At 27.1% G+C, this 55,419-nt stretch carries 71 protein-coding genes, 6 tRNA genes and 1 pseudogene (1 of these 78 only partly in view); 29 read left to right on the plus strand and 49 right to left on the minus strand.

Annotated elements, in window-relative coordinates:
* Positions 1 to 101: 101 nt before the first annotated feature.
* The gene (locus PF569_07225; GenBank protein ID MDA3856027.1) at positions 102 to 620 is read left to right on the plus strand and encodes a VTT domain-containing protein; all 519 of its coding nucleotides are present in this window, start codon (positions 102 to 104) and stop codon (positions 618 to 620) included.
* 93 nt (positions 621 to 713) lie between these two features.
* Positions 714 to 974, plus strand: a complete 261-nt coding sequence (locus tag PF569_07230) for a hypothetical protein (protein ID MDA3856028.1) — start codon at positions 714 to 716, stop codon at positions 972 to 974.
* Between the two features lie 12 nt (positions 975 to 986).
* On the opposite strand, the gene PF569_07235 is transcribed toward PF569_07230, so the two are convergent.
* From PF569_07235 to PF569_07265, 7 genes are all read right to left on the minus strand, one after another.
* The gene (locus tag PF569_07235) at positions 987 to 1,958 is read right to left on the minus strand and encodes an SLAC1 anion channel family protein (GenBank protein ID MDA3856029.1); all 972 of its coding nucleotides are present in this window, start codon (positions 1,956 to 1,958) and stop codon (positions 987 to 989) included.
* Positions 1,959 to 2,162: 204 nt separating this feature from the next.
* Complete coding sequence (locus tag PF569_07240; protein ID MDA3856030.1) at positions 2,163 to 3,488, minus strand: Ni/Fe hydrogenase subunit alpha; 1,326 nt, start codon at positions 3,486 to 3,488, stop codon at positions 2,163 to 2,165.
* Positions 3,488 to 4,357, minus strand: coding sequence for a hypothetical protein (locus PF569_07245; protein ID MDA3856031.1), 870 nt, complete (start codon positions 4,355 to 4,357; stop codon positions 3,488 to 3,490). Before PF569_07245 ends, PF569_07240 begins: the two co-directional genes overlap by 1 nt.
* A complete protein-coding gene (locus tag PF569_07250) occupies positions 4,357 to 5,196 on the minus strand; it encodes an FAD/NAD(P)-binding protein (GenBank protein MDA3856032.1) in 840 nt (279 codons plus the stop codon). Before PF569_07250 ends, PF569_07245 begins: the two co-directional genes overlap by 1 nt.
* Entirely contained in the window at positions 5,193 to 6,182 is a 990-nt protein-coding gene (locus tag PF569_07255) for a 4Fe-4S dicluster domain-containing protein (GenBank protein ID MDA3856033.1), read from the minus strand. Before PF569_07255 ends, PF569_07250 begins: the two co-directional genes overlap by 4 nt.
* A 56-nt stretch (positions 6,183 to 6,238) precedes the next feature.
* Positions 6,239 to 6,613 carry a hypothetical protein gene (locus PF569_07260; protein MDA3856034.1) on the minus strand — a complete coding sequence of 125 codons (375 nt, stop codon included), beginning with the start codon at positions 6,611 to 6,613 and terminating at the stop codon, positions 6,239 to 6,241.
* A 1-nt stretch (position 6,614) separates the two neighbouring features.
* The gene (locus PF569_07265) at positions 6,615 to 7,223 is read right to left on the minus strand and encodes an urease accessory protein UreH (protein MDA3856035.1); all 609 of its coding nucleotides are present in this window, start codon (positions 7,221 to 7,223) and stop codon (positions 6,615 to 6,617) included.
* Positions 7,224 to 7,413: 190 nt separating this feature from the next.
* Here PF569_07265 and hypF point away from each other — a divergent pair, with 190 nt between their 5' ends.
* Positions 7,414 to 9,600, plus strand: coding sequence for a carbamoyltransferase HypF (gene hypF / locus PF569_07270; protein MDA3856036.1), 2,187 nt, complete (start codon positions 7,414 to 7,416; stop codon positions 9,598 to 9,600).
* On the opposite strand, the gene hypE is transcribed toward hypF, so the two are convergent.
* The 6 genes from hypE to PF569_07300 all read right to left on the minus strand — a co-directional run bounded on the left by hypE (position 9,597) and on the right by PF569_07300 (position 13,465).
* A complete protein-coding gene (gene hypE / locus PF569_07275; protein ID MDA3856037.1) occupies positions 9,597 to 10,586 on the minus strand; it encodes a hydrogenase expression/formation protein HypE in 990 nt (329 codons plus the stop codon). The two genes, hypF and hypE, sit on opposite strands and share 4 nt — an antisense overlap.
* Before the next feature lie 2 nt (positions 10,587 to 10,588).
* Complete coding sequence (gene hypD / locus PF569_07280; GenBank protein ID MDA3856038.1) at positions 10,589 to 11,596, minus strand: hydrogenase formation protein HypD; 1,008 nt, start codon at positions 11,594 to 11,596, stop codon at positions 10,589 to 10,591.
* Positions 11,593 to 11,799 carry a HypC/HybG/HupF family hydrogenase formation chaperone gene (locus PF569_07285; protein ID MDA3856039.1) on the minus strand — a complete coding sequence of 69 codons (207 nt, stop codon included), beginning with the start codon at positions 11,797 to 11,799 and terminating at the stop codon, positions 11,593 to 11,595. The genes hypD and PF569_07285 overlap by 4 nt, the downstream gene beginning before the upstream one ends.
* A 55-nt stretch (positions 11,800 to 11,854) precedes the next feature.
* Positions 11,855 to 12,379 (minus strand): hypothetical protein, encoded by a 525-nt coding sequence (locus tag PF569_07290; GenBank protein ID MDA3856040.1) that lies wholly within the window; start codon positions 12,377 to 12,379, stop codon positions 11,855 to 11,857.
* Positions 12,380 to 12,744: 365 nt separating this feature from the next.
* A complete protein-coding gene (locus PF569_07295; GenBank protein ID MDA3856041.1) occupies positions 12,745 to 13,041 on the minus strand; it encodes a metallophosphoesterase family protein in 297 nt (98 codons plus the stop codon).
* A 55-nt stretch (positions 13,042 to 13,096) separates the two neighbouring features.
* Entirely contained in the window at positions 13,097 to 13,465 is a 369-nt protein-coding gene (locus PF569_07300; protein ID MDA3856042.1) for a hydrogenase/urease maturation nickel metallochaperone HypA, read from the minus strand.
* Between the two features lie 118 nt (positions 13,466 to 13,583).
* Between PF569_07300 and PF569_07305 the strand changes: the two genes are divergently transcribed.
* From PF569_07305 to PF569_07315, 3 genes are read left to right on the plus strand one after another with little or no spacing between them, the layout of a single operon-like run.
* On the plus strand, positions 13,584 to 15,317 hold the full coding sequence (locus PF569_07305) for a 2-oxoacid:acceptor oxidoreductase subunit alpha (protein ID MDA3856043.1): 1,734 nt from the start codon (positions 13,584 to 13,586) through the stop codon (positions 15,315 to 15,317).
* Positions 15,314 to 16,237: a thiamine pyrophosphate-dependent enzyme gene (locus tag PF569_07310; protein MDA3856044.1), complete on the plus strand. Its 924-nt coding sequence runs from the start codon at positions 15,314 to 15,316 to the stop codon at positions 16,235 to 16,237. The genes PF569_07305 and PF569_07310 overlap by 4 nt, the downstream gene beginning before the upstream one ends.
* Positions 16,238 to 16,290: 53 nt before the next feature.
* The gene (locus PF569_07315; GenBank protein ID MDA3856045.1) at positions 16,291 to 16,950 is read left to right on the plus strand and encodes a CAP domain-containing protein; all 660 of its coding nucleotides are present in this window, start codon (positions 16,291 to 16,293) and stop codon (positions 16,948 to 16,950) included.
* A gap of 6 nt (positions 16,951 to 16,956) precedes the next feature.
* Here PF569_07315 and PF569_07320 read toward each other — a convergent pair whose 3' ends face one another.
* Genes PF569_07320 through PF569_07335 form a run of 4 tightly spaced genes read right to left on the minus strand, consistent with a single transcriptional unit; the run spans position 16,957 to position 20,991 of the window.
* Positions 16,957 to 18,207: a hypothetical protein gene (locus PF569_07320; GenBank protein MDA3856046.1), complete on the minus strand. Its 1,251-nt coding sequence runs from the start codon at positions 18,205 to 18,207 to the stop codon at positions 16,957 to 16,959.
* A gap of 1 nt (position 18,208) precedes the next feature.
* Positions 18,209 to 19,390 carry an MMPL family transporter gene (locus PF569_07325; GenBank protein MDA3856047.1) on the minus strand — a complete coding sequence of 394 codons (1,182 nt, stop codon included), beginning with the start codon at positions 19,388 to 19,390 and terminating at the stop codon, positions 18,209 to 18,211.
* Between the two features lies 1 nt (position 19,391).
* The gene (locus tag PF569_07330) at positions 19,392 to 20,567 is read right to left on the minus strand and encodes an MMPL family transporter (GenBank protein ID MDA3856048.1); all 1,176 of its coding nucleotides are present in this window, start codon (positions 20,565 to 20,567) and stop codon (positions 19,392 to 19,394) included.
* The gene (locus PF569_07335; protein MDA3856049.1) at positions 20,560 to 20,991 is read right to left on the minus strand and encodes a MarR family transcriptional regulator; all 432 of its coding nucleotides are present in this window, start codon (positions 20,989 to 20,991) and stop codon (positions 20,560 to 20,562) included. Before PF569_07335 ends, PF569_07330 begins: the two co-directional genes overlap by 8 nt.
* Positions 20,992 to 21,064: 73 nt before the next feature.
* On the opposite strand from PF569_07335, the gene PF569_07340 reads away from it, so the two are divergent.
* The 6 genes from PF569_07340 to PF569_07365 all read left to right on the plus strand — a co-directional run bounded on the left by PF569_07340 (position 21,065) and on the right by PF569_07365 (position 24,317).
* Positions 21,065 to 21,214 carry a hypothetical protein gene (locus tag PF569_07340; GenBank protein ID MDA3856050.1) on the plus strand — a complete coding sequence of 50 codons (150 nt, stop codon included), beginning with the start codon at positions 21,065 to 21,067 and terminating at the stop codon, positions 21,212 to 21,214.
* 204 nt (positions 21,215 to 21,418) lie between these two features.
* Complete coding sequence (locus PF569_07345) at positions 21,419 to 21,907, plus strand: hypothetical protein (protein ID MDA3856051.1); 489 nt, start codon at positions 21,419 to 21,421, stop codon at positions 21,905 to 21,907.
* 62 nt (positions 21,908 to 21,969) lie between these two features.
* Positions 21,970 to 22,806 (plus strand): ATP-binding protein, encoded by an 837-nt coding sequence (locus PF569_07350; protein MDA3856052.1) that lies wholly within the window; start codon positions 21,970 to 21,972, stop codon positions 22,804 to 22,806.
* Between the two features lie 52 nt (positions 22,807 to 22,858).
* Positions 22,859 to 23,164, plus strand: coding sequence for a hypothetical protein (locus PF569_07355; protein MDA3856053.1), 306 nt, complete (start codon positions 22,859 to 22,861; stop codon positions 23,162 to 23,164).
* A gap of 98 nt (positions 23,165 to 23,262) precedes the next feature.
* The gene (locus PF569_07360) at positions 23,263 to 23,721 is read left to right on the plus strand and encodes an NUDIX domain-containing protein (GenBank protein ID MDA3856054.1); all 459 of its coding nucleotides are present in this window, start codon (positions 23,263 to 23,265) and stop codon (positions 23,719 to 23,721) included.
* A 53-nt stretch (positions 23,722 to 23,774) separates the two neighbouring features.
* Positions 23,775 to 24,317 carry a hypothetical protein gene (locus tag PF569_07365; protein ID MDA3856055.1) on the plus strand — a complete coding sequence of 181 codons (543 nt, stop codon included), beginning with the start codon at positions 23,775 to 23,777 and terminating at the stop codon, positions 24,315 to 24,317.
* Between the two features lie 3 nt (positions 24,318 to 24,320).
* Here PF569_07365 and PF569_07370 read toward each other — a convergent pair whose 3' ends face one another.
* The 10 genes from PF569_07370 to PF569_07415 form a co-directional block, all read right to left on the minus strand.
* On the minus strand, positions 24,321 to 26,282 hold the full coding sequence (locus PF569_07370) for a hypothetical protein (GenBank protein ID MDA3856056.1): 1,962 nt from the start codon (positions 26,280 to 26,282) through the stop codon (positions 24,321 to 24,323).
* A 147-nt stretch (positions 26,283 to 26,429) separates the two neighbouring features.
* Positions 26,430 to 26,741, minus strand: a complete 312-nt coding sequence (locus PF569_07375; GenBank protein MDA3856057.1) for a hypothetical protein — start codon at positions 26,739 to 26,741, stop codon at positions 26,430 to 26,432.
* Positions 26,742 to 26,788: 47 nt separating this feature from the next.
* The gene (locus tag PF569_07380; GenBank protein MDA3856058.1) at positions 26,789 to 27,325 is read right to left on the minus strand and encodes a dihydrofolate reductase family protein; all 537 of its coding nucleotides are present in this window, start codon (positions 27,323 to 27,325) and stop codon (positions 26,789 to 26,791) included.
* A 207-nt stretch (positions 27,326 to 27,532) separates the two neighbouring features.
* On the minus strand, positions 27,533 to 28,435 hold the full coding sequence (locus PF569_07385; protein ID MDA3856059.1) for a Fic family protein: 903 nt from the start codon (positions 28,433 to 28,435) through the stop codon (positions 27,533 to 27,535).
* Between the two features lie 138 nt (positions 28,436 to 28,573).
* A tRNA-Glu gene (locus PF569_07390) sits at positions 28,574 to 28,648 on the minus strand.
* Between the two features lie 87 nt (positions 28,649 to 28,735).
* Positions 28,736 to 28,810 (minus strand) — tRNA-Arg (locus PF569_07395).
* 111 nt (positions 28,811 to 28,921) lie between these two features.
* Complete coding sequence (locus PF569_07400; GenBank protein MDA3856060.1) at positions 28,922 to 29,584, minus strand: 50S ribosomal protein L16; 663 nt, start codon at positions 29,582 to 29,584, stop codon at positions 28,922 to 28,924.
* A gap of 2 nt (positions 29,585 to 29,586) precedes the next feature.
* Complete coding sequence (locus tag PF569_07405; GenBank protein MDA3856061.1) at positions 29,587 to 29,850, minus strand: 50S ribosomal protein L35ae; 264 nt, start codon at positions 29,848 to 29,850, stop codon at positions 29,587 to 29,589.
* Position 29,851: 1 nt separating this feature from the next.
* The gene (locus tag PF569_07410; GenBank protein ID MDA3856062.1) at positions 29,852 to 30,226 is read right to left on the minus strand and encodes a 40S ribosomal protein S19; all 375 of its coding nucleotides are present in this window, start codon (positions 30,224 to 30,226) and stop codon (positions 29,852 to 29,854) included.
* Positions 30,219 to 30,668: a 50S ribosomal protein L31e gene (locus PF569_07415; GenBank protein ID MDA3856063.1), complete on the minus strand. Its 450-nt coding sequence runs from the start codon at positions 30,666 to 30,668 to the stop codon at positions 30,219 to 30,221. The genes PF569_07410 and PF569_07415 overlap by 8 nt, the downstream gene beginning before the upstream one ends.
* Positions 30,669 to 30,857: 189 nt before the next feature.
* Here PF569_07415 and PF569_07420 point away from each other — a divergent pair, with 189 nt between their 5' ends.
* On the plus strand, positions 30,858 to 31,025 hold the full coding sequence (locus PF569_07420) for a rubredoxin (GenBank protein MDA3856064.1): 168 nt from the start codon (positions 30,858 to 30,860) through the stop codon (positions 31,023 to 31,025).
* Positions 31,026 to 31,034: 9 nt separating this feature from the next.
* On the opposite strand, the gene PF569_07425 is transcribed toward PF569_07420, so the two are convergent.
* Positions 31,035 to 32,171, minus strand: a complete 1,137-nt coding sequence (locus PF569_07425; protein MDA3856065.1) for a hypothetical protein — start codon at positions 32,169 to 32,171, stop codon at positions 31,035 to 31,037.
* 207 nt (positions 32,172 to 32,378) lie between these two features.
* Complete coding sequence (gene hxsD, locus PF569_07430) at positions 32,379 to 32,741, minus strand: His-Xaa-Ser system protein HxsD (protein ID MDA3856066.1); 363 nt, start codon at positions 32,739 to 32,741, stop codon at positions 32,379 to 32,381.
* Positions 32,742 to 32,792: 51 nt separating this feature from the next.
* Between hxsD and PF569_07435 the strand changes: the two genes are divergently transcribed.
* The 3 genes from PF569_07435 to PF569_07445 all read left to right on the plus strand — a co-directional run bounded on the left by PF569_07435 (position 32,793) and on the right by PF569_07445 (position 35,410).
* Positions 32,793 to 34,226, plus strand: coding sequence for an SPASM domain-containing protein (locus PF569_07435; protein MDA3856067.1), 1,434 nt, complete (start codon positions 32,793 to 32,795; stop codon positions 34,224 to 34,226).
* Between the two features lie 70 nt (positions 34,227 to 34,296).
* The gene (locus tag PF569_07440; GenBank protein ID MDA3856068.1) at positions 34,297 to 34,878 is read left to right on the plus strand and encodes a hypothetical protein; all 582 of its coding nucleotides are present in this window, start codon (positions 34,297 to 34,299) and stop codon (positions 34,876 to 34,878) included.
* Positions 34,879 to 35,107: 229 nt separating this feature from the next.
* Entirely contained in the window at positions 35,108 to 35,410 is a 303-nt protein-coding gene (locus tag PF569_07445) for a hypothetical protein (protein ID MDA3856069.1), read from the plus strand.
* 120 nt (positions 35,411 to 35,530) lie between these two features.
* Here PF569_07445 and PF569_07450 read toward each other — a convergent pair whose 3' ends face one another.
* Both PF569_07450 and PF569_07455 read right to left on the minus strand, forming a co-directional pair.
* Positions 35,531 to 35,764 carry a hypothetical protein gene (locus tag PF569_07450; GenBank protein MDA3856070.1) on the minus strand — a complete coding sequence of 78 codons (234 nt, stop codon included), beginning with the start codon at positions 35,762 to 35,764 and terminating at the stop codon, positions 35,531 to 35,533.
* Between the two features lie 3 nt (positions 35,765 to 35,767).
* Positions 35,768 to 37,501, minus strand: coding sequence for a glutamate--tRNA ligase (locus PF569_07455; protein ID MDA3856071.1), 1,734 nt, complete (start codon positions 37,499 to 37,501; stop codon positions 35,768 to 35,770).
* Positions 37,502 to 37,644: 143 nt separating this feature from the next.
* Between PF569_07455 and PF569_07460 the strand changes: the two genes are divergently transcribed.
* Together PF569_07460 and PF569_07465 are read left to right on the plus strand one after the other, a co-directional pair.
* Positions 37,645 to 38,055 (plus strand): translation initiation factor IF-2 subunit beta, encoded by a 411-nt coding sequence (locus PF569_07460; GenBank protein ID MDA3856072.1) that lies wholly within the window; start codon positions 37,645 to 37,647, stop codon positions 38,053 to 38,055.
* Between the two features lie 12 nt (positions 38,056 to 38,067).
* On the plus strand, positions 38,068 to 38,367 hold the full coding sequence (locus tag PF569_07465; protein ID MDA3856073.1) for a DUF357 domain-containing protein: 300 nt from the start codon (positions 38,068 to 38,070) through the stop codon (positions 38,365 to 38,367).
* Positions 38,368 to 38,463: 96 nt separating this feature from the next.
* Here the strand turns inward: PF569_07465 and PF569_07470 are convergent, their stop codons facing one another.
* Positions 38,464 to 39,885, minus strand: a complete 1,422-nt coding sequence (locus PF569_07470) for a hypothetical protein (protein ID MDA3856074.1) — start codon at positions 39,883 to 39,885, stop codon at positions 38,464 to 38,466.
* A gap of 175 nt (positions 39,886 to 40,060) precedes the next feature.
* Here PF569_07470 and grpE point away from each other — a divergent pair, with 175 nt between their 5' ends.
* Positions 40,061 to 40,540: a nucleotide exchange factor GrpE gene (grpE, locus tag PF569_07475; GenBank protein ID MDA3856075.1), complete on the plus strand. Its 480-nt coding sequence runs from the start codon at positions 40,061 to 40,063 to the stop codon at positions 40,538 to 40,540.
* A gap of 102 nt (positions 40,541 to 40,642) precedes the next feature.
* The gene (locus PF569_07480; protein MDA3856076.1) at positions 40,643 to 41,140 is read left to right on the plus strand and encodes a hypothetical protein; all 498 of its coding nucleotides are present in this window, start codon (positions 40,643 to 40,645) and stop codon (positions 41,138 to 41,140) included.
* A 6-nt stretch (positions 41,141 to 41,146) separates the two neighbouring features.
* On the opposite strand, the gene PF569_07485 is transcribed toward PF569_07480, so the two are convergent.
* Entirely contained in the window at positions 41,147 to 41,821 is a 675-nt protein-coding gene (locus PF569_07485; protein MDA3856077.1) for a hypothetical protein, read from the minus strand.
* Positions 41,822 to 41,916: 95 nt separating this feature from the next.
* On the opposite strand from PF569_07485, the gene PF569_07490 reads away from it, so the two are divergent.
* From PF569_07490 to PF569_07500, 3 genes are all read left to right on the plus strand, one after another.
* Entirely contained in the window at positions 41,917 to 42,393 is a 477-nt protein-coding gene (locus tag PF569_07490) for a multiprotein-bridging factor 1 family protein (GenBank protein ID MDA3856078.1), read from the plus strand.
* 3 nt (positions 42,394 to 42,396) lie between these two features.
* Positions 42,397 to 43,461: a mechanosensitive ion channel family protein gene (locus tag PF569_07495; GenBank protein ID MDA3856079.1), complete on the plus strand. Its 1,065-nt coding sequence runs from the start codon at positions 42,397 to 42,399 to the stop codon at positions 43,459 to 43,461.
* 45 nt (positions 43,462 to 43,506) lie between these two features.
* Positions 43,507 to 43,578, plus strand: a tRNA-Gly gene (locus PF569_07500).
* Between the two features lie 169 nt (positions 43,579 to 43,747).
* On the opposite strand, the pseudogene PF569_07505 reads toward PF569_07500, so the two are convergent.
* The 4 genes and pseudogenes from PF569_07505 to PF569_07520 all read right to left on the minus strand — a co-directional run bounded on the left by PF569_07505 (position 43,748) and on the right by PF569_07520 (position 45,734).
* A pseudogene (locus tag PF569_07505) lies at positions 43,748 to 44,290 on the minus strand (dihydrofolate reductase family protein).
* Positions 44,291 to 44,349: 59 nt separating this feature from the next.
* Positions 44,350 to 44,424 (minus strand) — tRNA-Glu (locus PF569_07510).
* 54 nt (positions 44,425 to 44,478) lie between these two features.
* Positions 44,479 to 45,135, minus strand: a complete 657-nt coding sequence (locus PF569_07515) for a hypothetical protein (GenBank protein MDA3856080.1) — start codon at positions 45,133 to 45,135, stop codon at positions 44,479 to 44,481.
* Positions 45,136 to 45,197: 62 nt separating this feature from the next.
* On the minus strand, positions 45,198 to 45,734 hold the full coding sequence (locus tag PF569_07520; protein ID MDA3856081.1) for a hypothetical protein: 537 nt from the start codon (positions 45,732 to 45,734) through the stop codon (positions 45,198 to 45,200).
* A gap of 91 nt (positions 45,735 to 45,825) precedes the next feature.
* Between PF569_07520 and PF569_07525 the strand changes: the two genes are divergently transcribed.
* Complete coding sequence (locus tag PF569_07525) at positions 45,826 to 46,077, plus strand: hypothetical protein (GenBank protein MDA3856082.1); 252 nt, start codon at positions 45,826 to 45,828, stop codon at positions 46,075 to 46,077.
* Positions 46,078 to 46,079: 2 nt separating this feature from the next.
* Here the strand turns inward: PF569_07525 and PF569_07530 are convergent, their stop codons facing one another.
* The 4 genes from PF569_07530 to pth2 all read right to left on the minus strand — a co-directional run bounded on the left by PF569_07530 (position 46,080) and on the right by pth2 (position 47,926).
* Positions 46,080 to 46,541, minus strand: a complete 462-nt coding sequence (locus tag PF569_07530; GenBank protein MDA3856083.1) for a hypothetical protein — start codon at positions 46,539 to 46,541, stop codon at positions 46,080 to 46,082.
* Between the two features lie 41 nt (positions 46,542 to 46,582).
* Positions 46,583 to 47,212 (minus strand): ChbG/HpnK family deacetylase, encoded by a 630-nt coding sequence (locus PF569_07535; protein MDA3856084.1) that lies wholly within the window; start codon positions 47,210 to 47,212, stop codon positions 46,583 to 46,585.
* A gap of 202 nt (positions 47,213 to 47,414) precedes the next feature.
* A tRNA-Cys gene (locus PF569_07540) sits at positions 47,415 to 47,486 on the minus strand.
* Between the two features lie 92 nt (positions 47,487 to 47,578).
* Positions 47,579 to 47,926 (minus strand): peptidyl-tRNA hydrolase Pth2, encoded by a 348-nt coding sequence (gene pth2 / locus PF569_07545; GenBank protein ID MDA3856085.1) that lies wholly within the window; start codon positions 47,924 to 47,926, stop codon positions 47,579 to 47,581.
* A 216-nt stretch (positions 47,927 to 48,142) separates the two neighbouring features.
* Between pth2 and PF569_07550 the strand changes: the two genes are divergently transcribed.
* Positions 48,143 to 49,528 carry a signal recognition particle receptor subunit alpha gene (locus PF569_07550; GenBank protein MDA3856086.1) on the plus strand — a complete coding sequence of 462 codons (1,386 nt, stop codon included), beginning with the start codon at positions 48,143 to 48,145 and terminating at the stop codon, positions 49,526 to 49,528.
* Between the two features lie 60 nt (positions 49,529 to 49,588).
* On the plus strand, positions 49,589 to 49,873 hold the full coding sequence (locus PF569_07555) for a hypothetical protein (protein ID MDA3856087.1): 285 nt from the start codon (positions 49,589 to 49,591) through the stop codon (positions 49,871 to 49,873).
* Here the strand turns inward: PF569_07555 and PF569_07560 are convergent.
* From PF569_07560 to PF569_07575, 4 genes are all read right to left on the minus strand, one after another.
* Entirely contained in the window at positions 49,870 to 50,226 is a 357-nt protein-coding gene (locus PF569_07560) for a DUF2878 family protein (GenBank protein MDA3856088.1), read from the minus strand. The two genes, PF569_07555 and PF569_07560, sit on opposite strands and share 4 nt — an antisense overlap.
* Positions 50,227 to 50,248: 22 nt before the next feature.
* A complete protein-coding gene (locus tag PF569_07565; GenBank protein MDA3856089.1) occupies positions 50,249 to 50,869 on the minus strand; it encodes an HAD-IA family hydrolase in 621 nt (206 codons plus the stop codon).
* Entirely contained in the window at positions 50,862 to 51,590 is a 729-nt protein-coding gene (locus tag PF569_07570; protein MDA3856090.1) for a diphthamide synthesis protein, read from the minus strand. The genes PF569_07565 and PF569_07570 overlap by 8 nt, the downstream gene beginning before the upstream one ends.
* Positions 51,591 to 51,673: 83 nt before the next feature.
* A complete protein-coding gene (locus PF569_07575; GenBank protein ID MDA3856091.1) occupies positions 51,674 to 51,964 on the minus strand; it encodes a diphthamide synthesis protein in 291 nt (96 codons plus the stop codon).
* A gap of 86 nt (positions 51,965 to 52,050) precedes the next feature.
* Between PF569_07575 and PF569_07580 the strand changes: the two genes are divergently transcribed.
* Entirely contained in the window at positions 52,051 to 52,737 is a 687-nt protein-coding gene (locus tag PF569_07580) for a hypothetical protein (protein ID MDA3856092.1), read from the plus strand.
* Here the strand turns inward: PF569_07580 and PF569_07585 are convergent, their stop codons facing one another.
* Both PF569_07585 and PF569_07590 read right to left on the minus strand, forming a co-directional pair.
* Positions 52,738 to 53,040: a hypothetical protein gene (locus PF569_07585; GenBank protein ID MDA3856093.1), complete on the minus strand. Its 303-nt coding sequence runs from the start codon at positions 53,038 to 53,040 to the stop codon at positions 52,738 to 52,740.
* Positions 53,041 to 53,109: 69 nt separating this feature from the next.
* Positions 53,110 to 53,493: a hypothetical protein gene (locus tag PF569_07590; protein MDA3856094.1), complete on the minus strand. Its 384-nt coding sequence runs from the start codon at positions 53,491 to 53,493 to the stop codon at positions 53,110 to 53,112.
* A gap of 111 nt (positions 53,494 to 53,604) precedes the next feature.
* Between PF569_07590 and PF569_07595 the strand changes: the two genes are divergently transcribed.
* A complete protein-coding gene (locus PF569_07595; GenBank protein MDA3856095.1) occupies positions 53,605 to 54,120 on the plus strand; it encodes a dUTP pyrophosphatase in 516 nt (171 codons plus the stop codon).
* A gap of 227 nt (positions 54,121 to 54,347) precedes the next feature.
* On the opposite strand, the gene PF569_07600 is transcribed toward PF569_07595, so the two are convergent.
* Together PF569_07600 and PF569_07605 are read right to left on the minus strand one after the other, a co-directional pair.
* Positions 54,348 to 54,422, minus strand: a tRNA-Pro gene (locus tag PF569_07600).
* Between the two features lie 18 nt (positions 54,423 to 54,440).
* Positions 54,441 to 55,037: a 30S ribosomal protein S2 gene (locus PF569_07605; GenBank protein MDA3856096.1), complete on the minus strand. Its 597-nt coding sequence runs from the start codon at positions 55,035 to 55,037 to the stop codon at positions 54,441 to 54,443.
* Positions 55,038 to 55,124: 87 nt separating this feature from the next.
* Between PF569_07605 and PF569_07610 the strand changes: the two genes are divergently transcribed.
* On the plus strand, positions 55,125 to 55,419 hold the start of the coding sequence (locus tag PF569_07610) for an MFS transporter (GenBank protein MDA3856097.1). The gene runs 884 nt beyond the window's last position; the window shows 295 of its 1,179 coding nt (coding positions 1–295); the start codon lies at positions 55,125 to 55,127; its stop codon lies beyond the right edge, outside the window.

Raw genomic sequence — 55,419 nt, forward strand, 5'->3', positions numbered from 1 at the left:
AAATTTTTAGATAAAAATAGAAAATTTGTTGTTGTATATACTCAATCGGATGAAGCCTTATATTAAAAACATTTATAAATATTAAATGTTATAACTAAGTAATGAAGAAAAGATTGTTGAAATTGAAACTTATTTTGTCAACATTTACAGTAATTCTATTAAGTCTTGCTTTAATGAACAATCTAGTTTCAGGAGATGAAACTAATTTGTTGACTTTTTCCATAGTTAATTTTTTATCTTATCTATTTTTTTTACTCCTTCCTGCTGAAGGCTTTTTTATTTATTATTTAACTCAAAATAATAATCATACATCAATTTTAATTGTTACAATATCTACTGCAATCATAGCTCAGATTAGTGATTATGCTTTAGGATATCTTGCTGCAGAAAATATTGCAGTAATGATTAAAAAAGAAAGATATAATCGATATAGAAATTGGATGATTAAATATGGATATTATGCTATTTTTTTTTTTAATTTAATGCCTTTATCTTCACCAATTGTAGTTTTAATTTCTGGAATTATGAAACTTAGACTAAGAAGAGTTATTATTGTAAGTTTTTGTGGACTTACTTTAAAGTATTCAATTATTGTTATTTTTTATAACTTAATAATTTAGATGAATTCTAAATTAATAAAAAAATTTCTCATTTTAATTAATCCTTAAATAATAAGACAACAGATTTATAATAATATATAATTCTTAACTAATATGGATGGTAAAAATATTATAATTATATTAGGATTTCTAGTCATTTTAGGATTGATATTTACAGTTATTAATAATTCTTTAAATGAAAAAAATAATCCTTGTAATTTGAAAATGGAAGGACTTGGAACTTGCAAAGTTAATTATTTTGGATTTGAATATGATTCTTTGAATAATGAATGTGTAGAAAAAAATATTAATGGATGTGATGCACAAATTCCTTTTCATGAAAAGGATGTTTGTGAAAATAGTTGTGTTAATTAAAAAATAAAAAAATTATTCTTCAATGCATATTCTTTTCTTTGAAATTGCATATATAGTTCTTACTAATAATAATACTAAAATTACTACAAATAAAAAGAACATAATTGCCGCCAAATATTTGAAAAATATTTCTCCAGATAAATGATAAAATAATATTGTTGCAATTGTTATTGCTGCAAGTGGAAAAGAATATACCCACCAAGATAAATAAAAATCTATCTTTGAAAACATTTTGTATTGTGCAATTATTAAAATGAATAAGAATAATGCTAAGAAGTATAGGATTTTTGCAAATGCATCAAATTCTCCCACTAATTTAATATAAGCTATAAATCCAATTGCAGGTGGCGCAAAAGCTATAAAAAATGTTGGTACTAATTTTGATTCAAGTGGTTCATGAAAGATTATTCTATTAATAAAAATTACGAATAGAATTAACCAGAATACTAAACCTATACTAAAAAAGAACCATGAGATATATTCATTAAAATGTACAATTCCTGCAATAGGTAATAATATATTTCCAACTATAGGTACAAACCATGCTGGAGACATATGCTTGATTTTAAATTTATCTTTGTTGATCCAAAATGATAATATTGTAATTGTGAATCCAAATTGAAAAATAGCTCCAATCACCCATAAATACTTTGAAATTGTTAAATCAATTGTTAAATAAATTATACTTAAAATAATAAACGATTTTGCAATGAGTGGGAAAAAATTCATTTTAACTGGATGGTGAAATTCGTTAACTACATCTTTCCTATATTTAATTAATTTAATTAAATAAAATAATGTGATAATTACAAAAATGAAATTTGTGAAATACAATGAATATGTACTAAATATAGAATTTAATTCAAATAATTCTTCTATTTTCATTAGTAATAAAGTGAAACCTGTCATCCCTACAATTATTGCAAAAAAAGAGATTGGAAAGTTTTGTAATCTTAATAAATTAATTTTATTTTCTTTTTTCATAAAGAGTATATATGTATAACCCTTCATAAAATTAATTCTGAAGTGATGTAATAGATAGAAAAATCACAGAAAGAATTATATTTATTCTTCATCCCAGTTGACTTTTAGAAAGTGAGTTGAACAACTAAAACAAGTCAAGAAATTTGGAAGCAAATTTCTAAGCCTTTGTGAGACTATGCTTACACAAAGTGTCAAATGCTCAAATTATTCTTCATCCCAGTTGACTTTTAGAAAGTGAGTTGAACAACTAAAACAAGGGTCAAATGCTCTTACTAGTTTTTCGATTTCTAATTTTAAATCATCTTTATCTTTTTCAGGTTCTTTTTCAAGTATTTGATTTAAATAACCTTTTACATTTATTTCCATGTCTGCTAAGTTCTGAACTGTTGGAGTTATTATATTTGCAGTTGTAAGTATTCCTTCTTTGTTAAATGTGTAATCATGAAATAAAATTCCTCTTGGAACTTCTATTGCAGAGATACCATGATAAAATTCTTTATCTCCTAATTTTGGAACTATAGGAGTTTCATATTTGAATTTATTATTTTCAATTATTTCAATTGCTCTCTCTACCCAATGAAGTATTTCAAGTGCTTGCGCTAAGTTTTGATCAAATAAATTACTTGAAGGGAAGTTGATTTTTAATTTTTTGATTATAGCCTTTGTTGATTTTGATAATTTATCAAAGGAATTATTCATTCTTGCAAGTGCCCCAGTTGCAAATTCTTTCCCTTGAATTGATGCAAATTTTGCAGTCGAATTATTGTGAAAATATTCATTTAAAAAATCTTTATAATTTTCTGGTTTGAATTTTAAACCTGTATTAGAAATTATTTCTCCAGTATGAAGTGGGAATGTTTTATGATTATCCAAACTAATAAATACAGTATCATCTCGATTATAATCTGGAACTTTTAGTGATGCAAATAATTCAATTGTTTTCTTTGTTAAAGGTAAAACATCTTTTAAATTTTTTAGAAGTTCATCAAATTTTTCTTGAGGATGAACATTTGTAAATCCACCTGGAACCGGAACAAATGGATGCATATCTCTACCACCAATTAGTTTTACTAATTCATTACCAACCCTTACAATTTCTAAACAATCTTTAATTTCTTGATTGTATTTTTTTGCCATATCAATTGCGGATGAATAACCAAGATAATCAGGAAGGGAAAAAAAATAAATATGTGATGTATGAGACCTTATTCTCTCTCCAATTGTTATTAATTCTCTTAACAAATCTGTTTGAGTTGTAGCTTTGATTCCAAAGGCATTTTCAATTGCTTTAATAGATGCAATTGTGTGTCCACATGAACAGATTCCACAAATTCTTGAAGTAATCATTGTAATCTCATCAAATTTTCTTCCTCTGATTAAACCTTCAAAATATCTAGCTCCTTCAATTGAATGAACATGTGCGTGTTCTACTTTTCCATCTTTTATTGATACATCAACTTCAGCATGACCTTCTACTTTAGTTATATGATTTAAAGTTATTTTTCTTGTTTGTGTTTTTTCTTGTGTCATTATTTATCATCCTCCTTTTTTACAAAACTATTACCTTTCTTTTCAAGATTATAGGTAGGTACTCTACAAAACATATCGTGAATTGGAGCATTTACTATTTCTTCCTTGTTCTCTAAAAGTTTTTGAAATTTAACTCCTGCAAATCTATTTAAATGAGAAAATATAACTTCTCGCTTTAGACCTTTTGATTCTAATAATTTGAAGTATGCCTCAAAATTTGTATCAGTATATGGACCACGACATCCAATACAAGGATAATTCATTTCAGGACACATCACTGAGCAGTTTCCAAAAGTTACTGGACCCATACACTCAATCCCTTTCTCCAGAAGACATCCTACTTCTCTTAGATTACATTCATAGCAAACAGGTTTTTCATAGACCTTGAAATCTCTTCCTAAAAGAGTTGCTTTCATGAATTGTAAAAATTCGGCTTTATCCATAGGACAACCTCTAATGTATCCATCAACTTTAACAAACTCATCAATAGGCATTGGGTTTAAAGATTTCATTTGTTCTAATTCTTCTTTTTGATAAACTGAAAGTTCAATATTTTTATTGTTTATAAAATTTTTAATTGCTGGAACACATCCATCTGTTGCGCATGAACCTATTGCAATTAATTTTTTTGTTCTGATTCTTAATTTTTTTAAATCTTCTAAATCTTTTTCACATACAACTACTCCTTCTAAAAAAATAATATCAAAATCTTCACCAAGTTCATCATTAATTTCAGCTCCTACTGGAAATGATGCTAGGTTTACAGTATCAAGCATTGCCATCAAATCGGATTGATATAGAATATGCAATTGACAACCCATACATCCAGTTATTCCATAAATTCCTACTTTAGGTTTCCTAAGTGCCATTATCCTTTATACCCCTCAATCTCATCATACCTAAAGACTGGTCCATCAGTACAACAGTATTTATCCTCAATCATACAATGTCCACATCTTCCAACACCACATTTCATATGCCTTTCTTCAGAAATATAAATTTGATCTTTGTTAAATCCTTTTGAAGTTAGAAGATCGCAAACTCCTTTAATCATTGGAGGTGGTCCACAAACAAAAACCACTTTATTTTCATTTGAATCTGTAACCCCTGATTCCAATAAATCTGTTACAATCCCATGCTTTGCTCTAGGATGCTTATGTTTTTCAGAAATTACTAAATCAAGTGTTGAAAACTTATCCCAATTATTATAATCTGAAGTGAAAAGCATATCTACCATTCTTTTAAATCCAAAAAAAATATCTAAACTACCAAAATCTTTTCTTTTCTTTTTCATGTATTCAATTATTCCTCTAACTGGTGCACTTCCACAACCACCTCCTACAATAATTACATTATTCCCGTGAAATGAATCCATATCATATCCATTACCATATGGACCTCTTAAACCTATCATTTCTCCTTTTTTTAAAGAACATAAATGAGATGACACATTACCTACCGATTTAACACTCATTTCAAAATATTCTTCAGAATAAGAACATATAGATATTGGTGCCTCACCAATCCCAGGTAGAGATACTTGCATAAATTGTCCAGGATTATGTTTAATAGGCATATTGAATCTTAATAAATATTCATCCTGAGTTTGTTTAGTAATTTTATCTAATTTGAAAAATTTAACATCACTTTCAGATTGTAATATGCTTTTCGAAAATCCTTCTAATTTTGTAAATTTAATTTGACTCATTTGTTTTCACCTCTAGTTTGATTTGCTTCATTTACTAATTCAATCCAATCAATTTTATTTGGACATCCCCTAATACATCTTCCACATCCAGTACACATAAGCTCCCCAAATTTTTTTGGAAAATAATCTAATTTATGAAAAAATCTATGTTTGAATCTGTCTACTCTTTCATTTCTGAAAATATGTCCACCTGCAACTCCTGTGAAATCCTTATACATACATGAATCCCATTTTGCTACTCTGACTCCAGATTTTAGATCTAAATTAGACTCATCTTCTACATCAAAACATAAACAAGTAGGACAAAGTGTTGTACAATCACCACAACTTAAACAATCATCACTTCCCTTTCTCCAAATATTATTCATCTCAAATAATTCAGAAATATTTGTTGAATCTAATCTATTTTCACATCTAGGAAGACCTTTTGAATATTCTTCTGTTTTTAATTTTAGCTTAGATAGGATTTCTTCACCTTTTTTAGAATTAGTTTTTATATGATAATTACTTCCCTTTTCAAATAGACATACATCATAATAATCTTTTAAATTTAGAGAATCACAGAAACAATATTTATCTTGAGTTTCGTCACACCATAATCCTACAAGAGTTATATGTTCTCTTAATTTTTTGTAATTTTCATTTGCTGGTTTTTGTTCTAGAAATAGTTTATCATTTACAAAAAACGAATTTAAGTCGCAAAGTCTTAATCCAAATAAAACTCTTTTTTCATTTATTCTTGGCTTCATAATTTTTATGCCATTGTATTCGAATAAAACTTGCTTTGCTGGGAATACGAATTTTTTAGCAGAATACCAAAAAATTCCTTCAAATTCAACTTCTTTTATATCCTTAACATTTTCAAACCTTAACCAGTTCTGATCTTTTTTTGGAGCAATGATATCACCATATTTTTCAAGAACTTTAAACAGTTTGTTTAAGTCTTTTTTTGGTAGGATATATCCATCTTTATTTTGTGTGTACATTATAGTAAAATTCCCACATAATTACTTTAAATTAATTGATAATTATTATATAGGAGTTAAATAGTCACAAGTATATTCTCAACTTCTTTTTTTAGATATTTATAATCAGAATTTCCAAAAGGAATACCTATTATTTTAACTAGTTTTACTTGACCAGTTTCTTGCATCAATTTAAGATAAAAACCTAAGTCTAAATCATGACAAGTTAGAGAATTTGCAAGTACTAAATCATCTATTTTGTCTATTAACTTTACTTTTTTTAAACCCTTTACAACATCTAGAATTATCAATTCCTCACTTGCATTTAAAATCTCATTTGGTGACTCTGCATGAATGAATTCGAAGTCCTTTGTTTGAATTATTTTTGCTAGTTCTTTTGCTACTTCATCACCTTCAAAAAATTCATTTCCAAATACAAATATCTTTCTCATTTTATAATATAAATAAACCTTCTATAATTCCTACTTCGTAAATTAAAATAATACCTACTAAAATACTTAAAATTCCAGCAATTTTTGGAGTCCAATTATTACTTGAAATTTTATTAAATAGAAAGTATAGAACTAAACTTACACAAAACATTCCTATCATTGAACCAAATCCAAAGATCAAGATATAAATTAAACCTTCTAAATTATTTTGAATGGATGTCAAAATTAAAAGTATTAAAGCTGCACTTCCTGCAAGACCATGAATCATTCCAATTCCTAAAGATTTTTTATTTGTATCAATTGATTTTAGTCCTAATTCTAATTTTTTATGAAATGAACCAAGTCCTAAAATTATTAACATAATACCAACACAAAATTCTAAAAACAATGCTAGAGTTTGTGGAAGAGTAATATTTAAGATTAAAACTAAAAATCCTACAAAAAATAAGGTTATAGTGTGTCCTACTCCCCAAATTATTCCAAGTTTTAACGAATTAAAAATACTTTTCGAACTTGCAAGTAATGTATTTACTGCGACTATATGATCTGCATCAAAAGCGTGTTTTATTCCGATAAGAAATCCTATTCCTAAAAATAAAAAAAATTCCATTAGAAAAAATATATCAATCATTTTTATAAACTTTTTCTAAAATAAAAAATAAATAAAAATCTTAAAATCATAATCAATTTAGAATTTAGAACAATAAATATTTAATAAATTGAAACATTTATAATCCATTACAAGGTCTTTCTAGATACTCACAAAGTTTTATAAAAATTGTAAATAATTATATATTAAGTTGTATAGAATTAGAGTTTTTGGGATTGTGCAAGGTGTAGGATTTAGACCTTTTATTTATAATGAAGCTATAAAAAACAATATAAAAGGAACAGTTCAAAACACTGGAGATGGTGTTGAAATTATTTGTAATAATAAAGAATCAATATTAAGGATTTTGAAAACACCTCCAAAGCTTTCAAAAATTGAAAAAATAAAAATTGAAGAAGTTTTAAATTTGCCTGATTTTAAAGATTTTAAAATACTTGAAAGTGAAACTAGTAATTCTTACTCTCCAATTCCTGCTGATTTAAATTTATGTTCAGATTGCATTAAAGAAATGTTTGAAGTGAATAATCAAAGGTATAAATATTTTTTCATTTCATGTATTAATTGTGGACCGAGATATTCTATAATAAAATCAACACCATATGACAGGAAGAAAACTACTCTAGATTTTTTTAATATTTGTAAGTTTTGTAATGAAGAATTTAAAGACCCTACAAATAGAAGATTCCATGCACAAACAATTGCATGTCCTGATTGTGGACCTCAACTTTCTTTGTACAAAAATGGAATTAAGATTGAAGGTAGTTGCCCAATAGAAGAAGTAGCTAAATTAATTAATAAAAATGAAGTTGTTGCTATTAAAGGAATAGGAGGATTTCACCTTGCTTGCTCAATTGAAGATGAAGCAATTTTAAGATTGAAGAAAATAACTCAAAGATTCCATAAGCCTTTTGCACTTATGGTAAAAAATGTTGCAATGATTGAGGGGTATGCAAAAATTAGTAAAAATGGACTTGAGCTTTTACAATCAAAAGAGAGGCCAATTGTTCTTCTTGAAAAGAAAGACTCAAATATTCTAAAAGAGATAAGTGAATTATCTAGTCTAGGTTTTATGCTACCTTATTCAGGAGTTCATTATTTATTATTTGAACATCTTGATTCTCCTATTGTTTTAACATCATCTAATTTGCCATCTTTCCCAATTACCACTAAAAAAGAAGAGCAATTTACAGATTATGTCTTAGATTATAATCGAGATATTTCAAATAGTGTTGATGACTCAATTATTAAAGTAATTGGAAATGAAAAACTGATAATAAGGAGAAGTAGAGGATTTGCACCAAATGAGATTGAAATTCCTAAGAACTATCTAAATTTTTCAGAAGATATTTTAAGTGTGGGAGCTGAACTGAAGAATACTTTTTGTATTAAAAAAAATGATAAATTAATTCTCTCAGAACATATTGGAAATACTTATAATTTGGAAAATTTTGAAAACTTCAAATCTAGAATTTTTAAGTTAATGGAATTTACAAAGTCCACCCCAAAAATAATTTTGAGAGACTCAAATGTAAACTTTAATACTTCACAATTTGCAGAAGAATTTTCAAAAGAGAAAAATATTGAACTATTCAATATTCAGCACCATATTGCTCATGGTTTTTCTGTTGCACTTGAACATGATTTGAAAGATTTTTTAGCTATTGTTTGTGATGGTTTAGGGCTTGGAGAGGATGGGACTGCTTGGGGAGGAGAAGTATTTCATAATGATAAAAGAATTGGACATTTAGAATATCAAAGTTTGGTTGGTGGCGAGATAGCAAATAAAGAACCTAGGAGAATCTTAGTTGGGATTTTAGCTAAATTTATGAAACTTAATGAGATTGAAAAAATATTAGGTGAGAGTTTAGAAATTAAAACTTATTTTGAACAAAAAAAACAAAATTTTAATTGTGTTGAAACTTCAAGTGTTGGAAGAATCCTAGATTGTGTTTCTGTTCTTTTAGGATTCTCAGATAAGAACTATTATGAAGGTCGAGGCGCTATGCTTCTTGAGTCAAATTCTAGTTCAAAAATTAAATTATTTTTTGAACCAATTATTGAAAAAGAAAATAATTTATTTATTTTGAAAACTACTCCACTATTTGAATTCATCAAAAATAATCTTGATAAAATATCAAGAGAAGAACTTGCTCGTTTCGCGCAGATTTATATTGCAAAAGGATTATTTGAGATTGCGAAAAAATATGATGAAAAATTGCCAGTAGTTTTTAGTGGAGGGGTTGCATATAATGAAATAATAACCTCATTTATGATTAAGAATAAAGTATTGTTAAATAAAGATATTCCTTGTGGTGATGGAGGAATTAGCGCAGGACAAATTGCATACTTTTTATGGAAAGAGAAAAATAAAAATTAACAAATTCTAGGAACTATTTTTCCTGAAGGCATTTGAAGAATTCTTGAACCTAAAGATGTTTTTAAAATTACTTTTCCTTGCTTGTTTGAAGTAGATTTTACTTCCCCGATTATTTGCGCCATTTCGTTAAACTTTTTTAATTCCTCCAAAACCTTATTTGAATTATTCTTACTTACAATAGTTATAATTCTTCCTTCGTTTGCTAACTCTAGAGGATCAAGTCCTAAAAGATTACATGCAGTTCTTACCTCTTTTTTTATAGGAATTTTTGAGTCTTCAAGTTCTATCTCGATTCCTTTTTCATTTGATACTTCATTTAGAACTGATGCAATACCTCCTCTAGTTGGATCTTTTGCAAATTTAATTAAGTTTCTAATTTTTTTCATTTCAAGATATATTGATTTTGAGTCAGAGATTATTTGTGTTTGAAAATCAAACCTTTGAGACAACAATGCTACAGCATGTTCACCAATACCTCCAGAGATTATAATTTTATCTCCAGTTATAATTTCTTCATCTATTATTTTTTTAGTAATACCTACACCTGAAACATTTATTACAATTTTATCTATTGCTCCTTTTTCCATAACTTTTGTATCACCAGTTACAATTGGAATTTGTTGTTCTTTTGAGATTTTATTTATTGACCCCATTATTTCATTTAGAGTTTCTATATCAAATCCTTCTTCGATGATTAAAGACAATGAAAGACCAACCGGGTCAGCGCCCATAACTGCTAAATCATTTATAGTACCACAAATTGCTAGATGACCTATATCTCCTCCGGGAAATTTTATAGGATTTACTACAAAACTATCAGTTGTAAAACAAAGTGTATCTTTATTTGGAAGTTCAAATGTTGCAGAGTCGTTAGTAAAATTTTCCCATTTATCTCCTCGGTATAAATTACCTAAAAATGAATTCAATAAATCGTTCATTTCCCTTCCACCATTTCCTTGTTCTAAAGATATATTCTTTTTTTCCATTTTTATTTTACATATTTAAACGCAATCCCGCATGCGCCTTCAGTTTCTGAAACCATGCATGCTCCAATTGGATTTTGAGGAGTGCAAACTTTGCCAAATAATTTACAGTCTTTTGGTTCACATAATCCTTTAATTATTTCACCACATCTACAAGCAGGGTTTGAAAATGATTTTACATTTTTTAATATGTTTGCATATTTTATTTTTGCATTGATTTTATCATTTTTTGGTTCAAGACCTGAGTTTTTTAAAATCCCCAAACCTCTCCATTCCGAGTCGATAAGTTTCATGTTATCTCTTATAATCTTTCTTGCTTTAGGATTACCATCTTCTTTAACAACTTCAGTATAATCATTTATTACCTCATTTTTTCCTTCTTTGATTAGAACTAATAATTTATATATTCCTCTTATGATTTGTTCTTTTTTAAAACCTGAGATTACTTGAGGAACTTTTAATTCATCAAATACCTTACTACCAATTATACATGCAACATGTCCTGGGTCTATGAATCCATCAACCTTTGTTTTTGTAGTTATTTCTCTCATTGGAGGAGGCATAATTTTATGAGCAGAATATACACAAATTCCTTTTTCTAAAAGATAAGCAGTCATAGGAGTTGTTGTTTCAAAACCAATTCCAAAAAAAACTCTATGTTTATTTTCATCTTTTAACATCTCAGTTGCAGTATAAATCATCTTCACATCTGCTCCAAGAGATTTTGCTTTTGCAAGCGAGAGTTTAGTTCCTGGAACATGCATCATATCTCCATAAGAAGCAACAGGTATTCCACTATTTGCTAGAGCTATCATATTATCTATATCTTTTTGTGATGTTACACATACAGGGCATCCTGGCCCAGAGATTAAATGAATATTTTTTGGAAGAATATCTCTTATTCCATATTTCATAATAGTATTTGTATGGCCTCCACAAACTTCCATTATAGTTATTGTTCTATTATCGAATTCTTTTGCAATTTCTTCTATTTTTTTTAGGTAAATATTCATTCTTCATCATATAATAAATTATACATACCTTCTGCTTGTTTCTTATCTACTACTTCAATTGCAAAGCCAACATGAACTAGAACATAATCACCAATTTTACATTCTATGAAAGAAACATTTGCCTCTTTTTTTATCCCACCATAATCAATTATGGCATTCTCGCCATTAATTTTTTCAATTTTACCTGGAAGAGCTAAACACATATATTATTTAAAAAGAATTGAGTATATAAAGTTTTTCCACACGAACCTTGCAGCATTATTCTTTTTTCCAAATATCTTTCATGATTAATTCTTTTAGATCTTTGTCATTAAAGTATTCACCATTTCTATGATTATATTCTGTTTCAACTTCAACTAAAGAATATGAAATTTTATTATTGATTTTTTCAATCAGATAACCTTTATTTCCAACTGCTCTAATTAGTGGTGTATCAAAAGGAGTTTTCATTTCATATGTTGTGTGAAGATGACCATCAATTGTAATTTTTGCTAAAGATGATAGCATTGCTGCAACATAGAGTGTAGGCATTTCATTTGCCTGCCTATCATCACGCCAAGCGCCTTTCCCTATTTGTCCATGTGTTAAAAATAAATCTAAGTTATCAGTATTATTTGGCATTATTCTTATCCAATCCATATCGTCTTTAATTTCTGATTCTTGAAGTTCTTTGGAAATATTTTTGAACAGAATTCTTCTATCTTCTCCTCTTTGATGTGAAAACATTTCATTTAATTCTTCTTCAGAATATATCTCTGAAAGAAATGGCAATAGAGCATTCACATTACTTACTGCGGCAGTTTTAATCCCATTAATATCTAATACTCCTTTTTCTTTTCCTAAATCTGAGATTAGTGATTTATTTTCTAAATATTTTTGAATTAGTTCAGGAAAATAAATTGGTTCATGGTTGCCATTTAGAAAATATGTTTCTACTTTGTATTTATCTATTAATTCTGCAAGTTTTTTGCATGTTCTTTTATTACTACATTATAGAGCGCTCTTAATTTAATTTTGTGATTTGAAATTATGTATTTTACTTCTTTTTCTATTTTAGAATTTGTATCTTTTAATTTATTTTGAAACTCTTTAGATTCAATAATTTTTACAATTGAAATAAGTTGCTCTTTAGCCTCTTCTTTTTGCTCTTAAGGTATTTGTTTGAGAAGTAAATCTATTCTTCCACCTGCTTGAGCAATTTGCTGATATGTTGCATAGGATTGAATTTCCTCAGAGGTTAGTAGTTCATTTGGTTTTTCATTAGTTATTTCATAAGGAAATTTTAAGTCTAATGATTTAGCAAGTTCTTCAAAATTATAATCACCAATCACATCACCATTTATTACGAATGGAATTTTGTTAATTTTTGCATACTCGAAAAGCTTTTCTAAAGCTTCCCAATTTGCATGATGATCAGAACTTACAAGAAGTTTGTTTTTATTCATATTTATTTTTCTAAAAGATTATTTATATTAGTTTGTAAAGAATTAGAAAAAAGAATTACTCTTCTTCCTTAGCTTCATCTTCATATTCTGAGTCGTACTCTTCATCAACTTCTACTTCTTTTAGAGTTATATCTTTACCATCTAAAATTGTAGGAAGAGATTGGGCGCATTTAGGACATTCATAAATATTATTATCATGTAATTGTTGTAGAATTTTTGGTTCTCCTGTATATCCACATTTACAACTAATAGTTGCTTTTTTTGAAATTACTTCAATTTTCCAATCTGTTAATTTCTCCATTACTTCTTTCATTTCATCTGCGGGAAGATGACCTAAATCTCCTACTTCGATTGTTAATGACTTTACTTTTCCATAAGTATTTGCATCAGCAATTATTTTTTGTGCTATTGTTTGTTCATGCATAATAGTTTGTAAAAAAAACATTATTTAAATCTTTCGAGTAATACTAGACAATAAACAATAATTTTCTACTCCAAAAAGATGAATAAATGTTAATAAGTATATATTATAAAAATTATATATGAGTCTAAATAAAATCTCTATTAAAATAGGAGGTCCTGCAGGGTCTGGAGTTTTTACAATTGGTCTTTTGCTTTCGAAATATTTTCAAAGAGCAGGATTAAATGTTGTATATACTACTGATTATCCCTCTCTAATCAGAGGAGGACATAATACTTGCTGCGTTAGAGCAGAGAATGAAGAAATTAATGCTGAAGTTTTGAACCATGATGTTTTAGTTGCACTTGATGATTTAACAATCACTGAAGATTTGAAACAATTAAACAAAGGAGCAGTTTTAATCTGTGATACAAAATCTACTTTTGAATCAGCAGATTATCAAGTTCTAAAAGTTGATTTTGATAAATTACTTGATGGAATGGATAAAAGATATTTCAATACTATTGCTTTTGGTTGTGTTATTGGTTTAATGGGTGAGGATGGAGATATGCTGAGAGATGCACTTGCAACTCATTTTAGAAAAAAATCTCAAGAAGTTGTTGAAGAAAATCTGAAAGCTGCTCAAGTTGGATACGATTTTGCAAAAGAGTTCTGTGTTCAAAATAATACTGGATTTTTAGGAAGAATTACTAAGACACAAAATTCTTTAGGAAATACTGTTTTTATGTCAGGAAATGATGCTGCTTGTGTTGCTGCTGTTAAAGCTGGAGTTAAATTTGTTGGAGAATATCCAATGACACCTTCTACTTCATTTTTACATTACATGGCTGCTCATGAATTAGATTACAATATTACAACAAAACAAACTGAAGATGAAATTGCTGCAATTAATACGGCAATTGGTGCTAGTGTTGCAGGAGTTAGGGCAATGACTGCTACTTCAGGTGGAGGTTTTGCATTAATGAATGAAGCTATTGGTTTTGCAGCTATTGCTGAAGCGCCAGTTGTGGTTTTTGAGTGTATGAGAGGAGGTCCTTCAACTGGAATTCCTACATATACTGACCAAGGAGATTTGAAATTTGTAATTAATTCATCACAAGGAGAGTTCCCTATGGTTGTTTTAGCTCCAGGAGATATTGAAGAATGTTTTGAAGAGAGTTTTAATGCATTTAATTTAGCAGATATTTTACAAACACCAGTTATTGTTTTATTAGATAAACATCTTGCTGCATCTCATTTTACTGCTAAAAGATTTGATACTTCTAAATTAAAAGTAGATAGAGGAAAATACATCAATCTAAGTGATGAAGTTTTAGCTAATAATAAAAGACATGAATTTACAGAGGATGGAATCTCAACTAGATTCAATCCAGGTCAACCTGGTGGTATATATACTAGTTCATCTTATGAACATGATGAAACTGGGTACACTTGTGAAGATTCTGAAAATCATGTAAAAATGATGGAGAAGAGGTTTAAGAAGTATGATGCAATTCCTAAAGAATTGTTAAGACCTAAGATGTATGGACCGGAAGATGCTGATTTAACTATTGTTGGTTGGGGATCTACTAAAGGTGTAGCATTAGATGCAATTAAGTACTTGAACTCTGATGGACTTAAAGTAAACTATATGCATTTTGTATACATCAATCCTTTTGATAATGAAGAAGTTAAGAGTATGCTTGATAGTTGCAAAGATACAATTATTCTAGAAGCAAATTACACTGGACAATTAAGAGATATTATTAGAGAGAAAACTGGTTTCTACATCGAGAAGACTTATTTCAAATATGATGCAAGACCATTTTATTTTCAAGAAGTCTACACTAAGATTAAGGAGGTATTGAAAAAATGAATGAAGAAATAAAAATTGAAGATGTGAATTTTGTTGGAGGAGATAATCTTAAATTTAGCCTTTTAGATTTAGATTCTAAGCATGAGAGTCAATGGTGTCCTGGTTGTGGAAATTATGGTATTGTTATGGCAGTCAAGAATGCAATTCTTAAATTAGGTATTAATCCTAAGGATGTTCTAATTGTTTCAGGAATTGGTTGCGCTTCTAAGTTCCCTCATTATTTGAAAACTTATGGGATAGAGACTATTCATGGAAGAGCACTTCCAGTTGCAACTGGAGCTAAACTTGCAAACAAAGATTTACATGTAATTGTTGTTGGTGGAGATGGTGATGGTTATGGTATTGGTATGGGTCATTTAATGCATACTATGAGAAGAAATATTAACATTACTTATTTAATTAATAATAATGAGATTTACGCTTTAACTAAAGGTCAAACTTCTCCAACTACACCTAAAGGAAAGAAGACTGCTTCAACTCCTAATGGTTCAATTGAGACTCCAGTTAATCCAATGGCTCTAGCTATTGGTGGTGGTGCTACTTTTATTGCAAAGAGTTTTAGTGGTGATATTAATCATATGAGCGATACTATTGCTCGAGCAATTGCTCATAAGGGTTTCTCAATTATTGATATTGCGCAAATCTGTGTATCATTTAATCCTTCAATGAATTTTAAATGGTATAAAGATAGAATTTATAATATTGATGATTTACCTGATTATAATAATAAGAATAAGTCTTGGGGTATGATTCATGCTCTTGAGAGTCAAGATGATAAGATTGGAATTGGAATATACTATCATAATGATGATGACAGAGAAACCTATATTGATGATCTGCCAGAAGATGAAAAATTATCTCTAGTAAGACAAGATATAAATGATATTGACATTGAAAATATCCTTGATAACTACGAGTAGAGAAATCTCTTATTTTTCTTAAACTTTTTAAATTCTGAAATATTCTAATATATATGAAGAGAATAAAACTTAAAAAAAGATCACTTTTCCAAATATTTCTAATTATGATTTTATTTTATTTTGCTATAACTTATACTTTTATTAATAAGAATACAATTGCTGAGCAATTTGAAATTATTAAAGAGAGTGGAGTGTTTTTTGCAAAATCTGCAACCTATAAAGTTCTTGATTTAGAGAATGATAATATAGGTTATGATAAATCGACATATGAGATTGAACTTTTAGTTTTTGATGAGATTAATGATATTAGAGAAGATAAAGGACTTAATCGTTTAATATGGGACGCTCAACTTTCAAGACTTGCTAGAGAGCATAGTTTTGATATGGCGCAGTATGATTATTTTAATCATTCCGATTTATTTGGAGATGGACCAACACAGAGAGCAGAGAGATTAGAGATTAAAATTACAATTGAGACTAAAGATACCATTTATACTGGAATTGGTGAGAATATTGGATATACTCCTAGAGGATTTGTTGATGATTTGGGTGTAATTATTACAACAAAAGATATTTCCTCAGGCACAATTTATGAATGGATGTTATCTGAACCTCATAAAGAAAATATTCTCAAAGAAGATTATTTGTATACAGGTATTGGTGTTGCTTATGATGGAAAAGATGGGTATTTGATTACTCAAAATTTTCAATAAAAAGAATTATTTTTTAGATTTTTTCAAACCATATCTATATCCAACAATTAAACCTATAACTAAAAATATAGCGTAAAGTGCAATTCTCAATGTTAAACTCTCACCAGGATTTGCTGTTGATATATCATTAACCATAATGGAAATTGTCTCATCTTCTGTTAAAACATCTCCATTTACTACTGATCTAATTTGTAATTTTAATTTGTATTCTTTAGCCTGAGCATCTTCATCAACTTCAATATTAAATATAACTTCACCTTCATCATTTACATTCATTTTTCCAATGAAATCAGACTTGTCTGCAAAATCAAATGGTTGAGATGAATCTTTAAATATTTGAATTGATGTTGAATCACTATCTCCTGAACCAATATTTTGAATTTTTAAATGCAAATCAGCTTTCTTCCCAGGTACTAATTCTGGAGCAACAAATTCTAAAATTTTGTACTCAGGTCTTGCAAAGATTGCAATGTTGAAATCTTTAACTTGAGTTTTAATTTCATCTTGTTGTTTTTCATCAGATTCTTTGTATTGAATATTTAATTTAGCTAATTTATTACCTTTTACTAAACCTTCATTAGTGTCTAAATAAAACTCTGCAATTTTTGAAGCACCTGCATCAATAGTTCCAAGGTTTGCTCTAGTTGAATAACCAAAACTTTCTTCGAATCCTTCAGGAATAGATAAATCTAAGATTACTTGTTCTGCTGCTTCATCTCCAATATTTACGATTTCTAGTTTAATTAAACCCTCATCGTAGTTTGCAATTAATTTATTTGGACTTGTCTCAACTTTTCCAATAATTAAATTAGGAGATTTATCTTCATCAACTCTAATGTCAAATTCGATTTCTTTTGTAACGACTAAATTAGAAGATGTTTGATACATTTTTAACTCATATACACCTTCTAAAGCACCTTCATCAACTTTTAATTTGTAATATAGAATGTAGTATTCTTTATCATCACTATTACCTACCCAATCACCTAAATTTTTAATAGCTTTATCGCTACTATCAAAACTAAAAGGATATTCCGGTACTAATTCATACTCAATATCTTTTAATTCTTCATTACCTTCCTTTTCGATTTTAAATCTTAATTCAACATAGTCTCCAGGTTGCGCTGGGTCTGGGTCTTGATTAAGCAAAGTCTCTGTTAATTTTGAATAAGAAAAATCTTCTGCAAATGTAGTTGAGGAGATTCCTAACAAAACTAATGTTAATACTAATAAATTTTTAATTAATTTGTTTTCCATTTTATTTTAAATTTGCATTTCCTTTTGCTAACATAAATAGTTTTTTTATAATTTTAAAAGGAGAGTTTAACTTCTTTTTTGGTTTGTGCAATTCATATAATACTGAAATTGCAGGAACTACAGTAATTGCTGCTAAGAAACAAAATATTACTCCAAAAGCCATAATTTTACCTAATTCTCCTAAAATGATAAAATCACCATAAGTCATAGACCAAAAACCAATAAAACTAGCAATTGTAGTAATAAACATTGGCTTTAGGACATTTTCCATTGTTTTTTGCATTGCAAGAACCGGTTTCGCAGATGCGAGTTCTTGCTTGAACCTCATGATAGTTTGGATACCAAAATCTATTCCAATTCCAATAATCATCGAGATTGCTCCAGAACTAAAATTTGTCATTTTAATTCCTGCTGCAGCAATAAAACCAAATACCCAAATCACTCCAAATATAATTGTGAATAATGGAAGAACAGTATAAATTGGATGTCTAAATGTGAGCAATAATATTGCAATAATTGCAAATAATGAAATCATTGTAGTCTTAGATGAGTCAGGGCCCGTTAAATCTTCGGAGATTTTTCCTGCGATTGCTTCACCTGCTAATTGAACTTTTATTCCTTGAGGTTTTTGAGTATTATCAATAATTTTTTGAACTTGAGTTTGCAATTCACCAACTTCAAAACCTTGGTTTGCATAAACCCTAATTATAGTTAGAGTATATTTATCATTTACAATTCTATCAAATGTATTGGAATTATCATTCATTAATTCTTTTACATCTTTTAAATTATTAATTGGTTTATCATCGTTTAAATTGTAAATATTATTTCCTAGACTATCGCTACCAGTTACATCTTGAATGCCAACAACTTGATTTGATAAGATATTTGTATATCTTACAACCTCGGGGTCACGAATATCATATATATTTGAACCTAGTTCGGGGTCTAATTCGACTACTATCATAAATGCAGTTGACTCTCCTCCACCTAGATTATCGGAGAGTTTTTGAATTCCATCAACAACTGAAAATGTATCAGGTAAAATTTCATCTACATTAGGATTGTCAACAATTAATCTATCATATATACTAAATGATCCTACACTAATTAGTAGAGCAAATACAATTACTAAAAATGGATGATTTACAATTATTTTTGCGTATTCATGAATTAGATTCATTTTAATTCATACCTCCTGTTTGATTGTAAAAATCTCTTTTTGCAATTTGTTTTTTTGCATTTTTATTCAAACTCTTAATTTCTATATTTTCATATAGTATTATCATTAAAGGTGTGACAATTATTGCAGCAACAATTGAAGCTAAGATTCCTATTGCTAATGTTAGACCTAATTTTTGCATCATTGGTGTGAATGAAAAAGTTAGAGCTAAGAATCCTGCAAATGTTGTAGTTCCTGAAGATAATAGCGCCATTCCAATATTTGAAACTGTAGCCTCAATTGCTTTTAATTGAGTTTTTTTATTTTTGAATCTTTCTTCATTGTATCTTGTAAGCATAAAGACTCCATACTCAACTCCTAGTCCTAAAATGATTGAAGCTAGAGCAACGGATGCTATTGACATTTTTAATCCAATATGTCCAATGATTCCTGCTGCCCAAACTAGAGCAAATAACAATGGAGTAAATACTATTATTGCTTTTGCAAAGGATTTTTCTGTGAATAATAATAATAAAAATATTCCTACTGCTGCCATTGAAAATGTTTTCAGAGTATCTGAGAATACTGTTTCTCTAATTGTTTTTCCAAAAGCAGGACCTCCAGTCATAGTGTATTTCACTCCACCTGGTTGACCTACTGCAGACATTTTATCAAGAAGCATTTCTTCAAATGGAACTACATCTTCATATGCTCCACCAATATTAGTTGTAATAGTTAAAATAGTCATTCTATAATTCTCACTAAATAAACCCTTTAGAGCTGGGACCATGTCTAAAAATTTTACTATATCATCTCTTGATTCAGGTGGATGAGACATCATTGCAGTTCCTAATGAAGAAGTTTGAATTACTCTTGAATCTTTTTTTAGAGAAGTTTCAAGTTCTTGTAAAAATGTTACGAAATCAGGATCTCTTAAATCAAGTAATTCATTCTCATCAGACTCATCTACTTCAAATACTAATACTACTGTATTTTCTCCTCCGAATTCATCACTGATTCTATCTGTTAAAACATAGGCAGGCAAATGCCTTGGATTTTCTTTGTCAAAGTCAGATTCAACTTGTAGATTTGGAACACCTAAACCTATAAGTATTGTTGATATAATAACTATAGCTAAGAGTATAAATGGAAATTTGTATTGAAATTCTGCAATTTTTTCTAATATTTCTTTAATCATTTTTTGTTAAATTCTCTACAATCTTTCTCATACTAGAAACTATTCTTTCCTTCTCTGTTTCATCAATACTTGAGAGCATAATTTTTGCAATTTTTAGTTTTTGTTTTTTGTGATCTTTATATGCTTCAATACCATGATCAGATAATGATACAAATACTTTTCTTCTATCTATACTCTCATCTCTTTCTCTTTTCAATAAATCTTTTTCAATTAATTTATCTATTAGTGGAGTAATTGTTCCAGGAGTTAAATCAAACTCCTCTGCGATTTCTCCCATTGTCTTTTTTGATTTTTCAATAAAGTCAATTACTTGTAAGTCTCTAAGCGGCAATTCACAAAGAGTTTTAGAATTAGCAAGTTTTCTTTTAACTTGGGTTCCAATTGCCTCAATTAGCATAGCAAGTTCTTGTTCTTTTGATACCATACTATAAAATGTTTACTTTGATTTATAAATATTTTGATTATCAAAGTATTATTTTTTGATTTTATATAAGATTATGATTAAAACTATGAAAAATAATGCAGTTATAGAATATGCAATGAAATTAGTTTCTGGTTCTGGGAAGAATAGAAGAGTTAGTAAGGCTATCAGAATAATGAATATAATTAGTTTGTTCATTGAATCTTATGGATTCCTGATACTATAAAGGTTTTGGTGGTGAGGTGGCATATTGTAGTTTTTGAAAACTTTGTTTTATCATCAAGTTATCAAATATAACAAATAATAAAGAACTTTCAATTTCAAAAAATATATTTGAAAGGTTAAAAGAATCTTCAATAAATTATTATCTTAAAGATTTAGATAATACAAATATTCAATTATTGAGTGAAGAAGGAAATAATATAGAAGAATGAATTTAGAAGAATTACAAAATGAGATTAATACTCAGAATCAAAGGAAAGGTGAAATAATCTCATTAGTTGTTTCATTAGAAGGAGATATGGAATTTTTCATATCCAAATATTTTGCAAGAGATTCTAATAGAGATATTGTATTATCTTACTCAATCTTATCTGATATAACAATAGAAAAGAAAAAACAATATATATTTGAAATTATAAAGTTTCAGGAAAGTACAGGATTTAATGAATTAAATAAAGAAATAAAAGAATTTGTAAATTTTCTTAGAAATGATTTTGATTTTGTAATACAAAAAAGAAATGCAATAGCACATTGGCATGGATTAATAGATAGTGAGAGAATTACTATTGAAAATAGAAAAAGAGTTACAACTCCTAAAGATAGATTAGAAATTACAAAAGATTTAGTTGAAGAAATTAAAATTAAAAAAGATAGAATTTCTAAAAGTTTAAAGGAATTAGGAATTAAATATAAATAACTTATTATATTAAATAACAAGAAAATGGGAAATTTAATAAAGAGAAACAACTCAAATTAATTATGGATACAACTCTTCTTTTTGATGAAACTATTAATTGTTTAAAAAAAATAAATAATAAAAAAGATAATATAGATTTAAGTCAAAGTTCATTTCTGACTCCATTCTTCATTGCACCATTAGCTGCATATTTAAATAATGTCAAATCAAAAAATTGCATATTACCAATAAGAACAGAAGTCTTTTCTTATTTAGAATATGTTAAATTTCCAACAGGAATAAATGTAGATGAATTCAAAAGAAGAGCTGATAAAAAAACATATTTGCCCTTATTTTCATTTTATGATAATGAGATTGATAATGAAGAAATACTTAGCAAACTAATAGATTGTTTAACTATTTTTGCAGATATAAAATATAATAAAGATTTAATATATAATCCTTTAGCAGAATTAATAGATAATGTGAAAGAACATTCCCATTCTACTAAATGTGTTATTACTGCACAAATTTATGAAGAAAAGTATCTTGCAATTTCTTTAGTAGATAATGGGAAGACAATACCTCAAAATTACATTGATGCAAAATTTGGTATAAATAATGATATAGAAGCTTTTGAACAAATACTTAAAGGAATATCATCTACTGGTGATAATACTAGAGGGTTTGGTATTCAAACATCACTTCAAGTCATTTCTGAAGCACTTAAAGGAACTATATTTATAGTTTCAGGCGGGGGAGGGATATACAAACAAGGCAAAAATCCACCTACATTATATGATTTTACTAAATATAATTTAAAATATAAAGGAACAATTATTAATATTATCTTTGAAATGCCGAAAGAATCATTAAAAATAAATAAAATGGATTATTTAAGCAAAAAACGAATATATTAACCTTTAAATAGTCAATGAATAGGTTTATAAAAAAAGACATCATATTATATATATGAAAAAAATAGAATTATCTAAATCTTTTAAAAATAAACTAGCTTTAAGATCAACTGCTAGACATTTATTTGATATTATCATTGAAGAAAATATTACTACATTAGATTTTAAAAATATTGAATTTATCTCTAGATCATTTGCAAATGAGTTATTAAAATTAGAAAAAGAAACAAAATTAAAATTAGAAAAAATTAATATGAGTTCAAATGTAAGTTTTATGATTAAGTTTGCTTTAGAAAATAGGACTGAAGATTCTAAAACTAATTATAAAATAGGTAATCTTGATAATTTGATTGCATTATAGTTAACTTCATTTAATATTTACTATAATTATAGATCTACAATTATATAACATTCCAATAATTAAAAAGATTTAAAAATATATTTTTCATTATATAATATATGAGTAATAAAAGAATCCAACTAGAGGCAATAGTTTATAGAAAAAAGAAAGATGAATATGAATTCCTATTGTTAAAAAGGATTCCTTCAAAAGGTCACTTTTGGCAGCCTATATGTGGAAAAATGGAGGATAGTGATAAAAATGTATTGGATGGATGCTATAGAGAAATAAAAGAGGAAACATCAATTGATAAGAAAAATATTATAAGAGTAATAGATAATGTACATTATTTTGAAATGAATAGACATTATTTAACTCGAGAAGTTATGCCAACCATAAAAGAATATGTTTTAGCATTTGAAGTAGACACAAATACAGTAATTAATATTGAGAATAATATTTACCCTGAGCATGAAGAATATAAATGGGTTACTTTAGAAGAAGCACTTGATTTGTTGAAATGGGAAAACAATAAAGAAGCCTTTAGTAAATTATTTGAGAATTTAAAAGATAAGTAAAGAAACAATGCAAATCTAAATATTTATAAATATAAAAATTTAATCATATTTAAATGAAAAAAAGATATCTCATTTATGCTTTTATTTCAATAATTATTTCAGTAACAATAAACTTTAATTATCACGGTTCAGTATTAGGTTTTTTATCTATAACTATATTTAAAGGATTTCTTTTTTTCCTAGGACTAACTAGCATATATCATCTGGTTCTAAGTTTTAAAGACAAAAAATATAAAAAATCCATTTTTTTTGGAAGTTTACTTGTTTTATTATTTTTCTTTGCTTTTTTTTTGAATAATACAGAAGGTGAACTATGTTCAATGGCAATTCAATTCCCACATTTTAGAACTAATATTCTCACTCAAAAATGTGAATTTGGAGGAGGAGCTGGTTGTTTAATTGGAGAACCTTGGTATTATAATTCTGGTTGTGATATAAGTGAAGAAGAAAAATTAAATATATTAAAAAATGATGAAAAAGTTATTTTGGAATGCAAATTTATATGTGAGCAAAATTTTGAATATAAATATTGTTCAGGAATATATAGATGTAATGAATTCTTTTCTTGTGATAGTATTTCTTGTGTAGATGATTAATTACTAATTAACAATTCTCTCCAAAATTTCTCTACTCTTCTTAGTTTTATTTTTCCAGAATGATTCATCTTGTAATACTCTTTTTAGAATCAACTCAGGAGTTGATTTTCCTAATTGATTAAATTGAGGTTGATGATTTGTCATTAAGTTTCCTTTCTCATCTAAACCTGTTGCAGAGATTCCATCTATTCTTATTCCTTTAACTCTTTGTTCTTCAATGAATTCTTTAATTTCTCTTCCTAAGTGAGATACTGCAATACAATAATTATTTTGCAGAGATAATTCTGTTAAGAATTCTATTAGAATTTTAGCTGCAGCACCTGGCTCAGTTATTGCTTCGAATTCATCAATTAGAATTAATTTAGAATTTTCATGGTCTAGTATTTCAATTAGATTTCTTATAGTTTGTTCAAATGCTCCTGATCCTTGAGTTCCTGTAAATTTCTTTAAGTAAATTATTTCATCAAAGATTTTTACTGTAGAAGATACTGAAGTTGGAGATGGAAGACCCATATTAGTTAGGATATGAATTTGTAAGAACATTTCTAGAATAGTTGTTTTTCCACCTGAATTTGCACCTGTTAATACTGAGATTTTTTCATTTTCTAATTTCTCATTATTTATTGAATTAGTTCCTAGTCCGTATGAGATTGGCATTGGATTATCGATGTATATATTTCTACTTTGAATTAATTCAAGTTTGTCTCCTAAGTTAGGATATTGAAGGTTGTATTTTTTTGCAAACTTTGAGATTCCATTAAAGAAGTCTAAATAAAAAGCATAGTCCCATAGTTTTTTGATTTGTTTATAATTAATTGAACCTAGTTGTTTGTATGTGTCCAATTCTAATTGAGAAGAGACTGAATCGATTTGATTTAATAAATTTGCTTTTGCTTCTTCATCTAATTCAAGAGGATATGTTGAATTAGAAAATAAGAAGTCAACATTTATTTTTGCCTTTTTGAAATCTTCTAGGATTTCTTTTTCTCTTTGAGAAATTATTTCTCTAGTGTCTTCTTTGAATTTATCCTGGAGTGCTTGCATATTTCCAGAATTTAATAATTCAAGCAGCTCATCTCCTCCTAATGAGAGTTGTTTTTTTGAAATGATTTCTTTTAGTTCTTTGTTTATGTTCTGAACCTCTTCTTCAAGTCTTAGAGCTTTATTTGTCAATTCTTTTAGTGATTCAGAAGAATCTACTTCAAGAAGCTCTTTTAGTTTTATTTGGTCTATATCTATGTCTAATTCATTATTTGTTAATTGATGAGCACAGGATTGTATTGACTTATTATATTTTGAAGATAAATCTAAAAGTTTTAATAAATTTAAAATTTGTTTCGAATTCTTTTTTATTATATTTCCGATAATTACTTTTTGAAAATCTTTGAAAGAATAAATTTCAAAGTCAACATATAAATCCTCTTCAGTTACTAAAATAAAACTTGCACTTTGGTTTTGAGTTATTTCTTCTAATTCATTTTTTGTAACATAGAGTGAGCTAATTTTATATGAGTCATATAATAGATCTTGAATTTGTTTGTCTAGAGTATAAATTGTTTTATTAAAAGATACCTTTGTATTAATTAGTTCTATTTGATTGATTATTGTTTTGATTTGTTTTTGAGATTCTTCATCTATATCAATTTTAGAAATACTTGAGAAAATTTCTTTTCTTTTTTTTAATTCTTTAACTTCTTTAGTTGGATTAAAAAATAGATTTGCATAATGATTTGTCTTTTGATTGAAAAATTGAGATTTTATCATATCAAATATCTTAGTTAAATGTTTTTTTGCATGTGATTGAGTGTATATCTCTTGAGTCTCTTTATTGAATAATTTTAGAAGCTGACTTGAAGTTAAATCATGAAAGTTATATAATTCATAGTTAGTCATTATCGAATTTATTTTACTTTCAGTATTAAATTTTTTTAGAAGTTCTTGTTTTAGATTATCTTGTATATTCATTTTTATTTATTAAAATGGTCTTGAAAATTTATTTTACTAAATTTTCATTGTTCATAATAAAAAATAGATTAAGCTGTTTTTAAATATTTGTAAGAAGTTGAAATTATTTGAAATATAATACTTAATGAAAATCTATGAATGTATATATTATTTCTCTAATTTTTTAATATTATTAATTGCCTTTCTAATAAAATAGGAATATTCTTCTTTGTGTTCAATAGGGATCAAAACCCAATTTTTCATAATTTTGTTAGAATCATAAATGTGATGCCCAATCTTTGCTCCAGTTAATTTTAATGCTTCTTTTTTTGAATTTTCATCAAGTTTAATCATTAAACTATTTTTATATGAAATGACTAATATTTTTCCATAATCAAATCTAAGTCCATCAACTCCAAATACTTTACACAAAGAGATTTTATCAAATTTATTTGCAATCTGGACTAAAGTTTCTTTCATATTAGTTTATGGAAATTGTAATATATAACTTTTTCTTAAAGTAAATATTATTTTTTAGTATATTTTAAAATAACAATTCCTTCTTGAATAGTAGATTCCTCTAGATGTAATTTTATATTAGGATTGTTTTCTAAAAATAATCTTCTTCCTGAACCTAAAATGGTCGGGATAATACCAATAATATAATCATCTATTATCTCTGATTTAATAAATGTGTCAGTTAAACCAGCTCCCCCATATAACCAAATATTTTTCCCATTTTCTTTTTGTAATTCTAATATTTTATCTACAATATTTTCTTTTCTGAATTCAACGTCTTTGAGTTTCGATTTTAATTCTTTTGATGTTGCAACATATACTTTTTTATCTTTAAACATTTCAATTGATTCTTCAGGAATATCTTCATATGCTTTTCTTCCCATAACTACTGTATCAATAGAATTTAAAAACTCTTCAAAATTAAATTTTTTATTAGTATCATGGCTCTTATCTGCATCTCCGACTATCCAATCAAAGCTTCCATCTCCTCTTGCAATATAACCATCTAAACTAATTGCTAGATTTAGAATTATTTTTCTTGACATAATATAGATAATGTTATCAGAATTTATAATCTTATCTTTAGAAAATTATTAAGCCCTCCGACCGGGAGTAGTTTAATGTTAGAAATACAAGATATCAACAATAAAGAACTAAATACGTTGATATTAATAAATTTTAAAACTTAAATAAAAGTTCACCTCCTTTAATTAGGTGACTACAAAAATGAAAAATGAAAAAAATGTAGTCTCCTATTTCAAAGTTTTCTTGTACTGCTTTATTAAAAACTGAATTGTTGGTTTTAAATTGTTATTTTGAGAGTATTCTCTTAAAGAGAAGTAATACTCTTGTCTATCTTCTAAAAATATGTTAATTGGAGGATAATTATTTTTTAATAATATGTAATTTAGTAATAATCTACCAACTCTGCCATTTCCATCTTGAAATGGATGAATATGTTCAAATTGATTATGGACTAGGGCTGCTAAGATCAGAGGTTTAAAGTTATTCTTATTCTCATTATACCAATGTATAAATTCGTCCAATTCTTCTTTTAATTGTGAGACAGGTGCTCCTTGATGAATGATATCACCTTGATTATTTTTTATTACAACTTCAACATCCCTTAACTTCCCTGCAAATCCTTTTGAACCTTTAAAACAAATTTCATGTAATTTTAATATTAAATCTAAAGAAACATCATCCTTGCAAGTGTTAATGAAATCTACGGCCAATCCAACATTAATAGTTTCTAGTTCATCTTTAGTTTTAGGTAAAGTTTTCTCTTCAAGTAAATCCTTAACTTCATCTTCAAGAACAGATGAACCTTCAATTGCATTAGTATTATATACGAAATCTTCTTTAAATTTCTCAAATTCTGAATTTTGAAGATGAATTATTTTTAACTTAGAATCATATTTATTTAATTGATTAATTTGAGAAGAAGATAAAAAAAAATTAAAGACTTCTGTTTTTAACTCTTCAATTTGTTCAAGAATTATTTGCTGTGCCCTAGATTTATTTTTTTCTAAATCTTTTGCAGATAAATTTTGTCCTAGATACCTAGAAATTTTTTTTACTTTATCATTATCTCTATAAGAATGAGATAAATAGTATTTTATATTTTTTCCAGATTTTCTTTTTTCTACAAACATAGTAATAATTAGGTGACTACAATTTATAAATATATCTTCTTATGTAGTCACCTTTCTTAAAATTTAGGTTCACCTCCTACCAAAAGTCAAGAATCTAGAAAATACATAATACGGTTCGCCTCCCGCGTTTTTTAAAAGCCCTCCGACCGGGATTTGAACCCGGGTCCCCGGCTCGAAAGGCCGGAATGATTGGCCGGACTACACCATCGGAGGATTATATAGAAATAAACCTTTTATTTGTCCGTTTGTTATAATTAAAAGGAACTAATTTCCCTTTAAAAAGTTTTTTGTAAATTCTAGCGGCCCCAGGGAGATTCGAACTCCCGATCCACAGCTTAGAAGGCTGTTATCATATCCAGGCTAGACCATAGGGCCACAATAATATTAATTAATTAAGATTGGATTATAAAGTTTATTATTTAGTTCAAGCTAAATAATGACCAAAAATCTTAAAGAAGATTTTTGATTTATTATAAAAAAACTTTATTATTCAGTCTTTGTTTCAGCTTTTAATTCAGCTTTTGCTGCAGCAGCTGCTGCTGCTGCTGCTTTTTGTTCTGCTTCTTTTCTATCAATTTCTGCATTAGTTTCTAATTCTGCTTTAGTTAATTTTTTAACTTTTTGAATAGTGGAATGAGTAGTTGTTCGAAGTGTTAGTTTTGAAGAACCAACTCTTAAAGCTTCTCTTCCAAAGATCTCTTCTCCTGCAGGTAAAAATAATTCGAAAATTACTTTTCCTTTATGTACTTGACATGCAGTACCAATAGTTTTACCAAAACTGTGTTTCATACCTGTTGAAAGCCTATCTGCTCCTGCTCCTGCAGCAAGAGGATTCTCTCTTAAAGTATGATGAGGCACAGCTTTAATTCTAAAGTAAAAACCAGATCTACCATATTTCTTTTCAATTCTTCTTAAAACTGCAATTCTTGCAGCTTCAATTGAATTAGTTCTTACTTGTGCATCATCTTTTGAAATTAATTGCAATTTTACTGGAAAATTATCTGATTGAACTAAATTACCCATATCAAACTTAATAATCTTTTTACCAGGTCTTGCTTTAACAAAAGCTTTCTTCCTATATTTTGAAAATCTAGTGTAAGGTCTCTCTAGTTTTCTATAAGCGGTCCATTTTCTAAGCTTTGTTGCCATTGTTAATTAATCTTTACAGATCCCCCAATTGCTTGACCAGGCATACCAGTAATAAAATGAACTCTAACTGCACCTTTACCACCATGAATTGCGCTAATTGTACCAGTAATTTCTTTTTTTGCTTTTCCTTCACAAACATAAGTTACAGTTTTACCAACTAATTTCTCAGCTGTTTCTTTACTATCAGTACCTGGAACTAAAACTATCATTTGGTTAGTTGTTTGTGTTTTTCTTCCTCTTCTATAATTCACAATAATTCCTTCCATTTTAGTCCCTCGTTTTAATAATTAAATCATTACCTTTTTTAGTTAAAACTTTTCCAGCTTTAGGTAAAGCTACTTGTTTGATTAAACCAGCACTTTCAAGTTGTTGTAAAACTTTTCTTACAATGTTTCTTGAACCATCAAATTTTTTCTCAGGTCTGTGACCTCTATTTTTTTTACCACCGTAAGCTTTAGCTAATGTGTTTGTTCCAATTGGACCATATTTATTAACTTTACTTAATACTGAAGCAGCTCTTACTTGCCACCATTCAGGATTTACAGGAGGTCTTTCTTTACTAACACCTGTTTTAACAAAAGCGGCCCATTCAGGAGCTACAACTTCTTTCACATTTCTCATTTCATCAATAAGTTTATCCATTCTTTTTTACCTCCTCAGTTTCCTCTTCCTTAGTCTCAACTTCTTTAACTTCAGCGTTTTTTACTTCAGTCTTAGTCTCTTCAGTCTTTGCAGCTTTAGCAGGTTTCTCTGCTTTTTGTTCTTTTACTGCTTGAACTTCTTGAGATCTATATTTGTCAAGATGTTTATCCACACCGATTTCAATTAAGTTAACTAATGTTTTCTCAACTCCACCAATTTGTGTCTTAAGAGCAATTACACTCACTTTCCCTGGAGGATTCTTAATACCATTCTCCCATACTTTTTCGTTAAGTTCTGGACAAATGATAACTGAATCAGTTTTCATATGTTTTTGAATAAATTCTTGTAAAACACAGATAGCTTTTTTACTCCTTCTCCACTTTGGAGCAAACTTAGTTTTTCTCCTCAGTGGGACTACATATTCCCGTTTAAGCTCTGTCATTTTTATTTGAAAAATACGAATATCCTATAAATTTAGGATTTTCATACTAAAAAAGAATAAATACTGCTTTTTAAAAGTTATCATGGAAATCTATTCTGAAATCATTTATTTGTTAGGATTTAGAATTGTTAATTTTCAACAGATTTTTAAATAAAAGAAGAGATTAAATTCTATGAGAAATGTAATAAAATGGTAAAATGGTTGTGTATTCCTTGTGGATATGTATATGATGAGAATATAGGAGATATTGACAGCGGTATTGAAGCTGGAACTAAATGGAGTGATATTCCTGATAGTTGGGTCTGCCCTATCTGTGGAGTTTCCAAATCAGATAAAGATCTTTGGAAACAAGTATAAATTAAATAATTAATTTTCTTCTCTAAAAGAACCCATCCCTTTAGTAATAAAAATGCCTGAAAATGCTATTGCGCTAAGGGTGTATATGGTTTCCCCAAATAATATGAAAATTCCCATGATTCCAATCGCAAACATAATTTTGGCAGTATGTAAATACCACTCCCTTAGAATAATATATTCCATGTAATCTCCCTTTGATGCATTATTATAAAATATTGACATGAAAAGCATATTAACATGGCTTCTTACAAGTTTTCCTAAACCTTCAATTATGTATAGTGCAAATAACCCGAAGAAAATAACTAGACTCTTAAAGAACCAACTTACAGATTCAAATCTCATTATATTTGGCAATTCTTTATCTATACCTTTTTTATCAAAATAAGATTTAGTGTAATATAAAATAATCATACTAAAAAATGAAATTGTAGTAAGTAAAATTCCCACATTAAAGAAGCTTTTACTAAGTAAAATGAACACTAGTATTGGCCAAATTCTTAGTATTAAAATTGCATCTAATCCTTCATAGATAAATGCCTTTTTAGATATTTTATTTTTTTTATTTTTAATTAATTTGTAATAATCTTTGTAAGAGAAATCATAATTTTTTATTCGAATATCCTTAGATTTTAAAAGAGGCACAAGACCAAGTAAAACAATTGAAAATGTTAAAATTAAAAGGTACCAAAAACTAGTAAATTCTAGAATATAACCTGATATAATCGGGGCAGAAGTTCCTACAAGTGTTGTAATAATTTGTAGTGTTCCCATTTGTGAACTCCTATGTTTATTTGAGCCATTAACTGCGATTTCGCTGTGAAAAGTTGGCCAAAAAAATGACATATATAAACCAAAACTAATCCAACTTAAATGATAATATAGTGTCGAGAGTGATAAGAAATTAAGGAATATTACATGGACTAAATAAATTGGGGTTGTGAATAATAAAGTATATTTGAAACCTAATTTATTAATAGTTTTAACAGAAATTGGAATCATGATTAAATAAATAATCGAAGTTCCAATACTATAGAGTATAACTTCAACTAAAGAGTATCCTATGCTGTATAAATAAACTGGTACAAAAATTCCAATTAAGCTTTTTGCAAAGGTTAAAAGCGCTTGATAAATGTATAAAGGACTCATTTTATCATGCATTGCCTTATGCAATTCAAAGTGATGATTATGATGTAGATTCATTTTAATATAATTCTAAATAATTTATATTTTATATAAAAGTTAAGTATTACTTAAAAATAATAATTCTTGGAAATTCTTAATCATTGTTTAGATTCATTTCATCCCAACTACATAACTCTAAGATATTTGAAAGAATAAAATAAAAATTTACTCTTATTTTTTTTCTAGTTCTTTAGTTAAATCTTCAATAGTCTCATCATCAAGAGTTTGCCCTAATAAAGCTTTTTCAAGAATTATCTCCCTAATCTTTGAAGTCCTTTTTAATTGATCTAAATAACTTTGAGATTCAATTAACTCATCAAAAAATTCATAAACTGCAGTTTCTAGTTCTGCTTTAGTTCCTTCTTTTTCTTTAAATTTCATATTAACAATGAAATAATCTTCTTCTTGATCTAAAAAGAAAAAAAAATCACTTAATTTTACATAAGATGCTTGTATTAGAACTTCTTTTGGATATATTTCTTTATTTATCCTAATAATTGCAGCCCAAACATTTATTTCGAAATGTGTCTTCATAAAAATATATCTTTGATAAGATTTATAAAACTATTTTTTTCTTATAATAATATGGCTATAAATTTCCTAAAACAAGATGGTTTAGATTATATTAGTAATTTTTATAGATATAAATTATATGATACTATGTCAGGACTTTATTTGGTAACTCTTGATGATGGAAATTTTTTATTTATTAATAAAAGTACACTACAACAATTAAAAAAAGGTAAAATTGTAGACCCTAAAATCTTTGAAATTTTACTTCAAAAAGGTGTAATTATTACTGAGAAAAATTTTAATCAGATTGTTGAAAAAACTAAAAAAAGATATGAATTCCTTAATTCAGGAACTTCACTTCATATTGTTATTCCCACACATAGATGTAATCTTGCTTGCGTATATTGTTTTGCATCTTCTTGTTCTATGACTGAGAAAATACAAGAAACAGATATGAGTGATGATACTGCATTAAAAATTGTTGAATTTATTATGAAATCACCATCAAACTCAATAACTATCGAATTTCAAGGAGGAGAACCTTTAGTTAGATTTGATATAATCAAAATTATGGTAAAACATGCCAATGAGTTAAATAAAACTTATAAAAAAGATTTACATTTTGCACTTGTCTCAAATCTAACTTTAATGAGTGATGATATTGCTGATTGGTTAATTGAAAATGATGTTACAATTTGTACTTCATTTGATGGGCCTAAAGAAGTTCATGATAAAAATAGATTTTTTTTATCAAAAAGTGGATCGGAAATTGGAACATATGAAAAAGTTGTTTACTGGGTAAAACGAATTAATGAGAAATATAAAACTCTGAATAGTAAATTACAAGTAAATGCTCTTATGACTATAACTAAAAATTCCTTACCATTTTACAAAGAAATTATTGATGAATATGTAAAATTAGGACTTTATTCTGTAGACATTAGAGGACTTACACATGTTGGAAGAGTTGAAGAAAATGAAGATTCAATTACATATTCTCAAGAAAATTTCATTGAGTTTTATGAAAAATCCTTAAAGCATTTAGAATCTTTAAGAGAAAAAGGTACTTTTGTTTTTGAGAGAATGCAAGAACTTTACGCAAAGAAAGTGCTTTTAAATGTCCCTGGATATCATACTGATTACGAATCTCCTTGTGGAGCTGCAACAGGCCAAATGACATATTTTAATAATGGTGAAATTTATACATGTAATGAAGCTTTAGGTAGAGATGAATTTAACTTAGGGAATGTTTATGATGATAATTGGCAAAAAATTTTTAAAAAAAAAGAGACTTCAAAAGCAATACTTAATTCTATGATTGAGCAAAATGTTATTTGTGATAGATGTGTGTATAAACCATACTGCTCAACTTGTATGGTCGAAAATTTTTATAAAGATAAAAAATTTAACTTTTATCCAACAAAAACTGCAAATCATCATACTACAATTTATCAGTCTAAACAAATATTCGATAAAATTCTTGAAGAATTAAAAAAACAATTCTAATGTTCATCACTTTTTAATGAATAAAGTAGATATATTTATAAATCCTAAATTTTACTAATATATATAGAAAATGAACGACGATAAAAGATTAAAAGAAGCATTTAGAAAAATCAAACAAGATATGTTTGTTCTATCCAAACAAATTGATGAAATTAAGGGAAGCAAAGTTTCTACGAAAACTGAGATAAAAACAGATTTTGATAAAAAAAAGTTTGAAAACTTTGTAAATAATGTTGAAAAAGAATTAGGAGACTTAAATCTTTATTTGAAAGAATTTGATGATAGAATTAAACATATCTCAAAAAAAATTGAAATTTCAGATAAAGAGAGAGAAGATATAAAAAATAAATCTTTACTTAATCAAAGTTCATCACAATCAAATAAAAGCGATATTGAATTATTTGATGAAAGGTTTGGTGAATTTTCAGAAATTTTAAATGAGAAAGTAACACTTGAAATAAGTTCATTAAGATTAGAATTTACTGAAGAAGTTGCAAATTTATATGATAAATTTTTCAATGAGATTCTAGATTTAAAACATGAGATAACTAAAAAACAAAAAAAAGAAGAAAAATCTTCTAAAAAAGCTGAAAAAGAAACAGAAATTAAAAAAGAAACTATTAAAGAAATTCCTGCACCAGTTGAAAAATAAACAACTTTATTTAATAAAAAAAAGACAACTAAAAAAGATGAACCTTTTAAAAAAATTGAGGAGGATGAACTTTATCCTGCTCATATTGAAAAAGAGAGTAAAATGAAAAAAATTGCTAAATGGCTTTTTGTTGATGAAGAAGAAGATGAAATAGAACATATTAAATCAGAAATCAAAAAGTCTGAAAAATAAACATCTATTTTTAAAATACCTTTCACAATATACTAATATGGTAAAACAAATCGAGAATATATTTAGCTTAGTTGCTCAAATAAAAGTATACTTTGGAAATGTGGGTATATATTTGAGTATTGCAAATTTTTTAATGCTTCTTGCAACATTTAAACTTGCATATGGAATTAATATCAGTGCATTTCTTTTAGTTCCAACCGGATTTATTTTAATTATTTTTTTGGGTTGGCTTGATTATAATCTTATTTTAAAATACCAATCTCAACATTCAAATAAAAAAAATGATTTGAAACATCAATTAAATAGGATTGAAGAAAAACTAGATAAAATTTTAAAATAAAATTACTTCTTATCAAGATGGTCTCCTTTCAACCTTTTTTCTGAGCTTTTTACTTATTGATGGCTCTCGAGTTCCGTTAACTCTTCGCCTTAAAAAGCTAAAAAAGATTGAGCAAAAAAATTACTTTTTATCCAGATGGTCTTCTTTGAATTTAAGACCTTTGTCTATAAAACTTAAAAAAATTTGAGCATCTTCTTTTTTCATTGCAAATAGGTTTGCAAATTCTTCAATATCAAATTTATTTATTTTTAATTTTGTTAGATACTTAGCGATTTCTTCTGCTTTTTCTTTTTCAAATAAATTGTATTTCTTAACGACTTCTTCAAATAATTTTTTATGTTCATCTAAATCCATTTTCTATCTGTGTGTAAAATAAAAAATATTTTTTCCTTGTTTATTTTTATGATCAAATTTAACAAAACCAAATCTTTCAAATTGAATATTTTCATTAGGTTTTAAATTATCTAAATTCTCAGTAACTCCTTTAATTAATTGATTGTCTTGCATTACAAGTTCAATATGTTGATGTTCATTATGATTTCTTGGAACAAATTGAATATTTCTTTTTGCATTTAGATTTTTATCATAATCTTTACTTAAATATTCTACAACTAATTTATCTTTAGTTTTTTCGATAATTTTAAAATTTGCAAAATGCATAAGTCTAATTATATCACCTTCTTCTAAATTATTAAAATCTATTCCATCAATAAAATAATCATTTTTTACAGTTATTTTTCGATATCCTCTTTCTTTGAATTCTTGATGTTTTGGAAGTACAATTTCTTTATCAGGAAATTCATTAATGTTTTTAATATGAACTTCTTTAGGATTTAAAACAAATGAGTACCTGTCCGCTTCTTTTTCTAAAATTTGTTTATTAAAAAAGTTAATTTGTTTAAAATAATCTTTCTCAGACATTTTCAAATCTCTTTTAGTTATCCCTCCTGCAATAATCATATCTCTAAATGCTTTTGCTCTAAATCCTCTTTTTCTAAAAGATACTAATGTTGGAACTCTAGGGTCATCCCAACCAGAGTATATACCTGTATCAATTTTTTCTTTAATTGGAGTTTTCCCCAGTTCTAAATCTTCAAATTTAATTCTTCCAAAATGAAAATAGTTTGATTTTTTAAGACCTAGTGCATCTTTTACCATGTCTTGTCTTACTCCTCCAATTTCAGCATCTTTTCCTCTAATTACATAGTTAATATTCATAAGAGAATCGTCAATTGAGACGCATAAATTATACATTGGCCATAGTTTGTATTTTGTTCCAACTCTTGCATGAGAATTCGAATTTAATCTTGCAATTGGAAAATCTCTAAGTGCAGGATTTTTATTTTTTAAGTCTGCTTTAAATCTAATTACTGCATCACCATCTTTATATTTTCCATTGAAAAATTTCTCATATTTTTTTTGTTGAACTTCAAGAGGTTTATCTCTGTGTGGACATGGTTCTGCAGAATCATTATATGCTTTGAATACATCTGCTTCACATTCACAAACATAGGCATTTTTAGTTTCAATTAATTGTCTTAAAAATTTATAGTATGTTTCTAGTCTATCGGATTGATAGTAAATTTCATCAATACTGTCATCAGTTATCCATTTTGAGTCTTCAATAATTTTCTCATAATTATTTATGTCAATTTTTTCAGGATTAGTATCTTCAAATCTTAAAATAAATTTTCCACCATATTTTTTCTTGTATTCGTAATTAAAAACTAAATTATACAAATGACCTATATGTAAATACCCTGAAGGAGCCGGAGCAAATCTTCCAATAAATAAACCTTTATGGTCTGGCAAATCAGGTAAACCTTCTTTCTTTTCTACTTTTTCTTTTTTTTCAAGTGCTTTAGGATTTAAACTTAATAGTTTTCTTTTTTGGTCTTTATCATCCATTTCATTTACTTGTTTAACAATATTTTCAATTTCAGAAGTATAGTGTTGCATATCTTCTTTAATTTCTGGAAATTTAGGAATAACTTTCCCAAGCATTGCTTTAGGATTTGCTTTTCCGCCAAAATTAACTGCATTTTCTAATGCTTGTAGAAATACGAAATCTTCAAATTCTTTTTCATTCATCATATTTTACTTTGTCTTAGAGAATTTATAAAGATTTAGTAATTATGGCCTGGCCTTAACTTTATAAAGTAAAATTCATTATATATTATATATGAGGTCACAAATTGTAAAAATTTGCTTGACACTTTTTTAATGAATAAAAAATGGATGATAAAAAATACGAAGAACTTTTAGATAAAGCCTATTCTGAATTACCTGAAGTTCTATATAAAAAAGGAAGATTTGAATTGCCAACAGTTAAAGGTAAATTAATCAGATCAAGAACTGTGATTACTAATTTTAAAGATATTGCTCAAAAATTCTCAAGAGAAGATGACCATTTGACCAAATATTTCTTAAGAGAAGCTGGAGTTAGAGGAGAATTAGATGCTAGAGGAAATTTGACACTACATTCAAGATTTCAACCTGCAGGATTAAATAATATTGTTTCAAGATATTTTGATAATTTTGTAGAATGCCCACATTGTAGAAGCCCAGATACAGCTCTTGAGAAAGAAGGTTCAATGCTTGTATGTAAAGCTTGTGGACATCAAGAGAAAAAATCTAAATTATAATCTTTTCTAAAAATGAGCGAAGTACAAAATCTAATTACGAAGGAAAAACTTGAGAAGTATTTTGATATTACAGGTAGAGCTCTTAAAAAATTAAAACTAGCCTGCCCTGATAAGACTCATTTAGATAAAATTGCTAAAGATTATCTTAATATGGCTCAAACCTATTTTAACGATGCAAAACACTTTGAAGAACAAAGTGATTGGATTAATGCATTTGCTGCTCTGAATTATGCTCACGGATGGTTAGATGCAGGTGCTAGACTTGGAGTATTTGATGTCGAACACGATTCAGTTCTTTTTACTGTTGATTGAGTGAGATATCAAATTTAGATGCTTTGTGTTAGCAAAGTTCCGAACGAATTTTATGAGTGACTGAATTGAACATGATTCAGTATTATTTACTGTTGATTAATCTTTTAATTTATCAGTATTAAAGTGTAATTTTTGAACTAATTCACGATTAATAAAAATCCCTTCTAAGATTTCCCTTCTTTTTTCATAATTCACATCAATTAAAGTTTTTCCATTAAGATATAGTATATCAAATGCCTTTACTACTACATTGATATGTGATACTACTGAGATTTCTTTTGTCAAAATTCTTCTTGATAGAATTTGAAATTCTAAAAACTCTTCTTTGTCAAAGTCATACCCAACACATTCAGTATCTAATACGAAACTTAGGTCTGAAAAATTATCTTTTATGAATTCAACAACTTCAGGAAATTGTTTAGTTATATTATCTAAGTTTCTTGAAAATAATTCTATTTCCCCTTTTTTGTTGTGTATCTGAACTCTTAATCCATCATATTTATAGTCTAAAAATGCAGGAGTCCCAGTAAGTTCTAAACTTTCTTTAATTGTATTCTTTCTTGTTCCAAGCATACTTTTAATTGGATTTCCTAAAATAATCTCAAAATTTAAAATATTTAAAATGTCGTCATCAAGTTCTCTTAGTAATTTTCTAAATGAGTTTAATAGATTGTATTTTTTTTCAAAATATTGTGTGAATGCGTTATACACTTCTCTTGGATTTGAAGATTTTAGTATTTGTTTTTCCTTATTTCTCCTTAGAGCAAATTCTATCGGTTTTATTTCATATTCAATGTCATAATCAAGTAAGCTTGTTTCTTTTTTTGGCGTTTCAAGTTCAACGATTTGGTATTTTCTTTGCGCTAATTCATCTTGTTCTTTTAAGTCTAGTTTAGTTTTACATTTTAAACAATTTGATAAATTTAAATTCACATATAGGCATTTAGGACATATCAAATGAATCCCAAGAATATTTGGAAAATATGCATTAACTGCAGCTTCTCTTAGAACTCCTTCTGATACCCCAATCCTTAAATCATCAATTAATAGTCTTGAAAGATATTTGTATTCAACATCAGAATTAGCGTATAAGTATAAATTACTCAAAATCTCTTTTTTCTTTTTATTGCTGTTTGTTCCACTAATTGATGCTATTTCATCTAAAGATTTGTTAATGAATTCAATTGTTAATTTTTTACTTAGTAAACTTTGTTGATATTTTTCTTTTAAAACTTCTACACTAACTGAACCTAAATCTCCAAGTTTGTTGAACTTTTTTTCAACGCCTCTCTCACTAGTTTTGGAAATAGAACTAATAACTGAAAATATTGTCTTTAATGAAATTCCTAGATTTTTCTTATTAATTTCTCTTTGATAATTTTTTGCTAAGATGTCAAATACGATTTTTGCATCTTTTTTATTTTCAAGCAAAAAATCTCTTAGAATTAAGACTTTCTCTAATCTTTTAGATCTTTTATCTAAATTTTCAAAAAGCTTTGCAATCTCTAAAAACTCCATACTTAATATATTTGAAAGATTATAACTTTATAAATATATAGCCAGTAATTTAATTAAAAATTACTTTGATACAATTTCAAATTAAAAATATTTGAAATAATTTTAGTTAATGTCTTTTGTTATCCTTTTTATTCTAAAAGAAACATTTATAAAACTTAAAATTAAATATTTTCTTATGGTATTTGACAAGATCAGAGAAGCGTTCTCTAAAACAGATGAAAAGTATGAAATATTATATTACAAATACTCTCAAATCAAGATGGAGAACATCAAATTAAAGGAGAAGCATACAAAGGAGATGCAACATCATAAAGAAAAAGTACATGAGATTATGGCAAAACATTTAATTAATCTTTATGAAGATGTTGAGACTGCAAAATCAGATAGTTTCAAAGTAAAGGCATCAGATAAAGAGACTCAAAGACTTTTAATTAGTTTAAATAAAGTAGAAAAAGATATGAAATCTGTAATGACTAATTTTTCAATTGAAACTTATGATGCTGAAGATAGGATGTTTGATCCAGAATTGCACGAAATAGCTTCTTATCAAGATGCTAAAGGAATGAAGAAAGGAATAATTATTAATACAGTAAAAAAAGGTTTCAAATATAGAAATAATATTATTAAAAAACCGAAAGTTCTTGTTACAAAATAAAAATCTTGAAAAAGATTTTTAGTTATTTTCTTGGAAAATAAAATAAAAATTTAATATTGCTTTTATCCTAAAGTATTTAAAGTTTTGAATTCTGAAATTTCTATGAAGCAAGTTATTTTAATAGGCCCTAGAGGAGTTGGTAAAACATCAATAGGTATTGAACTTGCAAAATTACTAGAAATTGAATTTATTAATATTGATACTTATATTCACCAAAATTTGATATTTCCTGCAAAGGATATCTATACAAAAGAAGAATTTGAGAAAAAACAAGAAATTGAATTTAATGTTTTAAAAGATTTTATATACTCCAAAAAAGAAGTAGTTATTTCTAATGGAGCAGGACTTCTTCAAAATCAAACTTCAAAAAGACTCATTGAAATTAAAGAAGTTTTAAAAGAGAAAAATGTTATACTATTGTTTCCTTATACTAATTTTATGTTGTCTAAAATAATCTTAGAGAAGAGAACAAAACAAAAACTAAAGATTATTGATATTGAAACTTCATTTCTACTTCATAAAAAATTTACAAAAAAAATATTCTTTACTAAAAATTTAAATATTAAAGAGATTGCTAAAGAACTATTAAAAATTATTTGAAGAAATTTAAAGATAATCTAAACTCTCAACAATATTTTGAATTTCTACTGTTGAACTCATCGTACCAATAATTAAACCAAAACTATTCCCTACTACTCCTGATGCAATGTAATAACTTCCTTGATTTATTGTTCCAACTCCACCAATTTCTTTTAGAATAGGTTTAACTTGATCTTCTTCATATTCTTGAGAGAAGAAGTATTTATTATTCATAAATCTACATGTAGCTCCAATTGATTTGAATATAGGATTTTCAATTCGAATGATTTTGTATTTAGTTTGTTTCTTGATTTCAGATTCAAACTCTTCTGAGTATTCAAAATTAATTAAAATTTTTCCATTACCTACACAAATATTGCTTCCATAAGTGTTTTGTAAGTCTTTAATTACAATTAATTTTACTTCATGAGTTTTACAGATTTCTTCTAATTCTTTTTGTTCATATTCATACATTGAAGGAACTATTAAAATTTCAGTATTTCCTGAAATAAATAGGCCAATTAATTCAGTTCCTAAAACTGATACAGTGTACACAGGCACATTAAAAGTTTTTTCTATTTCTTTCTTTTTTTCATCAGAAATCTCATGTCCAATTAAACAAAATTTGTCATTAACAAACATATAAATACCAATATTTGGGTTTCCACCAAAATCCATTAAATTAACATTTTTTTTAACCATTTTTTAATTTTATATATTAATAAGAATAAATATGAATTAATAAACTTGATTATTATAATCATAATCTTTATTAACAATTAAATATAATAATAATTATGGGTACATGTGAGCTTTGTGGGAAAATTGTAGACACGACTACAACTGTTAAAGTTGCTGGTTCTAATATGCAAGCTTGTGGCAAGTGTAAAGCGCTTGGTTCTGAGGTTAATAGGGAAAGTCCAGCATCTCTTTCCCATTCATTTAGGAAGAGAACAAAAGAAGGAAGTGTTGAAATGGAAGTTATTTCTAATTATGCTCCAGTTATTAATTCTGCACTTGCAAAGAAAGGTTTAAATATACATCAATTGGCTAGGATGTTAAATATTAAAGAGAGTACTTTGAATAAATATTTTACAGGAAAGATCAAACCTGATGTTACTGTAGCTAGAAGACTTGAAACTTTTTTTGAAATTACAATATTAGAATACAGAGAAGCTCAAGATTTAGGTGATGTAATGGTAAATGAGGAATTAGACAATAAACCTATGAGTCTAGGTGATATGATTAAGAAACAAATGGAGAATAAGAAATAAATAATGGCTTTTGATTTAATTACAATTATAAATTACCAGGTTGGTTTGAATGAAGTTTGGAGATATCTAGTTTTTTTAATAGCTCTATTAATGACATATCCTTTAGGAAAACTTATCATATATATTTTACAAAATTATTTAAAGAAATGGGCTACCAAAACTGCTTTTAAACTTGATGATATATTTTTCAACAGTATTAATCCTTCAATTACGATGTTTGTATTTGCAGGACTATTTTATTTTGGTTCTAGTGTTTTAAATCAAGGTCAATATGCACCAGTCTTCACAAAAGCATTCAATTTTTTCATTATAGTTCCTCTAGTTTATTTCTTAATTAAGTTTTCAACAGAGATGATTGGATTTTATTTGAAAAGCGATAAGAAAAGAATCAATGAAGCAGGAATTGATTTGCTTATGCAAATTGTAAGAATTACATTATTTTTAATTGGTATATTGTTAGTACTTGGAAATTTGGGATATAATGTTTCAGCAGGATTAGCAGGACTAGGTGTAGGAGGTTTGGCATTTGCTCTTGCAGCTCAAGATATTCTAAAAAACTTCTTTGCAGGAGTCTCTTTAGTATTTGATAAAACTTTCAATAAAGGAGAGAGAATTCAATTTCAAGGAGTTACTGGAAAGATTGAAGAGTTAAAATTAAGATCTACAAAGGTTCGAACTTATGATGGAACTTTAATGACTATTCCTAATGCAATGCTTGCTGATAATATGGTTGAGAATGTAACAAAAGTTCCAAAAGTTAAAGTTAAAATGACAATTGGAGTTGAGTATTCAACTTCTGCAACTAAATTAGAAGAAGCTAAAAAGATTATTCAAGAAGCAATTGACTCAAATGAATATGCAGATGCTGGAAATCATGATGTTTGGTTTGATAACTTTGGAGCATACTCATTAGATCTTCAAGTAATCTATTATGGAAAACTAACTATGGATGATTGGAGTAAAAGAGTACAATTCAAAGATGAAATTAATTTTGCAATTAAGAAAGGATTTGAAAAAGCAAAAATCAGTATGGCATTCCCAACTCAAACAATTGAGTTGAAAAAATAAAATAAAAATATTTATAAACTCCATATCATTATTTTATATATTCAAGCTCCTGTAGTACAATGGCTAGTATCCCGGCCTTCCAAGCCGGTGATCTGGGTTCGAATCCCAGCAGGTGCACTCAAATACGAGATTTGGTGAATAGGGAGTAGAAATTTGCGAAACCTTCCGAATCTTAATTTTAAATAATTCTGAACAAAATGTCAACTTTGAAAGTTTACTATTTTAGAAAATTGAATTTTTACTTAGAATAATAATAATACTATCAATAGAGATAGAATAAATATATTTAGATTTTTTTATTATATCTTAAAATGATGACTCCTTCTTTTAGTGTAGATTCTTCTAGGTGTAATTTTATTGTAAGATTATTTTCTAAAAATAATTTCCTACCACTTCCTAAAATAATTGGAATAATGCCTAGAATATATTCATCTATAATATTTGCTTTAATAAATGAATCCGTTAATCTTGCTCCACCATATAACCAAATATCTTTGCCTTCTCCTTTTTTTAATTCTAATATCTTATTACAAATATCTTTTGATATAAATTTAACATCTTTAAGTTTTGATTTCAATTGTTTAGATGTTGCAACATATACTTTTTTACCATTGAACATTCTAATTGATTCTTCAGGAATATCTTAATATGCTTTTCTCCCCATAACTACAATATCAATAGAATCGAAAAAAATTTCAAAATTAAATTGATTTTTTGTATCATGACTTTTATCTGAATCTCTAACTATCCAATCAAAGCTCCCATCTTCTCTTGAAATATAACCATCTAAACTAATAGCTAAATTTAAAATTATTTTTCTTTTTGTCATATATAAACAATAAAAATCACAATTAAATTAATTATTGTTTGTTCTAGAAAAATATTAAGCCCTCTGGCCGGGATTTGAACCCGGGTCACAGCCTTGAGAGGGCTGCATGATTGGCCGAACTACACTACCAGAGGATTACTTATACTTTATAAGAATTATAAGAGGTTTTTAAAGATTTTGATTGAAAATTACCTAAAATAAGAATGAATTAATTCATATATCTTTCCTTTTAATTTGAAACAAGTATTTATATCATTTTCAAGATTTTTCTGATAAAACCTATCTAAATATACTTTTTTTAAAAAAGGACTTCCTTTTACAAAGGGAATTTTATCTAGATAATTTTTATTAACTGTATTTTTATATTCCATCTTATTTCTAAATTCCCATTTTCCAATTTGTGTTTTGATTTTATTATTGTTTTTATCTAAAAATTCAACATCTTTCATATCTCTTACAACTAAATATAGTTCAAATTCCATTGAACCATAATCTGATTCAGGAAGATTTTTTTTGAATTTCCATTTAAATTCGAATTCTTTTGCCCACCCTCTCTCAACGACAACATGTTCAACTTCAAACATATCTGAATTTCTATTTATTCGCTCTTTATTATCTACCCATTCTCCTGCTTTTACTAAATAATCTCCATCAGGACTCCATACATCAGTGAATTTTAAATTTACAAGTAAGTCATGAAGATCATTGTAAAATTTTTTAATATCTACTTTTTTTGAAAAAACTTCTGTTGCAGGTTTAAATAACAGACTTTTTTTATCTCCTAGAACTTCATTAATTATATTAGTAGTAGTAGTCCCACCCCTTAAATAATTGTCATCACCCATATATCTATAATTTAAACAAGAAAAGAAGTTTTTAAATCTTTCTTTTCATTAAATAAGAAAATTTAAAGATTTTTATCAATCATTATATCATTTGGTTTAACATAACTTAGAAGAATTCTTAAATTTTTTAGAAATAACTCAATGTCCTCTAATTTAGTTTCAATTGAAGAATTTGGTTGAGTTATTTGCTTTTCTAATTTTGAATTTATATTTTTTAGCTCAATTGAAATTAATTCAATATTAGAGTCAGACGAATGATCTAGCATATCTTTCATAGATTCAACAAGTCCTGAGAGTGATCCTATCATCCCCTCTAATCTATCATCTAGGCTCTGAGTTTTAGTTACAAGATTATCTAATGTTGATTTATTTAAATCTTTTATATCATCTAAATGGTTAATTATTGTTTCTCGTTCTTTTTTTGATTCTTCATTTATTACTTGAATTATTTGAGAAAGAAGTTTTGTATCTGGTTGAGCTTGTTTTTGAGGAACGAGAGTTTTTTGTTTTAAGAGATCATTTTCTTTTTTCAATTTAGAATTTTCTTCCTTTAAATCTCTAATTGAACTCTTTGCTACTAACTCATATTCGTCATCCATATGATATTTAAAGTTAATTTTAATATATTAATTTATCACTACTTGAAAATGTTAGACAATAAAATTAATTGAAATTAATTAAATTTAAGATATGTTAGATCAAATCATGTTAATTATAGGTATTTCGGGAGTTTTAGTTATTGCTCTAAATTTTATTTTAGAGGCAACAAATAGATTAGGAAAAGACCATAAAAGTTTTGCTTTACTTAATGTTTATGGGTCCAGTGCACTTTTCATATATTCTTTATATGAAAAAGTTTGGTTATTTGTAGTTTTGAATGGATTTTTAATATTTGTTGGATTTTATGGAATTTATCAAGTTTTTAGAAATAAAAAGAAATAAATTTATTTTTCATATATCTCAATTAATTTTTTATTTACACTAGAATACTTCTCATTAAACTTAGCAATAATCTCATTTATTCTTACAGTATCAAATTTACCATTAGGTTTAAAAAAATCAATTATGTCATGAGCTGCATGAATGTTACCCAAATTATCCTTTTCAAATTCAATAGCATTTTCAGTATGTACGAGACTATTTCTCATATTGTTTAGAAAGTATAGGTCATCAAATAATTCTCTTGCGATTTTGCCTTCAAGCCACTTCTTTTCATTGTTTATATGTCTAAACAACTTTAGTTTTGAATTAAAACTAATTATTGAGTTATTGAATAGAATTTGATGATAGAATTGTTCTTGAGTTTTTTGAGGTTTGAGGTGTTTTATTAGGATTTGTTTTAGATAAAATTCTACTTGATTAAACTTTAAAATAATTTCACCAATTAATTGTTCTTTTTTTTCCATGTGTTAGATTAAGAAGTCTTTATTTAATAAGTTAACTAACTCTATAAATCATTATAGCTAACTAATTGAATATTGTTTTTATCTAATTTGGGAACTAAATATTTAATTTTTTCAATGTCTAACTCTCTTTTCTCATTTAAACTTGATTTGCAATTTTCATCATATGTGCCTGGATGAAATAAAATTTCATATATCTCATCTTCTTGCATTGATTTTATCATTTCATCTAAATCCTCAAAAGATGAGTCAGTCCCGTTGAAAAGTTTGTTTGTAGTTTTCACATCTTTTAATTTATTGGTCATAGTTCTACAAGGCAAATTATTCTCTTTACAAAAATTTGAGATTACTAAGATTTCTTCATCCGATTTTTTTGGTTTATGAATATCTATGTGAGATGGATTAAATGAGAATATGTCTGAAAAATGATTATATTGGATTGCGATTTCTTTTTCAAAATTTTCATTTTTAAATTCTAAATGAAGACCAATACTCAAATTATACTTTTCTTTTAATTCAATTATTTTTTTAATTTGCTCTTCTTGTTCATCACTTACCCAATTTACCATAACAGTTGTTGAAGTAACAAGATTGTTTTCAATTAAATTTAGAATAGATTCGTTAAATATCACACTATATCCAAAATCATCCGCATTAATAATTATTCTTTTCATATAAATATTAGTTTAAAATATGAACCTTATAAATATTTCTAAAATTTAAAATAATAGAGGAGGGAGGGATACGAGAAATTTTTCTTCGAAATAATTTCTGGACAATTTGAACAATAATAAAAATTCGGGAAATTTTTAAACAAATTGAATAATTCAATTAGGTTCAAATAGTTTGAACCTTCAATCACAATTTATAGAAAATAGGTGAGGGAGGGATTTGAACCCTCGATCACAGGGTTGCAGCCTATTGCCTTAACCACTTGGCCACCCCACCACAAGTAAATATTAATTATATTTGTTTTATAAAGGTTTCTTACAAAGAAACTTCCGAAGAAATCTCTGATTTGTGACTGAAATTTTCCTATATTAAAAATTAGATAATTTGCCTGTAATTGAGTCTATTTTATCCTCATTTTCTGGACCAATTGCAAGACAAGTTGGAGTTCCAGGAGCAATTTCTGTTCTTCCTGCATCAGTTATTAGAGCAGTTGTTAGTCCAAAATCTTTTGCTTCTTGAAGGTATTTGTATAATTCTTTTTCAGATTCAATCTTTAGAGTAATTTTTTTCATACCCGAATTTCTCCACTTTGAAACCATTCTATCGTCTGAACGAAGTGTTGCTTCAACTGCTGCATGAGCTGCTTGAGCTGCAATTTTACCTTTAGACATTCCTAAGTCTTTTCGAATTAGAATTACTTGTTTTAATTCAGACATAGAATTGGTGGTTTTTAATAGTTTAAAAAGTTTGGTCAAAAATTTAAAAAACATTTTTTCGAAGCAATTTAATTTTTAAATAGTTCATTCACTAAGTTTGGAACAATTTAATTCTGGAAAAATTAAATAGTTTTATAAAAGTAAATTCATATATAATTTTATGGTACAGTCACAATTAAAAATTGTTCGGGACCATTTTAAATATTAAAATTAAAAATGGTACTTGACAATTTAGGTGGGTCTTTGAAAGATACACTATCTAAGATTAGGAATTCTTTAACAGTTGATAGAAATTTAGTTGAAGAAATTCTAAAAGAGATTCAAAAAGCTCTTTTGAGCTCTGATGTTAATGTTAGGTTAGTTCTTGAAGTTACAAAAAGAATTCGTGAAAGAGCAATTAATGAGAGAAATGAGAATCTTACGAAAAAAGAACAACTTATTACAATTATTTATGAAGAATTGTCTGCTTTTTTGGGAGATGGAAAAGAATTTGAATTGCGTGAAAAACAAAATAGAATTTTACTTGTTGGCTTGTATGGTCAAGGAAAGACTACTACTTCAGGAAAATTAGGAAATTATTTTAAAAATAGAACAAAAAAAGTTGCACTTATTTCAACAGATACATGGAGACCTGCAGCATATGACCAATTAAAACAACTTGGAGATAAAATTGAGATTCAAGTTTTTGGAGATAAAACTGCTAAGAAACCGGAAGAAATTTATAAAAAATTCAAAAAAGAATTAGATAAATTTGAGATAGTAATCATTGATAGTGCTGGAAGAGATAGTTTGAATAAAGAACTTGTAGATGAAATTACTGACTTGAATAAAATAGTTGACCCAACAGATACATTTTTAGTTATGGGTGCAGATGTTGGACAGACTGCACAAAGACAAGCTGAAGCGTTTAAAGATAATTTGAATGTGACAGGAGTTATCATTACTAAGATGGATGGAACTGGTAAAGGTGGAGGCGCCCTTAGTGCTTGTTCTATTGTTGAAGCTCCAGTAAGATTTATTGGTGTTGGTGAAAAAACTGAAGATTTTGAAAGATTTAATTCTGAGAAATTTGTATCCCAACTTTTAGGCATGGGTGATATTGATACTCTTCTTGAAAAAGCAAAACTTGCAATTGATGAAGATAAAGCTAGAGGCATGGCCGATCGTATGATGAAAGGAAATTTTGACCTTGATGATTTATACGAGCAAATGGGTGCTATGAAGAAAATGGGTTCTATGTCTAAAATTATGGGAATGATGCCCGGAATGGGAGGTTTGAAGATTGATAAATCACAGATGGAAAATCAAGAGTCTAAGATGAAAAAATGGAAATTTATTATGGATTCAATGACTAAATATGAAAAAAGAAATCCTGAAGTAATTGAACTTTCAAGAATCAAAAGAATTGCTCAAGGTTCAGGAACTCAAGTTTCAGATTTAAGAGAACTCCTAAAACATTTTAAACAGACTAAAAAAATGATGACTATGTTAAAAGATCCTGGTTCAATGCCCGATATGGATAATATGAATCCTCAAGAAATTATGAAAATGATGAAAAAATCAGGCATGAAAGATTTTAAAAAATTAGGTAAAAAAAAATAGTGAATACTCTAATTAGATAAACAAACTTTAAAAACAAATAAGATTTAAAAATAATATAAAATGAATGATGTAGAAGATAATCCGAATAATCCTACGATTCTTTCTGGAGAAAAATTGAATGTAAGGCACCACTTCATTATTAAATATAAAACTGAGGAAGATAGAATCAAATTTATCGAAAAAGTTTTAAAACTTATCAAAGATCATGAGATTAGAGATTATTTTATTGAAGAAAAAAAAGCTTTTATGAAAAATAGAATATTATATAATCATAAAACTCTGATTAATGGTAATGAATTTAGTTTTTCCCAAATAGATCAAGAATTTTGTAAATATTTGAACTAAAATAAATTTTTAATAATTTTCTTCCACAATATTATTTCCTTTGAAAAATTAATCATGAATAATGTTGCAATTCCCCATAGAACAAGTAACCATATTGGAATTCCAAAATAATTAGGCTTTGAATATGTCCATGCTCCATATGAAATTGCAATTATTTCTGAGATTGCTCCCATTAAACCACAAATAAAAAATATTAGAATCATATCTTTATCTTTCATTAAAAACAATATTAGAAATGCATAGAATATTAATAGAACTAATACTAGATTTGGGTTATTCCATAAAAAAGCAACTGTTAAAAGAGTCATAACTGATAGAGTATTTGTCAGAAAAGATTTTAGATATTCATTCATACAATTTTTAAAAATCTAATATTTATAAAAGTTCTTTAAATTCTTGAATATTTTCTACCAAATAATCTGGATTAAATTTTTCAAGTAATTTTTTAGAGTTATAACCCCAACTAACACTTATACATTTTACTCCTGCAGCTTTGGATGCTTCAATATCTCTAATCTCATCTCCAACATAATATACTTCTTCTTTATTTAGATTATTTTCATCAATTATTTTTTGAATGTGTTTTGCTTTTCCAAATAAAGAGGATTTGTAGTATTGTTTGTCAAAGAAATCTAATTTCTCTTTTTTGAATATTTTTTCAACAAATTCTTTGTTGTTAGAAGTTAAAATGTATAGTTTATGATTTTTACTTTTTAGATGTTCGAATAAAGTTTTTATTCTTTCAAAAGGTTTTACTTCGGAGTCCCTTTTATTAAAATCTCGTTTTATTTTCCAAACAATATATAATATCTGTAATTTATTAAGTTTAAATTCTTTGATTATATCATGCAAGGATTTATTTTCTATCAAATTGTATAGTCCTTTTTTACTCACTTCAATTCCAGATTTATTTGCATTTAAATATAGACAATCAATTAATAAATCTAAACTGTTAAGTATTGTTCCATCTACATCAAATATTAGAGTTTTACTCATTTTTGAACTCCAATAAAAAAATGTCTTTGATATTTATTACAGGTTTTGAATGTCTTAATATGTCATCTTGACCAATTCTAGGACAAGCAGTATTTACCCAACATTCTACGAATGGGAAATTTTCCATTTCACTATCCAAGAAATTATCTGAAACAAAATAATAAAATTCTTTATCTTTGTATTGGTCTTTTAATTTTAAAGCTGATTCTTTGTATTCTTGTCCCCATTTTGATGAAACAAAAACTCCGATAATGTTTGAAGTATAAAATTTTAAAAGATTTCCTTTTTTCTTTTTTAAGTATTTTTCAATATGAGTTTTATCTATTACTTCAATTAATTCTTGAACTATATTTAAAATAATTACTGGCTTGATTTTATCCTGATTTTCTTGAGCTAGTAGAATTGCATTTGGATGAAAATATCCATCACCAATATATACAAATCCATCAACTTTTGAAATGTCTAAATTTAAATTGTCTACATAGGAATCACACCCTAGAATTTGTCCTTTAAATTCTGCTCTATGAGGTTTAGTAATTATTATATTGTATCCTTCTTTTTCTAAAAGAGATTTTACTATTTCTAATTTTGGAATAAATTGAATTGCGCAGTATATAGCAATTGTTTTTTTTTCACCAAGTGTTTCTTTTAATTTTTTAGTAAAATCTTGTGGTATTATGAAGTCTATTCCAAAATTTGCATTTAATAATTTTATTTTCATTTTTGGACCACCTCCAAAAATGAAGAAATTTGTTCCAAATTTCTTAACAATCCAATACTAAGTATTTTGCCTTGTTTCATTCTTTACCACATCTCCTTTTTCTTAATGTATACAGCATGACCCCATTGAACACATAAGTCAAAACCCAATTTATCTAAGTGGTGAGGGATGTCACATGCACCAAAACATGTACCAAAATATGAAAAATAATCTGCTTTTGTTTTTTCTTTTAGTTCATCAATTATCTCTTTTGAGTAATATTTTAGTCCATCCGGAAACTGAAGAAGCACTAATTTGTGATTATTAGAATTTATATCATCTATTAATTTGTCAATTTCTAAATCATAATATGTTTTGTACTTTTTCTCACTCATATTAATGATTAAAGTGAGCTAATTTAAAAAATTATTGACAATTATTGAAATAAATAGACATATAAATAGAAATTATTCTAAAAACTATGAATGAAGAGTGGTTTGATCAAAATTATGAATGGCCAGGTTGGCCTTTGAAAGATGACCCACATGGAATAGATTTTGATTTAGATGCCAGAAAAAGAATGGTTGGAGGTAGTGAGTTACTACTTCCTTTTATTTATAAATACAGGAATGGTGTTTGTAATGCCATACTAGAGATTGGACCTTTTTTTAACCCACTTATTACAACTAAGAATTTTCCAAACAAAAATATTTGTTATTGGGAAAATGATAGACATGTATTAAAATGGCTCCCTAAATTTAATAATTCTGAATTGGTTAAACCTATTTACTGCGACTTAAAAGAGATTGAAGGCGATTCATTAATAACTCTTCAACAAGAAACATTTAAGTATTTTAAAGAAGTAAAAAATACTAGCAATAAATTTGATTTTGTTATTATTTCTCAAGTATTGAATTATGTTGATTATAAATTGTTTTTATTAATTTTGAAGAGTTTTGTTAAAAAAGATGGACTAATTTTCATAAATAATGTTGTAGAACATGGTTTGCCTGATTATTTCTCAGATAAGAGACCAAAAAGTATTAAAGAAACTATTGAGATTTTAGAACATATAGGTTATGAAATTTTAGAAAAAGATATTATTGCAACCCAATATCCTGATTCTCAAAAAAAAGATAGAGTAATACTTGTCGTTAAAAATAAATAATCATTTATACTCATCAATTAAATCCTCATCATAAGAAGAATCATATTTTGAGATTTGAGATGATTGATTATTTTTATTTTTTTTATGATAGACATAATAACTAATAATTAAAATCCATATCAATGATTGCATCAAATATGAAATCATACCACTTTTTAAATAGAAATTAACACCAAATAAAATTATTATTAAAATTAACATAAATTTAAAAGGTAAAGTTTCCTTACTCTTTTCAAAACCAAGAATAGAATTTCTAATTGGTTTTCCATCAATTCCATATTTTGGTTCCTCAAAATTATCCATGATATGTATCCAAGAATTATATTTATAATCTTTTTTAACTATTTATTTTAATATCTAGTTAATTTTTAATTATTTATTAAATTCTTCAATTAATTTATCTGCTTTTTTTTGATCAAAATCAGATTCATCATCATATTGATCTAAGATTTCATCTATTTCATCATCTGATTCAATATCTAAGGGATTACTTCCTTTATTATCATTAAAGGTATCATCTATTTGTCTAATTTTCATGTAGCCTAAGAATATTATTAATACAAGATAAAATAACCCTTGGCCCAAAATCATTGCCAATTTAGGACTTATCATAAAATAAATAACTGCTAAAGTAATTAGAGTACCAAAAATTATCTTAATAGTTAAACCATGATTTGAATCTTTATTAATTTTAAACATTGAATCTTTAATTGGTCTACCATCAGGAGCATATTTTGATTCATGATTATTCTTCATAATTATTTTTCAAAAGATAAGATTTATAATACTTTTTAATCTTAATTTAGTTATGTGCAGTCACAAATCGAAGATTTGTTCGGTACATTTTTAACAAAAAAATTGTAAAAAATGGAAAAACCTTTTTTAAAGATAAAGCTATTAAGAGAGAATGCTACAATGCCTTCTAAGAGAGTTGAAGATGCATGTTTTGATTTGTATGGATGTTTTGATGAAGATCCAAAGTTCTCATATCCAGGAGATATTTATTTAGTTCCATTAGGTATTTCAACAGAATTCCCAAGAGATTGGGTTTTTTATATCGTTGAGAGGTCAGGTTCAGGGTCCAAAGGGATTTCTACTAGAGCAGGAGTAATAGACAGTGGATATAGGGGAGAGATTAAAACTCCACTGAATAATACAACAAATAAATTGATTATTTTTTCAGAATTCCCTGATGAAGAAATTAAAGAGAAATTTGCAGAGAAATTAAAGGGCTTTGAAGATAATTATAGGATTTATCCTCAATCTAAAGGGATTGCGCAAGGTTTCTTACTATATTGTCCACATGTTGATGTTGAAGAAGTAAAAGAACTTGATATGAACTCCGAGAGAGGATCTGGAGGATGGGGAAGTACAGGTAAATAAAATTTTAATTTATTCTAATTTTTAATATAATAAACACACAACTTCTATACTTTTTCTCAATTTAGAATTATGAAAATGTGGCCATACGGATACGAGAAATTTTTCTTTGAAATAATTTCTGGAACATTGTTAAAACAAAGTACGAGAAATTTTACTACACAACAATTTTTACTTCATAAAAATAGTTTGAACTCTCTTCAAATCTTATTCAATTAGAATTACGAAAACGTGGCCACGCGGATTTGAACCGCGGTCCAAGCGTCCCAAACGCCTGATGATAGACCAGACTACACTATGGCCACATAAAAAAAATGTTGGATTTACTCATCACTAAAATCATCTAGTGTGTACTTGAAATCTTTTTCCTTAATAATGCCTCTATTTGATAAATAGTGTTTTGCAAGAAGCATAAATGCTAAACCTAAAGATTTTTTACCTTTATTATTAATAGGAACAACTAAATCTAATTTTGAAGTTCTATTGTTAGTATCACAGAATCCAACTGTAATAATTCCTTGTTCAAATGCTTCACTTAAAATGTTTTTATCAGTTAAAGGGTCACATACAATTACAACTTTATATTCTTTGAAATCTTCAAGAGATACATTTGTTAATTTACCTGGAAGGTATCTTCCAGTAAAGATGTCACAACCAATTAATTTTGCAAACATTTGTAGAGGCTTTTTTGCATTTTCTCTTCTTCCCATAATTACAAATTCAGAAGGATCATATCTTGAAAGTAAATTAATTAAAACTTTTAGTCTACTATCAACATCATCAGTGTTTAAGATTTTTAACCCATCAGGTCTTGATCTTATAATGAACTTGTCAGTAAATCCGTTTTTATACTTAGTTCCAATGTGTACTCCTGCTGTTAAATAGTCATCAACAGGTACCAAAGTAGTATTTTCAACCATACAAATTATGAATTTTATTCCATTTATAAAGCTTTACTATTTCTATATATATAGAAAGTTTATAAAGACATTTGAGAATTAATTATTATGTTTCATATGTATCTTCCATTTAGGAAAAAATTTAAGAAAACTACACAACTATCTATTTCAAGACTTGTTGCGGCATTTGGTGTCTCAGGAATTAACACTATTTGGATAATTTATATGACTAGATTTGGGATAAGTGATTCAATGATAGGATTCATTTCAGCTTTCTTGGTAATAATATCCTTGATTACTGCATTTTTCTCAACACCTATTCTTGAAAAATATAATGAATTGAAGATTTTAATTATTAGTATTATTGTTCAAATTATTGCTTATACAATGATTCCATTTTTCC

It is taken from the genome of Candidatus Woesearchaeota archaeon, from assembly GCA_027858315.1.
Taxonomy (GTDB): Archaea; Nanobdellota; Nanobdellia; order Woesearchaeales; family UBA583; genus UBA583.

Coding starts and splice junctions, on each gene's coding strand:
- PF569_07490 (MDA3856078.1), top strand. CDS start 41,917: ATGGGTACATGTGAGCTTTGTGGGAAAATTGTAGACACGACTACAACT.
- PF569_07590 (MDA3856094.1), bottom strand. CDS start 53,493: ATGAAGAATAATCATGAATCAAAATATGCTCCTGATGGTAGACCAATT.
- PF569_07245 (MDA3856031.1), bottom strand. CDS start 4,357: ATGGCACTTAGGAAACCTAAAGTAGGAATTTATGGAATAACTGGATGT.
- PF569_07260 (MDA3856034.1), bottom strand. CDS start 6,613: ATGAGAAAGATATTTGTATTTGGAAATGAATTTTTTGAAGGTGATGAA.
- PF569_07485 (MDA3856077.1), bottom strand. CDS start 41,821: ATGGTTAAAAAAAATGTTAATTTAATGGATTTTGGTGGAAACCCAAAT.
- PF569_07305 (MDA3856043.1), top strand. CDS start 13,584: ATGAGTCTAAATAAAATCTCTATTAAAATAGGAGGTCCTGCAGGGTCT.
- PF569_07250 (MDA3856032.1), bottom strand. CDS start 5,196: ATGAGTCAAATTAAATTTACAAAATTAGAAGGATTTTCGAAAAGCATA.
- PF569_07415 (MDA3856063.1), bottom strand. CDS start 30,668: ATGACAGAGCTTAAACGGGAATATGTAGTCCCACTGAGGAGAAAAACT.
- PF569_07560 (MDA3856088.1), bottom strand. CDS start 50,226: ATGAATGAATATCTAAAATCTTTTCTGACAAATACTCTATCAGTTATG.
- PF569_07550 (MDA3856086.1), top strand. CDS start 48,143: ATGGTACTTGACAATTTAGGTGGGTCTTTGAAAGATACACTATCTAAG.
- PF569_07445 (MDA3856069.1), top strand. CDS start 35,108: ATGGTAAAACAAATCGAGAATATATTTAGCTTAGTTGCTCAAATAAAA.
- PF569_07405 (MDA3856061.1), bottom strand. CDS start 29,850: ATGGAAGGAATTATTGTGAATTATAGAAGAGGAAGAAAAACACAAACA.
- PF569_07530 (MDA3856083.1), bottom strand. CDS start 46,541: ATGGAAAAAAAAGAACAATTAATTGGTGAAATTATTTTAAAGTTTAAT.
- PF569_07330 (MDA3856048.1), bottom strand. CDS start 20,567: ATGATTAAAGAAATATTAGAAAAAATTGCAGAATTTCAATACAAATTT.
- PF569_07380 (MDA3856058.1), bottom strand. CDS start 27,325: ATGTCAAGAAAAATAATTCTAAATCTAGCAATTAGTTTAGATGGTTAT.
- PF569_07495 (MDA3856079.1), top strand. CDS start 42,397: ATGGCTTTTGATTTAATTACAATTATAAATTACCAGGTTGGTTTGAAT.
- PF569_07580 (MDA3856092.1), top strand. CDS start 52,051: ATGAATGAAGAGTGGTTTGATCAAAATTATGAATGGCCAGGTTGGCCT.
- PF569_07320 (MDA3856046.1), bottom strand. CDS start 18,207: ATGGAAAACAAATTAATTAAAAATTTATTAGTATTAACATTAGTTTTG.
- PF569_07300 (MDA3856042.1), bottom strand. CDS start 13,465: ATGCATGAACAAACAATAGCACAAAAAATAATTGCTGATGCAAATACT.
- PF569_07340 (MDA3856050.1), top strand. CDS start 21,065: ATGATTAAAACTATGAAAAATAATGCAGTTATAGAATATGCAATGAAA.
- PF569_07525 (MDA3856082.1), top strand. CDS start 45,826: ATGTTAGATCAAATCATGTTAATTATAGGTATTTCGGGAGTTTTAGTT.
- PF569_07565 (MDA3856089.1), bottom strand. CDS start 50,869: ATGAGTAAAACTCTAATATTTGATGTAGATGGAACAATACTTAACAGT.
- PF569_07235 (MDA3856029.1), bottom strand. CDS start 1,958: ATGAAAAAAGAAAATAAAATTAATTTATTAAGATTACAAAACTTTCCA.
- PF569_07400 (MDA3856060.1), bottom strand. CDS start 29,584: ATGGCAACAAAGCTTAGAAAATGGACCGCTTATAGAAAACTAGAGAGA.
- PF569_07345 (MDA3856051.1), top strand. CDS start 21,419: ATGAATTTAGAAGAATTACAAAATGAGATTAATACTCAGAATCAAAGG.
- PF569_07470 (MDA3856074.1), bottom strand. CDS start 39,885: ATGGAGTTTTTAGAGATTGCAAAGCTTTTTGAAAATTTAGATAAAAGA.
- PF569_07370 (MDA3856056.1), bottom strand. CDS start 26,282: ATGAATATACAAGATAATCTAAAACAAGAACTTCTAAAAAAATTTAAT.
- PF569_07335 (MDA3856049.1), bottom strand. CDS start 20,991: ATGGTATCAAAAGAACAAGAACTTGCTATGCTAATTGAGGCAATTGGA.
- hxsD (MDA3856066.1), bottom strand. CDS start 32,741: ATGAAGACACATTTCGAAATAAATGTTTGGGCTGCAATTATTAGGATA.
- PF569_07575 (MDA3856091.1), bottom strand. CDS start 51,964: ATGAGTGAGAAAAAGTACAAAACATATTATGATTTAGAAATTGACAAA.
- PF569_07225 (MDA3856027.1), top strand. CDS start 102: ATGAAGAAAAGATTGTTGAAATTGAAACTTATTTTGTCAACATTTACA.
- PF569_07555 (MDA3856087.1), top strand. CDS start 49,589: ATGAATGATGTAGAAGATAATCCGAATAATCCTACGATTCTTTCTGGA.
- PF569_07315 (MDA3856045.1), top strand. CDS start 16,291: ATGAAGAGAATAAAACTTAAAAAAAGATCACTTTTCCAAATATTTCTA.
- hypE (MDA3856037.1), bottom strand. CDS start 10,586: ATGGAAAAAAAGAATATATCTTTAGAACAAGGAAATGGTGGAAGGGAA.
- grpE (MDA3856075.1), top strand. CDS start 40,061: ATGGTATTTGACAAGATCAGAGAAGCGTTCTCTAAAACAGATGAAAAG.
- PF569_07450 (MDA3856070.1), bottom strand. CDS start 35,764: ATGGATTTAGATGAACATAAAAAATTATTTGAAGAAGTCGTTAAGAAA.
- PF569_07425 (MDA3856065.1), bottom strand. CDS start 32,171: ATGAGTCCTTTATACATTTATCAAGCGCTTTTAACCTTTGCAAAAAGC.
- PF569_07285 (MDA3856039.1), bottom strand. CDS start 11,799: ATGTGTTTAGCTCTTCCAGGTAAAATTGAAAAAATTAATGGCGAGAAT.
- PF569_07360 (MDA3856054.1), top strand. CDS start 23,263: ATGAGTAATAAAAGAATCCAACTAGAGGCAATAGTTTATAGAAAAAAG.
- PF569_07350 (MDA3856052.1), top strand. CDS start 21,970: ATGGATACAACTCTTCTTTTTGATGAAACTATTAATTGTTTAAAAAAA.
- PF569_07460 (MDA3856072.1), top strand. CDS start 37,645: ATGGATGATAAAAAATACGAAGAACTTTTAGATAAAGCCTATTCTGAA.
- PF569_07585 (MDA3856093.1), bottom strand. CDS start 53,040: ATGGATAATTTTGAGGAACCAAAATATGGAATTGATGGAAAACCAATT.
- PF569_07230 (MDA3856028.1), top strand. CDS start 714: ATGGATGGTAAAAATATTATAATTATATTAGGATTTCTAGTCATTTTA.
- PF569_07295 (MDA3856041.1), bottom strand. CDS start 13,041: ATGAATAAAAACAAACTTCTTGTAAGTTCTGATCATCATGCAAATTGG.
- PF569_07375 (MDA3856057.1), bottom strand. CDS start 26,741: ATGAAAGAAACTTTAGTCCAGATTGCAAATAAATTTGATAAAATCTCT.
- PF569_07595 (MDA3856095.1), top strand. CDS start 53,605: ATGGAAAAACCTTTTTTAAAGATAAAGCTATTAAGAGAGAATGCTACA.
- PF569_07420 (MDA3856064.1), top strand. CDS start 30,858: ATGGTAAAATGGTTGTGTATTCCTTGTGGATATGTATATGATGAGAAT.
- PF569_07480 (MDA3856076.1), top strand. CDS start 40,643: ATGAAGCAAGTTATTTTAATAGGCCCTAGAGGAGTTGGTAAAACATCA.
- hypD (MDA3856038.1), bottom strand. CDS start 11,596: ATGAATATTTACCTAAAAAAAATAGAAGAAATTGCAAAAGAATTCGAT.
- PF569_07255 (MDA3856033.1), bottom strand. CDS start 6,182: ATGTACACACAAAATAAAGATGGATATATCCTACCAAAAAAAGACTTA.
- PF569_07385 (MDA3856059.1), bottom strand. CDS start 28,435: ATGTTTGTAGAAAAAAGAAAATCTGGAAAAAATATAAAATACTATTTA.
- PF569_07520 (MDA3856081.1), bottom strand. CDS start 45,734: ATGGATGACGAATATGAGTTAGTAGCAAAGAGTTCAATTAGAGATTTA.
- PF569_07515 (MDA3856080.1), bottom strand. CDS start 45,135: ATGGGTGATGACAATTATTTAAGGGGTGGGACTACTACTACTAATATA.
- PF569_07310 (MDA3856044.1), top strand. CDS start 15,314: ATGAATGAAGAAATAAAAATTGAAGATGTGAATTTTGTTGGAGGAGAT.
- PF569_07535 (MDA3856084.1), bottom strand. CDS start 47,212: ATGAAAAGAATAATTATTAATGCGGATGATTTTGGATATAGTGTGATA.
- PF569_07365 (MDA3856055.1), top strand. CDS start 23,775: ATGAAAAAAAGATATCTCATTTATGCTTTTATTTCAATAATTATTTCA.
- PF569_07455 (MDA3856071.1), bottom strand. CDS start 37,501: ATGAATGAAAAAGAATTTGAAGATTTCGTATTTCTACAAGCATTAGAA.
- PF569_07465 (MDA3856073.1), top strand. CDS start 38,068: ATGAGCGAAGTACAAAATCTAATTACGAAGGAAAAACTTGAGAAGTAT.
- PF569_07605 (MDA3856096.1), bottom strand. CDS start 55,037: ATGGTTGAAAATACTACTTTGGTACCTGTTGATGACTATTTAACAGCA.
- PF569_07410 (MDA3856062.1), bottom strand. CDS start 30,226: ATGGATAAACTTATTGATGAAATGAGAAATGTGAAAGAAGTTGTAGCT.
- PF569_07325 (MDA3856047.1), bottom strand. CDS start 19,390: ATGAATCTAATTCATGAATACGCAAAAATAATTGTAAATCATCCATTT.
- PF569_07240 (MDA3856030.1), bottom strand. CDS start 3,488: ATGACACAAGAAAAAACACAAACAAGAAAAATAACTTTAAATCATATA.
- PF569_07570 (MDA3856090.1), bottom strand. CDS start 51,590: ATGAAAATAAAATTATTAAATGCAAATTTTGGAATAGACTTCATAATA.
- PF569_07440 (MDA3856068.1), top strand. CDS start 34,297: ATGAACGACGATAAAAGATTAAAAGAAGCATTTAGAAAAATCAAACAA.
- PF569_07355 (MDA3856053.1), top strand. CDS start 22,859: ATGAAAAAAATAGAATTATCTAAATCTTTTAAAAATAAACTAGCTTTA.
- pth2 (MDA3856085.1), bottom strand. CDS start 47,926: ATGTCTGAATTAAAACAAGTAATTCTAATTCGAAAAGACTTAGGAATG.
- PF569_07265 (MDA3856035.1), bottom strand. CDS start 7,223: ATGGAATTTTTTTTATTTTTAGGAATAGGATTTCTTATCGGAATAAAA.
- PF569_07435 (MDA3856067.1), top strand. CDS start 32,793: ATGGCTATAAATTTCCTAAAACAAGATGGTTTAGATTATATTAGTAAT.